Below are 43,118 nucleotides of genomic sequence, written 5' to 3'. Positions count from 1 at the left end.
GAGACCCTGAGTCAGCTGGATGTGGAGGTCACCCTGGCGGAGAGCGGCGAAGCGGCCATTGAGCTCATGCGGGCCGAAGCCTTCGATCTGGTGTTCATGGACGGGTCCATGCCGGGTCTGGACGGCTTCGAGACCACGGCCCGCATCAGGGCGGAGGAAAGCGAGGCCGGCCGGCCCCGCGCGGCGATCCTGGCCCTGACCGCCCATGTGATCGGAGCCGGGGCCGACGCCTGGCGCGAGGCGGGGATGGACGGTGTCGTCTACAAGCCCTTCACTGTGCGGGATCTGGCAGGCGCCCTGCAGCGGACCTGCGCCGACAAGGCCGTGACGGCGCCGGAACCCGCGGAACCCCGCACCCCGCAGGCGGATGCCGACGCCGCATTGTTTGACCCCCAAGTGCGGGCGGAACTGGACGCCATCGCCCTGCGCAAGCCCGAGTTCCTGGATCGGGTGCAAGGCCTCTATCGCGCCAATGCGCCGCTGCGTGCAGGCGAAATCGACGCCGCGCTGCTGACGGGCGACAGGGACGCCCTGGCCCGCGCCGCCCATGCCCTGAAGTCCATGAGCCTCAGCATCGGCGCCCGCGCCGTGGCGGCGGCCGCCTCCACCGTCGAGGCCGGGGCGCGCGAGAACAGATCCGGTCTTTACGTCGAGGTGGACGGCCTGCATCAGGCCCTCGAGCTCACCTCCGCCGCCCTGTTCGGGGACGCCCCCGTCCGCGAACCGTTCGAGGCCGAGTTCGAGGAAGCCCTGACCAACGGCGGCCTGAGGCTGGTGTACCAGCCCATCGTCGATCGCAACGCCGGTCCCTGCGGCAAGGTCGAGGCGCTGGTGCGGTGGGACCATCCCGAACGAGGCCCCTTGTGCCCCGACGCCTTCCTGCCGTGCGTGGCCCGGGCGGCCCTGGGTCCGCGACTGACCGATTTCGTTATGCGCCGCGCCATGCGGGATCTGGCGGGCCTTGAACATCTTAGCGTCGCCGTGAACGTCTTCCCCGAGGAGTTCCAGGAGCCGGGCTTCGCGGACCGGGTGCGTGACGCCCTGACGGCCGAGGGCTTCGATCCGCAACGACTGGAGATCGAGGTCACCGAAACCGCCATGCTGGATATGAAGCGGTCGGCGATCGGCATCGCTGAACTGAAGGCGCTGGGCGTACGCGCCGCGCTGGATGATTTCGGGACTGGCTTCACCAGCTTCCAGGCCCTGAAGGACCTGCCGTTCGACACGCTCAAGATCGACCGCAGCTTTGTTCAGGACTGCCTGTCCAGCACGGCTTCAGCCGCGATCATCCATGCCGTCATCGGGGTGGGCCGCGCCCTGGGGGTGAAGGTGGTCTGCGAAGGGGTGGAGACGGCCGAACAGGCGGCTTTCCTGCGCACTGCGGGGGTCCACTACCTCCAAGGGTACCATTTCTACAGACCTATGGAATTGAGCGAGATTTCCCGCCTGGGCGATCGCGCGGCCTGAGCGTTAAGCCTCTCCGTTAGCGGATTGGCGCCCTTTCCGTGAGAGTGTGCATACGGAGCAAACTCATGGCCGCCATCATCATCGTAGACGACGACCCGACCGTACGCGCCATCGCGGTGGAGTTCCTGCGCGACGGGGACCACGCCATCGTCGAAGCCGCCGACGGAAGCGAGGCGCTCCGCATCCTCAAGGCCGTCCCCATCGACCTGATGGTGCTCGATATGCTGATGCCCGAGAAGGACGGACTGGAGACGCTCATGGAAGCGCGCCAGCTCTATCCGAACGTGCGGATTCTGGCGATCTCCAGCGGCGGCAGCATGGACGCCAACTATCTGCTCGCCGTGGCCACAACGCTCGGCGCTGACGCCGTCCTGTCCAAGCCGCTCAGCGCCGCGCGGTTCCGACAGGTGGTCAAGGATCTCCTGATCCCTGCCTCGAAGCTCCCGGCCAAGGCGGGTTTGGCCAATCGCTGACCGCCCCGGTCGGCCCGCGGCGCCCTTCTGATGACGCACCCCGGACGCGACGCCCGACACGCTTGTCTTCCGCCTCCCCCGACTCAGTCGACCCGGCTAGTGTAGCTGGATGTTGCGCCGCATCGTGCGGGCCCTGGGGGCTCGCCACAGACGAACCTGGCCCCCGGCGGGGCGCCCCTCGACCGTTCAGAGCGGCGCCATTCCCTATGCCTGGGCCGGAGACGAGCCGACCTATCTGCTGATCACCTCGCGGCGCACCGGCCGGTGGATCTTTCCGAAGGGCGCGGTGGAGGATGACATGACCCCTGCCCGCTCGGCCGCCAAGGAGGCCTGGGAGGAAGCCGGCGTTCGAGGAGAGATCGGCAAGGTCGCCATCGGCACCTACCGGACCGAAAAGATCGAGCGTCACAGTCGTCGCATGATCGCGGTGGATCTGTATCCGCTGAAGGTCGATGACCAGGCCAAGGACTGGCCGGAGCGCGGCAGCCGGCGACGCCACTGGGCCACCCACCGTCAGGCCCGGCGGCTGATCGACAATGCCGAATTGCTCGTGGTGCTGGATCGCCTGCACGCCGACCTCACGGCGCCGCCGGATGCCGACGGCCCGCCAGCCAAACCGCTCAAGCGGCGGCGTCAGCCAAGGAAACGGGTCAGGATCAGGTAGATCACCGCCGAGAGGATCGCCACCGCAGGCACCGTGACGACCCAGGCCGCGGCGATGCCCCAAAGGTGCTGGCGACGGACGAGAAGGCGCTTCTGACGCTTGGTCTCCGCCTTGACGGCCTGTTCCGGGGTGACCGCTATGGTGTCCGGCGACGGGGTTCCGTTGCGCCGACGCACGCCGCGATTGGTCATGACCTCGCGCAGAAGCCCCACGCCGAAGATGCCGCCGATGGCGATGTGGGTCGAGGACACCGGCAGGCCAAGGGTGGAGGCCACCAGCACGGTCGAGCCCGCCGCCAGCGCCACGCAGAAGGCGCGCATGGGGTCCATCCGGGTGATCTTCTCGCCCACGGTGCGGATCAGCCGCGGCCCGAACAGGGCCAGGCCCAGCGAGATGCCGATGCCGCCGACGATCAGCACCCAGACCGGCAGGGCGACAGCCCCGGTCTCGGCCGAGCCGGACTGGGCCGCGGCGACGATGGCGGCCAGCGGCCCCACGGCGTTGGCCACGTCGTTGGCGCCGTGGGCGAAGGACAGCAGGGCGGCTGCCAGGATCAGGGGCGGCACGAACAGGGTGGCCACCTGCTTCTTGGCGTTCTCCATGCCCCGGGCCTTGCGCAGCACCCAGGGCCGTGAGCCCGCCCAGCCGATCACGGACATGGCGGCGCCGCCGATCAGCACCACGGCCGTGGGGGGCGTCCAGATCCGGTTGAGCCCCTTGGAGAACATATAGAGGGTGAACACCCCCGCCATCAGCCCCACCAGCACCGGCACCCAGCGGCGCGCGGCGGCGACCCGGTCTTGCTGGAACAGGATGCGCCATTTGATGAAGGCCAGCAGGGCCGCCGCGATGATGCCGCCCATGACCGGCGAGATGACCCAGCTGGCCGCGATGCCCCCCATGACCGGCCAGGCCACGGCGCCGACGCCGAAGGCCGCGAGGCCCGCGCCCAGAACCGCGCCGACGATGGAATGTGTGGTGGAGACCGGCGCGCCGAGGATGGTGGCCAGGTTCAGCCACAGCGCCCCGGCCAGCAAGGCCGAGGTCATCAGCAGGATCAGGCTCTGGGCGTCCAGCTCCGGCGACGGGGTGATGATGCCCCTGGAGATGGTGTCGACCACCGCCCCCCCGGCCAGGAGGGCGCCGGAGACTTCACAGATGGCGGCGATGATCAGGGCGGCGGTCAGGCTGAGCGCCTTGGACCCCACCGCCGGGGCCATGTTGTTGGCCACGTCGTTGGCGCCGATGTTCAGGGCCATGTAGCCTGCGACCACCGTGCCGAAGACCACATAGATGGCCAGGTCGCCGACACCGGCGATGCGCAGGGCGAACAGGGCCACGGCCAGCAGGAACAGCAGGGCGACGCCGGGGAACGCGAGCGAGCGCCCGAGATCCGCGGTCGCGGCCTCCAGGCGGCCGATCTTCTTGAGATCCTTGTCGAGGGTCTTGGCCAACAGCGTCGCTTGTCTGAGAATTTCGTCCGTAAACGGCGCAACTAGCAGAGGCCGGAATGCTTGCCCACCCCGTCGGGAGCCGGCGGCGTCCACGCGCCTTATTGCAACGGTTCGGCGGTCATGCTCGTTGTGAGGACGAACCGCCGGACCGCCCCCGGCGCCGAGGTGAAGGAAGACCCGTCATGCTTCGCATCCCCCTGCTGGCCGCCCTGACCCTGGCGGTCGCCATGCCCGCAGCCGCCCAGGACGCTGTGGACGATCTGTTCGCCAATCCCCGGGAGGCCGAAGAGCGGACCCGGACTCCGCCGCCCCGCCCCGCTGAGCCGACGCCGGTGGACGAAATCGCCCCGGTCGACAAGCCTGCCCACGATCCGGAGACCGACGAGACCCGGCGTCTGAACGCCGCGGTCGAGGCCTATAACCAGTCCGTGCGCCAGACCAACGCTTCGGCCCAGGCCGAATACGAGCAGGGCCTGCGCGATCATGAGGCGTGGGTGGCGCGGCTGGAGGAAGAGCATATGGCCGAACAGGCGGCCTATGAGGCCGAAGTGCTGCGCCGGCAGCAGGAGCATGAGGCCAATCTGGCCGAGTGGCGCCGTCGGGTCGAAGCGTGCCAGCGGGGCGTGATCGCGGTCTGCGATCCCTCGACCATTCGCTGATCCGGTAAGGGACGCCGGACGGCGGGCCCGAAGGCTCCGCACGTCCGGCGCTTGATCCCGAACAGAACCGGCATCAGCGAGAGCCTGACTTGCGGCGTCGGAGGAAGCGCGAAGCGATTCCTCTTCAACCGATCAGGCCCTAGCGGAACAGGCCCAGAAGCATCTGCGGCGCCTGGTTGGCGATGCCCAGCGCCTGAACGCCCAACTGCTGCTTCGTCTGCAACGCCTGGAGCCTTGCGCTTTCCTTCGCCAGGTCCGCATCCACCAGATTCCCCACGCCGGCCTCCAGGGCGTCCTGGAGCTTGCCGACGAAGGTCGAGTGCGTCTCCAGCGCCTTGGATTTCGTGCCCATCCGCGCGAGGGCGGCGGACACGGCGGCGATGGAGTCGTCCACAGCGTCCAGCGCGGTCGAGGCGTCGGACATGCTGGTGATGCTCTGACTTGCGCCGACCGACACAATGGTCCCGCCCAGCGCCATCACTTCGGCCGCGACGGTGAGCCGCAGCGCGCCGCTGGCGTCCGCGAGGGCCTCGAAACCTGTGGCGCCGGTGTTCAGCAGGTTGACCCCGTTGAACTCGGCGTTGGCGACCACACTGGAGATCTGGTCGCGCAGGGCTTCGAAGTCCTCCGCGAGCGCTTCGCGGGAGGACGTGGTCAGGGTCTCGTCAGTCGCCGCGAGGGCCTTCTCCTTCATCTGCACCAGAAGGTCCGACACCGTCTCGCCCGCAGCCATGGCCACGTCGACCGCGGACGTGCCGCGATCCAGCGATTGAGAAACCGCATTCAGGGCTCCGAGTTCAGCGCGCTGCCCCTGGGCGATGGCCCAGATAGAGCCATTGTCCTTGGCGGACGCGACCTTCATCCCGGTGTTGATGCGGTTCTGGGTGGTGCCCAGATCCTGGTTGGTCTTGTTCAGGTTCTGGAGCGCGATCATCGCGCCCACGTTTACGTTCACCGAGTTCATGTCGGCGGTCCTTCCATTCTGGTCGGGGAGTGAAAAACGGCCTTCTGGCCGCCGAGCTGGTTCTGGCTCGCGCACGCTCCCGCAAGGATCGGGCCGACATCAGGTGTTTGATTATCAAGGGAATGACGGCGCCGCCCCCGCTAACGCGCGATTTCTGCCGGGCCCCGGGGGAAGCTTTTGCCGATTGCAGGCGCGCCAAGGCGCCCGCGACGGCAGGGGGCTGAAGCCGGGCTGTGCGGGTGTGGGTGGGGCTGGATCGCAGACGGACGCGCGGCGGTCGAGCATCCATCCTGCCGGCCGGCCCCCTCCCCCGCTACGCGGTCCCCCTCCCCCGATGGGGGAGGATCAGGCGCCCCCTACGCCGCCTGGGCGCCCGAGGCGGCAGCCAGGCCCTGCATGATCATCTTGTTGATGTCGATCAGGGGTTCGAAATCCTCCTCGCGACGCATGACGGCCGAGGAGTGGCGGCTGACGAACAGGCTGATGGAGATGAGCTGCGCGCGCAGCGGGGCCGGCAGGCTGTTGTCGGGATTGGAGCAATCCGTGGCCAGAGTCGACCACAGGCGCCGGTTCCAGTCCAGGGCGTCGATGCGCGTCTTGAGGTCGGTCGGGTCTGCGCGTGAAGCCTCCATGAGCGCCCGCGTGACCTGGCCGAACAGACGGTATTCCGCCTCTCGCGGGTTCTCCGCCCTAGCGGTCGCTGTCTTGTAGGCCTGAAGCGACATCGCCGATCCTCGACTCTTCGTATTCAACCAGTTTGCGGGCGGCCATCAGGGCCTTGTAATATTCGCGGGCCATCACGTGCCGTGAGGCGGCCACACAGTCGGCCATGGTGTCCGGATTACGGGTGGCGCCCATGAACTCGGACAGGCGCATGGCGAACTCGTCGTAGAATTTGTCCGCCGAAGACTCGTCCAGGTACATCATCATGACCGGGAAATAGATGCGGCGCGCCGGCGTGGTCACCTCGTCGGCCTGCATGATGTCCTTCTCGCGCAGGACCGAGGCCTTGTTCTGGAGCAGAAGAACGCCGCGGCGGTCGCCGTTCTGGACGACAGCGCCGTTGAGGACGAATTTCTCGCCCGGCTTGAGCGACAGTTTCAGCGGCATGACGACCCTCCGGCGCCCCAGACCTACCGGAGCTCGCCTGACGCTGATTAAACAAACGTGGTTAACCATCCCTTGTGTTTCGGGCGGCAGCATAAGGGAAATCCGAGTCCGGGAGATCAGACTTGAGCATCGCATTCGAGGCGCCGACCGCCCTGCCGGGGCTGGCTCGCGCCGCCGACGCCGCCGCCGGTGACGCCGCCTCGCCCGAGGCCGTTGGACGGTTGTCGCGCGTTCTGGCCCGGGACGGCGGGAAAGCGAAAAAGCAGGCCCGCGCGGCCCTGGCCCAGTTGAAGGCCGCCGTCGCCGATCTTCGCATCCATGACTATGAGGCCGCCAGCAAGAAGGCCCTGAAGGCGCTGGAGCTGGACAGCCAGCACGGCGTGGCCTGGCATGTGCTGGCCATCGCGCGCGAAAAGGCCGGCGATCTGGTGCAGGCGCTGAACGCCTATGAGGCGGCCCTGAAGCTGCTGCCCCGGGACACGGCGGTGGCGCAGGACCTGGCGCGCCTGGCCCAGCGTCTGGGCTATCTGGAGATCGCCGAGAAATTGCTGCTGCACTATCTGGCGGCGGACCCGGAGCACATCGAGGCGATCAACAATCTGGCCTGCGTGCTGCGCGACCAGAACCGCTACGATCAGGCCATCGAGGTGCTGCGCGCCCGGCTGCAGACCGCGCCGGAGAGCGCCCTGATGTGGAACACCCTGGGCACCGTGATGGGCGACCAGGGCGACATGGCCACCGCCATGACCTTCTATGACGAGGCCCTTCGGCTGGAGCCGGGCTTCGCCAAGGCGCGCTACAATCGCGGCAACGCGCGCCAGCCTCTGGGTGATTTCGAAGGAGCGCTGGAGGATATCGAGGCGGCCCTGCCCCACGCCGCGCCCGGATACGAAACCGGCATGATGACCATGGCCCGGGCCCTGACCCTGATGGCCTCCGGCCGCCTCAAGGAGGGCTATGAGGCCTATGAGGTGCGGCTGGACCCGGTCATGCCCGACGCCATCGCCATCATGGCCGACGGCCCGCGCTGGACGCCGGACCAGCCGCTGGAGGGCAAGCGCATCCTGGCGGTGGGCGAACAGGGCGTCGCCGACGAATTCATCTTCGCCAACATGATCCCCGACCTGATCCGGGCGGTGGGGCCGGAGGGGAAGGTGTTTCTGGCGGTGGAGCCGAGACTGGTCTCGATCTTCCAGCGCAGCTTCCCCGGCGCCGTGGTCGGCGCGCACCAGGCGGTGCGAAAGGCCGGACGGCTGATCCGCTTCGCGCCGTTCATGCAAGAGCATGGCGCGTTGGACGGCTGGCTGCCCATGGCCAGCCTGATGGCGCCTTTCCGCCCGACGCTGGAGGCCTTCCCGGACCACGCGGGCTATATGACGCCCGAGCCGGAGCGCGTCGCGCGCTGGCGGAGCGAACTGGCGGGGCTGGGCGACGGCTTCAAGGTGGGGCTTCACTGGAAGAGCCTGGTGCTGAAAGGCGTGCGGTCGCGCTATTTCTCGCCCTTCGACCAGTGGCGGCCGATCCTGACCACGCCCGGCTGCGTCATGGTCAACCTTCAGTGCGGCGACACCGCCGCCGAACTGGCCCAGGCCGAGGCGGAGGGTCTGGAGATCTGGACTCCGCCCATCAACCTCAAGGACGATCTTGAGGACGTGGCCGCCCTGTCGGCGGCTCTGGACCTGGTGATCGGCCCGGGAATCGCAGGCACCAACATCGCCGCGGCGGTGGGAGCGAACACCTGGATGATCCAGGCGCCGGACGACTGGCACCTGCTGGGCACGGGCAAGACCTATCCCTTCTATCCGCGCATGCGGGGCTGGGCGGCGGGCTCGTTCGGGCGCTGGGACGCGGTGATGGCCGAGATGGCCGTCGAACTGGCGCGAATATCTTCGGCGGGTCGGAACGCCGCCTGATCGCCGCACGTTTCACTCCCGGACAAAGGGAGCCGAGACAATGGCCGAACGCCCGGAAGAACCCGAAGAACAGGATCAGTCCGAGACTTTCGACGAGACCCATCTGGACGACGAGGGCGACGGCGACGTCGCCCTGGAGGAGATGGATGTTCTGGACGTCACCCAGGAAGCGGGCGACGCAGACGACGAGGATCTGGAGCTGGACGATGTCCAGGCCCTGGACGGCGTCGACCCCCATGCTGACGCCCGGCTCAACGAGGGCGATCAGCCCCTGAATGAACAGGACGCCGAAAGCGACGGCGAGTACGGCGCCGATGAGATCGAACTGGTGCCCTCCGGCCTGATGCGCAACGTCAAGGGCGCGCAGGGTTCGGCCGCGCACTGGGAGTCCCGCCGCCTGGACGACGACGACATCGACGCCTTGGGCTACGGCCCCGACGAACACCCACGGAAGGAAGCCTGATGACCGACCACAAGCGAGACGACGACATCGACGCCCCCTACGCCCGCAAGGTTCCGCCGGAAGAGGGCAAGCCCGATCAGCTCGACGACAAGGACCGCACGGCGAAGGATCGTCAGGAGGACCTGGTGGACGAGGCTGTCGAGGAGACCTTCCCCGCCAGCGACCCTGCGACGCCCAAGCGCATCACCTGAACCCTGTTCAGGTGCGTCCTGATCCGCTACCCACTCGGGTCTCTCATGGACGGAGTGGACGAATGGATCGGTTCCAGGGCACCGGGAACTATATTGCGACCGACGACCTGAAGGTGGCGGTCAACGCGGCCGTGACCCTGGAGCGGCCGCTGCTGATCAAGGGTGAACCCGGCACCGGCAAGACGGTTCTGGCCTATGAGCTGGCCGAGGCGCTGGGCGCGCCCCTGATCACCTGGCACATCAAGTCCACCACCAAGGCCCACCAGGGCCTCTACGAATACGACGCCGTATCCCGCCTGCGTGACAGCCAGCTGGGCGAGGAGCGGGTTCACGACGTGCGCAACTACCTCAAGCACGGCAAGCTGTGGGAGGCGTTCACGGCGCCGAAACGTCCCGTGCTGCTGATCGACGAGATCGACAAGGCCGACATCGAGTTCCCCAACGACCTGTTGCAGGAGCTGGATCGGATGGAGTTCTACGTCCACGAGACGGACGAGACCATCCGCGCAGAGGTGCGCCCGGTGGTGGTCATCACCTCGAACAACGAGAAGGAGCTGCCGGACGCCTTCCTGCGCCGCTGCTTCTTCCACTACATCCGCTTCCCGGACGAGGAGACCATGAGGGCCATCGTCGACGTGCACTATCCCGGCCTGAAGCCCCGCCTGGTGTCCGCAGCGCTGAAGACCTTCTACCAGATCCGCGAGACGCCGGGCCTGAAGAAGAAGCCGTCCACATCCGAGCTGCTGGACTGGCTGAAACTGCTGATGGTGGACGACGTGACGCCCGAGACCCTGGCCGAGCGCGATCCCAAGCGCCTGATCCCGCCCCTGCACGGCGCCCTGCTGAAGAATGAACAGGACGTGCACCTGTTCGAGCGTCTGGCGTTCCTGCAGCGCCGCGAGGCGGGGCGGCCCGGCGGTTGACGGGTTCCGTCAGGACCGATTACCGCGATTTCACTGGCGTCTGAAAAACCCCGGCGCACAATAGGGCAGTAACAGGAGCCGACACCATGCGCGCCCTCATCCTTCCGATCTGCCTGGCGGCCCTGCTGGCGGCCTGCGACACCGAGCCCTCCATCCGCATCTCTCGCGACAGCGATCAGAGCGCCGAGTCCAGCGGCGCCCTGCGCATGGTGGACACCCTCCAGTGCCCCCAGACCCATGAGGTGCTGACCCGCAGAGGCGCGCCGGCCGCCGACGGCCTGTCCTGCGAATACACCGGTCCGCGCGGCTCCCAGGTCACCCTGCGGCTGATCCGCCTGGAGGGCGAGGGGCTGGCCGCCCTGGATGCGCTGGAAGCCGAGGTCCAGGCGCTGCTGCCTTCGGCGATCGAACGGGTGGGCGGCGCCCTTGCGATGGCGACCGCTGACGCAGGATCCCCGGCCTCCGCCTCAGCAGCGAACGGCGACAACGTGGCCGTTCAGGTTCCCGGCGTGACCATAGAAACCGAGGGTGAAAACGCCAGGGTCCGCATCCCCGGCATCAGCATCGACACCGACGGCGGCCAGTCCAGGGTGCGCGTCGGCGGCTTCAGCATCCGCAGCGATGAAGCCGGGGACCAGGTGAACATCAGCACCGACAACGAGGCCGTGCGCATCCGCGCCCGGGAGGAGGCGGTGGAGATTCGCACCCGCGACACCGCGCACGGCGTCCGCGCCACCTACATTCTGGTGGACGAGCGCGGCTCGGACCTGGGCTGGCGTCTCGTGGGATACGAGGCGCGCGGCCCCGAGGGCGGCCCCCTGATCGTGGCCGTGGTGCGCAGCAAGGATCGCCGCGAGGACGAGGTGTTCGACGGGGCCAAGTCCCTGGTTCGTCTGAACGTCGGGGAATAAGCGGGCCGACGGGCTTGATCGCTGTGCGCGAATGCGTCACGTCCGGGGCCTCGAACCGACGGAGTGATCTTGGCCCAGACGCGAAAGAGACCCAGCGAAAAGGCGCCCCGCGCCTGGCAGCGGATGCTGTCCGGCCGGCGGCTGGACCTGCTGGATCCGTCGCCCTTCGACATCGAGATCGAGGACATCGCCCACGGCCTGGCCCGGGTCGCCCGCTGGAACGGCCAGACCCTCGGCGACCACGCCTTTTCGGTCGCCCAGCACAGCGTTGTGGTCGAGGAGATCGTGGCCCACATCCAGCCGGACATCGCGCCAAAATGGCGGCTTGCGGCCCTGCTGCATGACGCCTCCGAATATGTGATCGGCGATATGATCTCGCCGTTCAAATCGGCCCTGGGCTTCAACTACAAGGAATTCGAGGCGCGGCTGGAAAGCGCCATTCACCTGCGTTTCGGCCTGCCGCCGAAGTCGCCCGTGGCCGTCAAGAGCCTGATAAAGAAGGCCGACCGGGCCTGCGCCTTCTTCGAGGCGACGCAGCTGGCGGGGTTCGATCGCAAGGAGTCCCTGCGCCTGTTCGGCGCCCCGCCCCCGGACTATGATCTTGTCATCCAGCCCCTGCCCGCAGGCCAGGCCCAGGCGCGGTATCTGGAGCGCTATCGCCTGCTGGCCGGGGCCATGGGCGCCCTGCCCGCCCCCGACGCCTGGCACACGGAGTGACCATGAACCGCGCCGTTCAGGACCAAGGCGTGCTGATCGGGCTGTCGGTGGTGGTGTTCGCCCTGCGCGACGGCGAGGCGGTGGTGCTGACCACCGGGGGCGGCCCCGACGGCGCCGGCCTGCCCTTCGGCCCGTTCGAGCCGACCCGGCACCGCACCTTCGAACTGGCCCTGCGCGATTTCGTGGCCGAACAGACCACCTTTCCCCTAGGCTATGTGGAGCAACTCTACACCTTCGGCGACGCGGGGCGGGAATCGCCGCGCGCTGAGATGGGCGTGGGCGCCCGGCGCGTGGTCTCGGTGGGCTATCTGGCCCTGACCCATGACCCGAGCGCGGTGGCCGGCCCCGGGTCCGCCTGGACGCCGGTTCTGGAATTCTTCCCGTGGGAGGACTGGCGCCGGGGGCGGCCGGACATGATCGACCGGCTGATCGCGCCCGCCCTGGCGGCATGGGCGGCCGGTCCGGATGCAGCCCCCCGCGCGGCCCGGGCCGAGCGTCTGTTCGCCCTGAAGGGCGGGCGCTGGAACGAGCAGCAGGTGCTGGAGCGTTACGAACTGCTCTATGAGGCCGGCCTGACGCCCGAAGCGGTGCGCGACCACGGGCAGTCCGCCCCCGGCGCCATCCCGGGCCGCGCCATGGTGTCGGACCACCGCCGCATTCTGGCCACCGCGATCGGCCGTCTGCGCAGCAAGTTGAAATACCGCCCGGTGCTGTTCGACCTGACGCCGGACACCTTCACCCTGTCCCAGTTGCAGGCCGCAGCGGAGGCGGTCTCGGGCCTGTCGCTGCACAAGCAGAATTTCCGCCGCGGCGTGGAGCGCACCGGCCTGGTCGAACCCACCGGACGGCTGAGCGCCGCCACCGGCGGGCGGCCCGCCGAACTCTATCGCTACCGGGGCGCCGAGGCCTCCGGCGGCGGCGTCACCGGCTTGTCCCTGCCCGGCCAGCGATAATCGCAACGGAACGCTTGCGGGAAACGCCCGGGCCGATTAGACATCCCGCCTCGCTCGACCACCCCCAGGGGAAACAGCGACCGCGGAGAGGTGGCAGAGTGGTCGAATGTACCGCACTCGAAATGCGGCGTACGTGGAAGCGTACCGTGGGTTCGAATCCCACCCTCTCCGCCACCGCCCAATTAAACGGCGGAATAATTAGATTTTTTTATGTGGAATGCCGTCCGGTACCTATGTCGGTCCCTACTGCTAGGGGCTTCCTGGTAGCGCACATGTTGTGGTGAAAACAGCGACTAGAACTCTAGCCGGGCAGTCTCCGGTCCGCCTTGCGCCAGGAGCGGACTGGCACTCCCCGCCAGAAAGGCGACTTTCGTTCAACGAAATCCGCCGCGGAGGACGTTGTCTGAAGGGTGCGGCGCGCGTTTATGCGCGGACCTAAAGGGACGACGGCGCAGGTCCATTTTCCAAAGGGGCAGCCTTCGGTGCGCGGGCTCGGCGAATGCTGGTCAGCCGCCTCTCGTCCTTAACGATATGTGCCGCATAACCACTGGCGTGCTGGCCGAGGAGGGCTTCGGCTTCCAGTTTTGCTTCGTCCAGGTCGTCCGCGACCAAGGGTTCCATATGGGGAACGGACAAGATGGAGGACTCGATAAAGCAAAAATAGGTCATTTCCGTCTCCCGCATTGCAGGGTCCAGGAAGGGCGGCCGGCGACGATGGCGGCCAGCGGTTCCACATCACAATAGCCGCGTCACAGCAGACGGTCTGTCGCTGAGCCGACATTAGCGACGCTTCATCGCCTCTTGATATGCCGCAACGACGGCTAGCTCTCGCCAATGCGCCGCCATTGAAAGAAAACCAGCCCGAATGGGGTCTGCTGTCGCCTCCCTGGCCAAGCCGTCCATCTCGCGGGCTTTGGCCTTGCACTCTTGGGATGATCGCATTCAAGCGGCCTCCAGCCGCCACGAGGGAACGCGACGCAATCAAGCTGGTTGCGCACAAAATCGGGAGCCTCGGCTCGGGCGAGGCCACGCTGGTCCAGCGGGCGCCCATGCTCGCTGGGAGAACACATCCTGAGGGGATCAAGTGGCCATATGGTAAGCTGCGGGAGTCAGCCTCCCCACAGGCAGCCTACTCCCCCGGAGCCAAGCCCCCCGCGCGAATACGGCTGGCCTCGGCGCTCGGACACGGATCGGAATGCGGCGTGGCCGCTGGATCGGAGTTGAGCCGCTGCTCCGGTTGAACAGCGGGCTGGCTGACGTCATACGCTCCGGGGTCGTCGAAGGCGACGCTGCCCACGCCTTGGGCTGACCCTGCAAACGCATGGTGGTGCGAGCGCATGGCCAATGTGGCGGCTTCCCGGTTCATGACCTCGCGTTCGACGGGCTTGATGGGTCGATCCATCTGTTCCCCGGGGGTGTAGGGCTCAGGGGGCGTCGAAGGGCGCGGCTTCTTCATGACTTTTCCCGCTGTTCCAACTTCTTGGCTTTCCGTTCCGCCATGGCCGAGGCCCCGGCGTCATCAGCGGCGATTTCGGGCGTCGTGTCCTCGCGGTCGTTGTCGCCTTCCGCCGGTGCGGTCCGGGGTTTCTCCTCGGGATTTCCTGTGGTCATGCGCATTCTCCTTCAGTAAGCGAACATACAGTGCTGGCCATCTGTTCCCTTCTCAGCCAAGAGCACCGCCACCGCGGATGGGCCCGGAACTGACACGGGGCGCGCACATCCGAGCCGAGACAGTGCAAAAGGCATTGCCCCGATCGATGTCCCGTCGGCTTCGGACTCATCATCAGAGCGGGATATGCTGAAGGGGCGCCTCGGTGAGCAGACCCCGGCCTAACGCCGGAAAACCGCCTGCACGAGGAGTCCTCCACGCGGGAACATCGGCGATGTTCAGGGAGGCTTTCCTGGCGTCCGTTTTCGATCAACGAGTCGCAGACGGTTCTGAGGAACTACCCTCTACGTCACCGGGTTCCTGACCAAGGCGTTCGTCCTTCCAGATGCGTCGCGCGCCGCTTCGATAAAGGCGCATCGTCCTGTCTTACGCTGGAGGTCACATGACCCGCACTGAGCCCGTTCTCATGGCCGTTTCGCCACACGCGGTCTCACACGCGGGCGTCCTCGATACCTTCGCTGTCCTAAAGGCTGTGATCCTTCCCACTCTGGGGAAGGGCCCGCTCATCCGCCGCCGGAAGGTGGTGGGATACGCTGAGCGGAAAGGCCTCGACGACCGGGCGGTGAAACGGTTGCAGGCGCTGCGGCGCAAGCATGGGGCCGGGCCCCTGGTTCTGGCGGTCCCGTTCCGACGCCAGGCCCTGCTGTTGTCGCCAGCTGATGTGCGCATGGTGCTGGAAGGCTCACCCGATCCCTTCGATGCGGCTACCCGCGAAAAGCGCTCGGCCCTGAATCACTTCGAGCCCCATGTCGTTCTCGCGTCAAAGGGCGCCGATCGCGAAAAGCGGCGGCGGCTCAACGAAGAGACGCTGGAGACCGGTTGTCCGATCCACTCCATGAGCGAACGGTTCGCCAAGGTCGTGGCCGAAGAAATGGATGCGGTCTGCGACCAGGCTCTCGAGCAGGGCGTTCTCGACTGGGACAGCTTTTTCACCGGTTGGATGCGCACGGTCAGGCGCATCGTGCTGGGCGACGACGCGAGGGACGACACGGAACTGACCGACCTGCTTGAGGATCTGCGCTACCGAGCGAATTACGCCTTCCTGCGTCCCAGGCACCGGAAAGGCCGCGAGGCGTTTCTGCGGAGTCTGCGCCGCTATGTCGATAAGGCGGATCCCCAAAGCCTGGCGGGTCGGATGGCCCAGCTTTGTCCGGAAGCAGGCCTTCAGCCCCACCATCAATTGCCGCAGTACCTGTTCGCCTTCGACCCAGGCGGCATGGCGTTGTTTCGAACCCTGGCCCTGCTTTCGGCCCATTCCGCTGCGGAGGAAAAGGCGCGCGCCGAGATTGCTGCTGCAGAGGGGAAAGCCGTTCCGTCTCTCGACTATCTGCGCGCCTGTTTTCTGGAAGCACTGCGGCTGTGGCCCACAACGCCCGCCATCCTCCGTGAAACTACACGGCCGGTCCGATGGGCGCGCGGCGGTCTGGATGAGGACGTGCACATCTTCATCTTCGCCCCCTTCTTCCATCGGGACGACGAAACTCTGGACCAGGCCCACGTGTTCGACCCGGCCTTGTGGACCGACGGGATCGTCCGGCCGGACCTGGCCCTGGTTCCGTTCAGCCACGGCCCGGTAGTCTGCCCGGCGGCGCACTTTGTACCCATGACCGCCTCGTTGGCCCTGCGCCGCCTGCTCACACGAATGACGATGAATCTGGAAGAGCCCGAGAGGCTCTCGCCCCGGCGGCTGCCGGGAACACTGGACAACTACACCTTGAGGTTCTTGGTGACGGCGAAGTGAACGGAGACACCTTTACGGCCGCAGCGGGAATCCGTCTGCCCTTAAGACGGAGGCTCCAAGTCATCTTTCTGATTTCGGACTCGGATCGAAAATGCACCGTGGCGGGGCGATCAGCATCGATGAAGCTCCTGCTGTAACGCCGGGCTAGCCGCAGCCAAACACGCCAGGAGGATGGAACGTAACGCTGCCCACGCCTTGTGCCGACGCGAGGAACAGGGGTCTGGGTGTTGGCGAGCCGGGCGGCATCCGCCTGCACCCATTACAACCAAGAACCCCCGCCATGCTCATGACGGGGGCTCCAGGAACTGACACGGCGCGCACATCTCGAGCCGCGACAAGGGAGGTAAGGCGCCTCCAAGGCCGACGTTCCGTCGGGTTTTGCACACATAGGCTTTTTTCCTGACATCGAAGCTCCCGTTCCGGGTGGTCCGGGTTTCGCTCGGCGAAACAGCCCGGCTCATTTCGCTGCCCATCACACGGCCTGGTAGGATGATGCCCGGGGCCCCGGCCGGTCCGCGCTCAAGGTTTGTGTCGCGCGAGAAACTTTGCGCCCTGTGCCCTCCGCCACGGTCCGACAGTCGACATAGGCGGAAGGATCTCACTCGGCGACGTGAGCCGTTCTGCCGACGCCGGCTAAAGCGGTGACGCTTTGCGGCACATTTCCGAGCCCGCCAGTCTGCACCGGCAGCACTGACCCGATTTCGGGGAACCAGCCAGCCTGCGCCGGCTTGTTTAATGAGGGGCGGCTCATGGCCGCTCCTCTTTTTTGAGTATGCGACGAAAGGATTCGCCATGAAGTTCCGGCCCAAGTCCCTTGATCAACAGACCATCGTGATCACCGGCGCCTCGTCCGGAATCGGTCTTGCCACGGCCCGGCAAGCGGTCGCGGAGGGCGCGGCGGTCGTTCTGGTGGCGCGCAACGAGGACGCCCTGAAGACGATCTGTGACGAGTTGCGCGAACAGGGCGGGCGCGTCGCCTACGCCGTCGCGGACGTGGGCGTAGAGGCGGATGTCGACGGCGTGGTGCAAACGGCTCTGCGCGAGTTCGGCGGTTTCGACACCTGGGTGAACGACGCAGGCGTCGGGATTTATGGGGATCTCATGGACATCCCGATCGAGGAGCATGAGCGCCTTTTTCAGACCAACTACTGGGGTGTCGTGTTCGGCTCCAAAGCCGCGGTGCAGCACTTCCGCACCACCGGCGGCGGCGTCGTGATCAACATCGGCTCCATCAACTCGGACTTCGCCATTCCCCTGCTGAGCGCCTACGCCGCCAGCAAGCACGCGGTGAAGGGCTTCACCGACGGGCTGCGTATGGAACTGAGGCACGAAGGCGCCCCGGTGTCCGTAACCCTGATCAAGCCGTCGGGCATCGGCACGCCGTTCCCTGTCCACGCGCGCAATCACATGGATAGCGATCCACAGGTCGCCCCGCCGGTCTATGCGCCGGAGGTTGTGGCCGGTGCGATCCTGCATGCGGCGACGCATCGGGTGCGAGACATCACCGTGGGCGCTTCGGGTCGGATGATGGTGGGCGCGGCCGTCCTCGCGCCGGGGCTGGCGGACCGCTTCTTCGCCTGGTCCATGCCCAAGGTGCAGCAGACCGAAAAACCGCGCACCGAGGCTGACAGCCTGTTCGCTCACTCCGACGACGGCGACATGTACCGTGCCGACAAGGGCCCTGGACGCAAATTCAGCGTCTACACCGCGGCCCAGAAGCACCCCGGGGCCGTCGCCGGGGCCGGGCTGGGCCTGGCCGCGCTTGGCGCGGGCGCGGCGGTGCTGCTCGCCCGTCGTCTCTCCAACGGGGGCGCCCCCGGACGGTGGGCGGCCTAATCTGAACCCGGAAGGGCGTCCTCGGTCGGCGCCCCTCTCACCAAGTGCGGAAGCGTCACGATGCCTCACCCCCAGTCGCGAGACATAGAAAGCCGCAAGAAAGGCCAGAACGGCGCCACGCCGGTGTTCGATCCCGCCCTCTCCCCCGGAGCTACTGACGCCGAAGCCGGAGGGAACTCGACCGCGCCTCCGCCCCAGGTCCAGGAGCCACCCATCCGGCACGCGCCGGAGGGCGGAAGTCTGGGCGGGAGGCTGACGCCCAGGTTTTGGTACGCGGCAGCGGCGGTCTGCCTCGGGATTTTGATCGTCGCCGCACTGTTGTCCTGAGCAGTGATCTGCACTGAACGAAGCGGCCGTCCTTAATGTGGTCGCGCCCAACCGGGGGGGGTTGTTTGCGGACATCGTCGAGGCCCGTGTCCGGGGGAGTCCGCAGGACCTCCGAACGGCTCGTGCCGATTTACGACGGCTTGCGACAAGCCTATCTGCGAAGCCGCGAGCCCGTGATCCGCCTTAATATGGAGCGCGCCCGGGCGCTTCCCCGTGACATGGGCCAACGCTTCATCCTCGTGGATGTCGCGAGCGCCCGACTGTGGACCTATGAAAACGGCGATCCCACCGACGAAATGAAGGTCGTCGTCGGCAGTGCGCGCCAGCAGACTCCGGCCATGGCGGCCCTTGTCCGTTTCTCGGTTCTGCAGCCCTACTGGAATGTGCCGGAGGATCTGGCCCAGAGCCGTTTCGCTCCACTCGTCCTCAGGCAAGGCCCGGACGCGCTGGTTCGTCAGGGCATCGAGACTTTATCCGACTGGACCGCGGGGGCGCATGTCGTCGACGCCGGCGGCGTGGATTGGGAAGCGGTTGCTGACGGCCGCCGCAGCCAGCGCCTGCGGCAGCGGCCAGGATCCGCCAATATGATGGGGGCCGTGAAGTTCATGTTCCCCAACAACCTCGGAATATATCTGCATGACACCCCCGATCGGTCAGCCTTCAGCCGGGAGGTCCGCACCCTGAGCGCCGGGTGCGTCCGGCTGGAGGATGCGGGTCGGCTGTGGGAGTGGCTATATGGATCCTCGTGGTGGACAGTCGGTACGGGCGAGCCGGAACAGGCCGCCCCCCTGGCCGATCCCGTGCCGGTTTATATTCTCTATCTGACCGCCCGCCCGGACGGGTCGGGCTCGGTCGTGTTCGGCGCAGATCCCTACGGGCTGGATTCTGCGTTGAAGACGGAGCTCCGCCTTGCCCGCGGCTCAACCGGGGTCGCTTGATGGGCGTCACCGTCTCATCGGCCTAAATTCGGGCCGCCAGCCAGCACCACCGCTAACAAGCCTTGTCCCGGAGGCTCGCCTTTGAGAGTCCGAATCCACGAACGTGACACGTCCCCGACGCCATCCTCCCGTCAACAGAATCGTCCCTCTCTACGAGCGGCCCGGCAGTTCCTGCGCGACGGTGAAGGCGCCCCAGCTGGCGGCTTTAAATAAAGGATCGCGTGCACGAAGGTTGCCACCGCCTCGTCAAGGAAGTCCCACACATCGCTCTTATGCGGACCATGAGCGTAAACAGCTACTCGCCCCGAGCATTGGCGCCGCAGGGTTTTCGCGATCAGATGTCATCCTCGGTCAGCTGGGAACCCGGCCGGTCGCCCTGGCGCTCGCTTGCGGGGTTGACGGTCTGTTCGGTCTCACCCTCCTGCGTCTGACAGCCAGCCAGAAGCGCCCAGGCCAGGCAGACCACTGCGACTGCGCGGGTCACTTCCCGCCTTCCGTCGTCACATCGACCCACGCCTCGACCATTCGGCGGTCGAAGACCCTCGATAATGATTCTCGGCTCGCCCGCCCGAGCGTGCGGCCGGGATGCCGCTGACCCAGCCCTTGGCCGCGTGATTGTTCGATCGGCTCCCACCAGACTGGCGCTGATGGTCCCGTCGCGAGCTCTCGTAGCGGCATTCGGCCGTGAGCCAGGTATCGCTCCACATCGTCGGGGTTCTCCCCGACCGCTTCCAGAAGTTGCCCGGGCGAGGCCCCGATCTTTTGAAACCAGGGCTCCGCCTTCTGGTCCTCATCAGAGACGATGGGCCGGCGGTCCACATGACAGGACCGGACTTCACCTTCGTACATGACAGTCTCCTTCTTAACGACTGGGAGCTGAGGGGCTTTTCGAACCTCGCCGGATGCAAGGGCTTCCCTCATTCACCCGCCGCCAACGCGCCGGACTACCGGATGACTCTTGGGGAACCTGATGGCCGCGGCCTCGCCAGCCTGATCAGTTGCGGTTGTCGATCTCCCGCCTCTTTTCAGTGGAGCTGGCCTGTTGGTCCCGCTTCATGCCGGCCGCGTGTCCGCTGTGAATGTCCTGCTCTCCCCCGCCCCCCGGATATCTGGGTGTGCTTGCTCTGGTGGTCCGGGTCATCCGCATCCTTGACCACCGGGTCGGGCGGCGCCTCGGAGCGGTTCTGGTGGCTTGAGCCGGGACCTCCCCAGCGTTCGGCTTCGGGATTTTTCTCGGGCATCTCAGCCTCCTCAGTGCGGTTTCAGGACCACCTTGGTCCATTCGTTCGGGTTGTCATGGAAGTTCTTGTAACCCTCCGCCGCGCGCTCCAGCGGCAGGCGGTGGCTGATCAGATCCGTGGTGTCGAGCTTGCCCTCCAGGATCATCTCCAGCAGCTGCGGCAGGTATTTCTGCACATGGGTCTGGCCGGTCTTGATGGTCAGTCCCTTCTGCATGAAGGCCCCGATGGGCAGCTTGTCGCCAGACCCGCCGTAGACGCCAGGCACCGAAACCCGACCGCCCTTGCGACAGGCCATGATGGTCTCGCGCAGTACATGCTGACGGTCTGTGCCTAGCTTCGTTTCCTGCTTGACGGCGTCGATGATGTTGTCGGGCGAAAAGCCGTGCGCCTCCATCCCGACCGCGTCGATGCAGGCGTCCGGGCCGATCCCGGCGGTCATCTCCATCAAGGCTTCGCGAACCTTGACCTCATGATAGTTCAGGACCTCCGCCCCGTTCTTGCGCGCCAGCGCCAGCCGACGGGGCAGGTGGTCGATGGCGATCACGCGGCCGGCGCCCTGGAGAAACGCACTCTTGATGGCGAACAGTCCGACCGGTCCGCAGCCCCAGACGGCGACCGTGTCACCCGGCTCGATCTCCGCGTTCTCGGCGGCCATCCAGCCCGTGGGAAAGATATCGGTCAGGAACAGGACCTGGTCGTCCTCAATCCCGTCGGGCACGACCAGCGGTCCCACATCAGAATAGGGCACGCGCACATATTCAGCCTGGCCGCCCGCGTAGCCGCCGGTCAGGTGGGAGTAACCGAACAGGCCTGCGGCGGCGTAGCCGTAGGCGACCTCCGAGGCGTCGGCCTTGTCGGCCGGATTGGAATTGTCGCAGGCGGAATACTGCTGCTTGCCGCAGAAGAAGCAGGAGCCGCACGAGATGGTGAAGGGCACGACCACCCTTTGACCCCGCTTGAGCGTCGACCGGGGCCCGACCTCCTCCACGATCCCCATGAACTCGTGCCCCAGAATGTCGCCGTTGGACATGGATGGGATCATGCTGTCGTAGAGGTGCAGATCAGACCCGCAGATGGCCGTGGACGTCACCTTGATGACGGCGTCCCGGGGATTGATGATCTGCGGATCGGGGACGGTGTCCACCTGCACATTATGTTTTCCGTGCCAGGTCAGTGCGCGCATGGATGACTCGCTTTTTCAGTGTGGGATCAGAGAGGGCGATCGGCGCGCGGCGCAGCCGCAGGCGCTCTGGAGGTCGAGATCTCGCCCGTCTCCATCAGCTGTTTGAATCGGCGCAACTCGCGGCGGGCTTGAATGCGGGGCTCGCGCTGCATGACTTTGGCCACCAGCTTGCCGACCGCGCCCGCGGGCGGGTCATAGCTGATGAACAGGCGCACCTCCGTGCCCCGGCCGAAGGCGTTGTCGCGAAACTCGATCCAGCCTTCGTTATCGACGTCCGACTCCTCGGTGCAGCGCCAGGCGATGCGCTCGCCCGGGCGGTCCTCGCCGATTTCCGAGACGAGCTCAAACTCGCTTCCGCCTGGGCCGGCGATCATCCAGCTGGAGCGGACGGAGTCCAGCAGCTCCACCGACTTCACGTTTTCCATGAAGGCGGGGAGATTCCGGTAGTCGCGCCAGAAGGCATAGAGCTCGTCACGCGGTCGATTGATCATCGCCGCCCGGACAGAGTCCGAGTCGTAGCGGCCCTGATGCAGGTCGTCGTCCAGGTAGGCGGGCGACGCCATGCGCGCATCGGTGTCTGTGTGCTTGCCGTCGGCCATCAGCGGCTAGCCTTTTCGCCGGCGGCCTTGAGCGTCACATACTTCTCGGTGAGGGCGGCGAGATTCTCGTCCACCCAGGCGGCCATGGCCTCTTCCTCGCCCAGCGTCTCAGCCAGCGGATCCATGACCGAGGAGAAACCGCCGTTCTTCGCAAGAACGATGAGGGACTTGTAGCTGGCGACCTCGAAGTTCTCGAAGGCGAAATTGGCGAAGGAATTCTTGAGAATTTCGTCGTCCGCAAAGGTGTGGCCCAGCGCCGCGAGATTGCCGGACATGGTCATCGCCGCGTCCTTCAGGCCGGAGGCGCTCTCGTCGAATTGACCGAGAATGCTCTCAAGGCGCTCGATCTGGGTTTCAGTTTCGCCCCGGTGCTCACGCAGCCGCGCCGCGACGTCGTCATAGTTCTTCAGGCGGTCCAGCTGCCGGTCTATCAGCGCCAGGGCCTGATGCTCCACGCCGTGCGCGTTCTTCAGGCCGGCGATGAAAACGTCGCGCAGCACGTCGTCAGTCGATCGGGTCATGGGGGCTCTCCTCTTGCTGAAGGTCCCGATCCAACCCGTTACGCGCCGCATGGCTCCTGTGTCCGATACCGGACCTACGGCCGGGATTTTTGCGGTTCCGCTTGCCGCTCGGCGGCGCAGCGGGAACCGGGCGGAGCCTTGGCGATTGTCCGGGTCTCGCAACTGGAGACGAACCATGATCCGCATGCTTGTTCCCGCCGCTTCGGCCCTGGCGCTGCTCGCCGCCTGCGGTCAGAATGACAACCAGATGGCCCAGGACCCTGTGGACGCCGCCCAAGATGCTGCGTCGGTCCCCGTGGGTCAGATGTCGGCCGCCACCCTCGGCGCCAACACGGTGGAGGGGTACGTCACCAACGCCGCCATCGGCGACATGTACGAGATCCAGGCCGCCGAGATCGCCCTGGAGCGCAGTCAGAACGCCGAGGTGCGCGAACTGGCTCAGATGATCCGTGACGATCATACCGCCGCGAGCCAGCGGATGCAGTCCATCGTCCAGGGCGGAAATATCGATGCCGAGCTGCCCACCGAACTGGACGAGCGGCGGCAGGGCCTGATTGACAATCTGCGAGAAGCCTATCGTTTCGATGAGGTCTTCATCGATCAACAGGTGGCCGCGCACCAGGAGGCCCTGACGCTGCATCGCGGCTTCGCCGACAATGGGGATGTGCCCGCGCTGGCCGCCCATGCCCGCGAGGTGACTGGCCCCATCGAGAGGCATCTGCAGCGGGCGAGAGCCTTGGACCAATGAGTGATTTCCGACAGTTCAGGGTGACCCTGGACGATCCCGAGGCGGACGAGGCCCGCACGGTGATTGTCCAGGCGCGCACCGAGGTTCAGTCGCAGGACGCGGCGAGCAAGCTGATGCGGCCTGGTGAACGCATCATCGCCGTAAACGAGATTAAGGGAGCGTCTTCGCCCGCCCCGGACGCCGGGCTCGCATTTCCCGGCACTCAAACTCACCCGGATGACAGGGGAGCGTGACATGCGCATAATTATGACGGCCGCCGCGATCCTGTGCCTGGCCGCCTGCGGCAATGAGCAGGAATCGGCGCGCTTCGAGCGGGTGGAGGAACGCGCCGACATCGAAAACCCAAATCCTGAAGACACCTCCGAGAGGGACGGATCGGCCGATCCGGGCTACCGCCATGAGGCTCCCTTTCATGTGGACCAGGACCAGGACGTCGCGCCTCCCGCACCGGGGCAGGACTAAGCTTGCTCCGACAGCGGGGGTGATGCGACCAATGCGCCTGACCTGATCACACAGGCCTGACGCATCAGTCCTCGAAGCATTCGCCGGACATCCGTGTCCTGGTGCAAGTCCCCACAGTCGAGGCCCTCCAGCGCCAGGCGAGTCTCGATCTCATCAAGAGATGCGCACACGCCGCTTCGGGCCAACTGACAGGCCCGCGTCAAAGCAGGACGAGCGGGAATGATCATGGACTCCTGTGAAAAAGGCGGCCCGGGCGATGAAGTGGGGGGGACGCCCGCCCGAGCCGCTGCGCCCCGAACGAGCGACACCCGGGGCGCGGCATCAACCGTGGACGCCCCGAATGGCTCCCTAAGTCGGGAACCCGTCCTGAGGCGGGGCTGGCTGACACACCCCCGAGGACGAAGGAACTCCGCCACTCGCCCCCGGTTGTCGTGATGGACAGCGCTTGCATGGCCCAGAAAGGAAAACCGATGCCTCACCAGAACACCCAGTCGAGCACCGCCGCGGCGCAGAACGCCGCAACGGGCCCCTACGCGCCCAATGACCAGGCCAGGGAGCAGCACCGCGCCGTTCGGCCGGATCCCGATCGATACGCGGCGCCCGACGTCGCGGACTCGAGCGTGGCGCCGCCCGCCGCAGGAGAAATGGCCGATTATCAGGATGAGGGTGAACCGCTGGACGGGGCCGAGGTCCACATGGGCGGCGACCACACACGTCGGCCCGAGCGCACCGAGGCGCAGTCCGGCCAAGGGCCCAGGACCCGCGCCGCTAACCAGGCGGCGATCGAGGGACGATGAAGCCAGCCCCGACGCACAGCTTTCCGTGGCCGGCTTAGAATCCAGGCAGGTCCGGCTTCCTGGATTTTATTTATGAAATGACAGCGGCGCCGAGCAGCCGCAGGCTTGGGCCCTGAGTGCTGCTTGATCTAGGACCCTGACGCGGCCCCGCACGAAGCGCAATGCGCCACGATCCTGAAGGCGCCGGGCGGCGGCGTTGACGCTGGTCCGCTGGATGCCCAGCATTTTAGCGAGCGAGGCTTGGGTGATGTGGATGTCGCCGCCGCCCGCCGCCTTGTCCAGCATGAGGAGCCACCGCGCCAGCCGTGCGGGTGCGAGATGCAGGGCGTTGCATGCCACTGCGCGATCAAGAGCCGCCCGGTCACCCAGCATCTGGTCAATGAGCAGCCGGTCCGCCCGGTCGGGGCCGAGGATGTTTATCAGTTCCGGCGCGCGCAGGGCCAGCACCGCACCCTTTACCAGCACTCTCATATCGCGGCGGGGGCCGGCGTCGGCCAACTCCTCCGCGTTGATCACAGACCCCGGTCCAGCCAGACCCAGGCAGATTCCGGACCCATCACCCGGGAACAGGCCCACCGCTCCGGTCAGAATGAAGAGTACGCAGTTGCCTCCGCTCAGCGGGTCGCCTGCGGCGATATCGCGAAGGTGTCCACGGCGGTAGACCGCCAGCCGAACCTCGGGCGGCAGCGCCGCGAGGACGGGATGACGATCATTTTCAGGTGCGGACCGGAAGGTCCGGGCCGGATTGCTCTGAAGGGGCGCGGTCTTGCCGAAGCGCTCTCGAGCCCACGCCATGTACACGGGTTCAGTCGCATCACTCATGGGGCCTCCTTGGAGCTTGTCTCAAGCCCGCGCGGCATTCCCCGCGCGTGTCTCTCTGAACGATCCGATCATCGGAAGGATCACCGATCGTTCGGGAATCGGCGAACCGCACGCGCTCGCAGAGCGAACACATCTGGAGGTTCAAGCTCTGACTGCGAATCCGCCGTTGAATATCCCGGCCCCTCCTGAGGCGCGCCGCACGGGCGTCCTCATGTAACAATTGATGTTTCATGAAACGCGATAGCCGTCTGTCCAATGTCCTTCACGCCCTGTTGCACATGGCGGAACACGAAGAGCGGACGGGCTCGCCCATGACGTCCGAACAGCTGGCGGTCTGTCTTTCGACCAATCCCGTGGTCGTGCGGCGCACCATGGCGGGCCTGCGCGAGGAAGGCCTCGTCACCTCAGAGAAGGGCCACGGCGGCGGATGGCGTCTGGCTCGTCCGCTGAACGCCGTCACCTTGGGCGAGGTTCACGACGCCCTGGGCGGAACCGGTCTCTTGCCCGACGCGCCGCCGGTGGAGGCCGACGGCTGCCTGGTCGAGGCCGCCGTCAACGACGCCCTGACCCAGACCTACGCCGCCGCCCGCGCCCTGCTGCTGGCGCGGCTCCATGACATCACCTTGGCCGACCTAGCGAACGACTTCGCGCGGCGGCTGGCCGCTCATCCGAACCGGGATCTGATCCATGCCTATGCAAGAAAGCCCTCTGCCCCATGACGCCGTGATCATCGGCGGCTCCTACGCCGGGCTGTCGGCTGGCCTCCAGCTGGCGCGGGCCCGCCGACGGGTTCTGGTGATCGATGACGGCCGGCCGAGAAACCGGTTCGCCTCCCACGCGCACGGCGTTCTGGCCAACGATGGGCGACCGGGGCGTGACATCACCGACGACGCCCGACGTCAGATCATGGCCTATCCCACCGCAGTCATTCGGCAGGGCGAAGCGGTGTCCGTCGAACGCTCCGGGCGCGGCTTCTCTATCGCCATGGCTGACGGCGCGACTGTGGAAGGGCGGCGGGTGCTGCTAGCCCACGGCGTCGAGGACGCCCCCCCGGCCATACCCGGCGTGAAGGAGCGCTGGGGCCAGACCGCCATTCACTGCCCCTGGTGCCACGGCTATGAAATCGACCGTGGGCCCATCGGCGTTCTCAGCCAGGGCGAGCACACCACCCACTACGCCCTCATGGTGGCGGAATGGGGCGAGCCCACCCTGTTCCTCGACCCAGCCGTCCAGCTGTCCGCCGAAGAGACCCGGATGCTGGGTCTGCGGGGCGTCGCCATCGAACGGACCCCCATCGCCGCGCTGGAGGGTGCGGCCCCGCTGCTAGACGGCGCCCGGCTGGCCGATGGCCGGTTCATCCCGCTGAAGGCGATCTTCGTGGGATCCCATGTGCGGCTGGGCAACAGCTTCGCGGAACACCTCGGCTGCGAGATGACGGACACGCCGGTGGGTCGTCTGGTCAAGGTGGACCCCATGCAGCAGACCAGCCAGCCCGGCGTCTTCGCCGCCGGCGACCTGGCCCGCGCCGCATCCAACATCACCTACGCCGCATCGGACGGCATGACCGCCGCCCATGGCCTGTTCCGCTCCCTGCTCGAGGAGGAGCTGGCCTGACCAGAGGGAGCCTGCGTCAGACGGGAGCCTGCACCGTGGTCAGTGACAGTTGCGGCGACCGACTGAGGTCAAGGATCGAACCGTAGGCCTCATCACCGATGCGGAACATGCCGTCCGCATAGGACACGACCACATCGGCATGATCAGCCGAAGCAGCGACCTCGAAGCCGAGGCGTTCAAGCCCCCGGATCAGCCACGGCCGAACCACACCTTCCGCCTTGACGAGCGCCAGACCGCGCCGCGCCGCATGGGTTTCAAAGCGGCCCCGCTCCAGGGAGAAGGACAGGTTCGGCTGGTCGAATGCTTCGCCCAGAGCGCCTGAAAGCGCCACATCCTCCGGCGCGCCGTCGACGAACCGGCCGCCGCCCGGCAGCAGCCAAAGCCGATCCGCCGAGCCCAGCGACAGTTCTAAGTCGTGGCTGGACAGGATGATCGACACCCCCGCATCCCGCGCGATCCGGCGCAGGGTGGACACGATGGTCACGCGGCTGGGCAGATCGAGGAAGGCGGTGATCTCGTCCAGCAGCATGATGCGCGGCTGCTGGGCCAGGGCGCGGGCGATCATCACCCGCTGGCGCTCACCGTCCGACAGGCTGTCCACATAACGGTCCCGCAGGTGGCCCCCCTCCACACGCTCAAGGGCCTCGTCCGCGATCCGGCGATCCTCGACCGACAGGGCGCCAGACCAGCCTGTGTAGGGCTGTCGCCCCATTTCCACGAGCTCTGTCACGCGCAGGGCCGGGACCTGTGGGCGGTCCGTCAGGACGACCGCGATCTTCCTGGCCCGCTCCGCCGCCGACCAGTCACGAACCGGACGGCCATCGAGAAGCGCCTGCCCCCCAACCGGGGGAATAAATCCGGCCAGGGTGCGCAACAGGGTCGACTTGCCCTGTCCGTTGCGGCCCAGCAGGCAGATGAACTCGCCCGGCGCCACGGAGACCTCCTGGAGCGTGGAGAGCGCGGTCCCGCCGTGGCCGATCTGCAGGGCATTCAGGTCGTACATGGTCAGACCCCCGTACGGAGGCTGCGGGAGCGCAGCAGCAGCAGGATCACCACCGGCGCGCCCAGGATCGCCAGGATCGCGTTCAGGTGCAGGAAGTGCTGGTCCCAAGGCAGGTGGACGACAAGATCGGCGGCCAGGGCGAGCAGTCCCCCAAGCAGGGCCGTGGCGGGGATCAGGGCGCCAATGCGGGTCGATCCGACCAGCCCGCGCGCCAAGTGGGGGACGATCAGCCCGACGAAGGCCACCGGACCACAGAAGGCGGTGACAGGAGCGGCCAGAAGGATCGTCGCTCCCAGCACCAGACGACGCAGCCTGGCTACGTTGACCCCCAGGCTCTCGGCATAGGCGTCTCCGAGCAGAAGGGCTGTAAGGGGCTTGGCCAGGGCGATCGCGCCGATGAGGCCCAGGGCCAGCAGCGGCGCGAGGGTCAGGAAGTCGGTCCAGACGACGCCGGCGAAGGTGGCGTCATTCCAGGCCGCGAAGATCCGCGCCTGGCTGCGGTTGGTGAAGTGCAGCAGGACGCTGATCAGGCCCTGGGCCATGAAACCCAGCATCAGACCCAGCACCAGAAGGGTCACGGTGCCCACCCGCCGCGCCATGGCCGTCATGGCCAGGGCCACCGCGAGGGTGCCAGCGGCGGATCCCGCAACGACGCCGATGCCGGCAAAGCCTGTCAGAAACATGAGAAAGCCCGGCCCGACCACCGCGCCAGCCACGATCACCAGCGCCGCGCCCAGCTGGCCGCCAGCCATCAGACCCAGCGACCACGCGTCCGCCAGGGGATTGCGGAACAGGGTCTGCATCAACAGTCCGGCGACGCCGAGCGCGCCGCCGCCCAGAACGGCGGCGAGAACCCGTGGAAGACGCAGATCCACCACGATCCGCGACTCCATTGATCCGGACCCGGCGCCCATGAGGCCCGAGATTACATCGCCCGGCGACAGCATCACCTGACCGATCATCAGGCTGCCGATCACGCCTGCGATCAGCGCCGCCGCAACGCAGGCAGAGACCGCCGTCGATCGCGCCACGCCCGTCACAGGTAGGCTCCCTGCGGCACCGGTTTGAGGTAGCGGAATGGCTCGGTCACCAGATCGGGGTGGAGCGCCTTGACGACGTCCGCCAGCACCCAGTCGGGCCGCACAAGACCGGTCTGGTACCAGTCATAGGCGTTGGCCTCGGGCTTGGTGCGGCCCGCATTGGAAAACAGGCGCCCGTTCTGGAAGGCGGGAGAGACCGCTTCCACGGCGGTGCTTCGCGGAGGCGCCGCATGGATGTCGCCGATGATCCAGACCTGGGCCTGTTCGGCCACCAGCAGGACCTGTTCGGTCGAGAGCTCGTCGGAGGAATAGCGGCGCAAATCCTCGGACCGCGCAAGCAGGTTGAGACCCCCGGCGTCCGCCATATAGTCCTGTTCCGCGCCCCGCACGGTGGCGACCCAGCGGCCGCCTCCACTGGGATAGGCCCACAGCATGGGAACCCTCTCCCGGTCGACGACGGCCGATTTCAACGCGGCCACGCGCGCGTCGATCTGCGAGAACAGATCGTCCGCCACGGACTCCAGTCCCGTCAGCAAACCGTAGAACCGGATCCACTCGGCCCGCCCCATGTAGGTCGGCTCGTCTTCGGCGAAGGTGGGCACAACCGTGAGGCCCAGTTGACGCGCGCGATCCAGAACCGGGGTGTGCGCCAGATCGGACAGCCGCATCAGAAAGACGTCGGGCCGCGCCGCCAGAAGCACATCCATGTTCGGCGGTGCATGCCAGTTGTAGCCGATCTGCCCGATGCGCCCGTCGATGACCGCCTGCCGCACCTCATCGTCATAGGAGCCACGGCCGCCCACGGCCACCAGACGGTCGCTGGCGCCCAGTTGCCCCAGGAATGCCTCGTCCGATCCGTTGTTGGCCGCGACGCGCATGACCGGCGTACGAACCACGGTCGCGGTCCTGAGCTCGCCTTCCAGCTGCGGCGCCGGCCCATCGCGCGGCGCCATGACGATGACCGCCGACTGCTCCTCGGCCTGGCCGCCGCTCTGATCAGCCACCGGCGCCCGCAGCCGCGCGACGGTGAACCCCTCGTGCCGCTCAAGCTGAAGATAGCGCGCGTACTTCAGCGGGATGGGTTCACCGGTCGCCGCGGCGCCGGCGCGGGAAGCAGCATCGCCCGCTTCACAGCCGGCCAGAGGCGTTGCCGCCGCCGCCAGCAGAAAATGTCTTCTCAGCATCCTTCACTCCCGCACGCCGGAAGGGGGTGACTAACTGCAATGTTATATCGTAACAAGCACCAGGTTCAGTTCACCGGGGGATTTCCTTGAAAACGCTTTTCGTCACCGTCAGCCTGTCCGCGCTGCTGTCGTCACCGGCCTTGGGCCAGGACGCGCCGATCGTCACCAACGATCCGTCGGCCACGGAGGTCGAAGCGGTGACCGTCTATGGCCGCCCCCTGGGGCGCATTCCCGGCGAGACGGCCACGAAGTCGGGCGCGCCTGTGATCGAGACGCCCTTCACCGTGAACATCGTCTCGCGCGAACTGCTTGATCTGCGCAACGTCTCCAACATCGGCGAGGCGGCGGAGACGATCAGCGGCGTCCAGCGCACGATCGGGTTCTCCGGCAACCAGCGGTTCCGCATCCGGGGCTTCCAGAACATTTCGACCCTGCGCGACGGAATGCGCCAGTCGGTGAGCCAGCCGGAGATCGATCTTCAGGGCGTGGAGAGCATCGAGGTCCTGAAGGGCCCGGCCTCGGCCCTCTATGGCCGGTTCGAGCCGGGGGGCGTGATCAACTTCGTCTCGAAGCGACCGCAATCCGAGTTCGGGGGCGAGGCCTTCATCGTCGGCGGCAGCCACGATTACTGGCGCGGCGGGCTGGATGTCACCGGGGCGCTGACCGCCGACGGCAGCGTGCTGGGACGGCTGAACATCGGCTATGAGAACGCCGACAGCTATCGCGACTTGATCGACAACGAACAGCTGTTCATCTCGCCGGTGGTGGAATGGCGGCCCGATGACCGCACCAGCCTGCTGGCCCGACTGGAGTATCTCAACCGCGACGCCGCCTTCGACCGCGGCCTGGGCAACAGTCCGGTCTTTCTTGACCAGCCCATCAGCCGGAACTACGGCGAAGACTTCATGCGCATCGAGAAGCGCCAGTGGGTCGGCGGGCTGGAGTTCAACCGACGGCTGACCGACGACTGGCGCATGCGGCTGGGGGCCTTCGTCTCCGCCGTCGACGTGCCAGAGGAGCAGTTCTTCAACTACGGCTTCCCGGCCCTTTCCGGCACGACGGTGAACCGCAATTTCGTCAGCTACAACGAAACCCAGGATGACCTCACGCTTCAGGCGGAGTTCTATGGGCGCGTCACCACCGGCTCGCTCACCCATCGCCTCCTGATCGGCGTCGAGCATGCCCGGGACGAGCTCGCCTTCCTCGACGGCCAGATCGCCTACGCTCAGCCGATCGACCTGAACAATCCGGTTCCGACCGGCCGGCCGGACAGCTACATCGCCACCGGCGACAGCCGCTACGAGTACCGCTCCAACGCGATCTATATCCAGGACGAAATCGCCTGGGATCGCTGGCGGCTGCTGCTGGGCGGACGGCTGGAGGAGGTTGAGACCTACGCCTTCTCGGCAGGCTTCGTGGAGCCGGCTGTCACCCGCACCGACAGCCCCTTCTCGCCCCGGGCGGGCCTGACCTATCTCGTGACGCCCGACTGGTCCGTCTATGGCAGCTGGGCGCAATCCTCGCGCAATGAAGCTGACGCGGGCCTGCTGGAAAGCGGCCTGACGCCGAGGCCCACGCGCGGCGAACAGTTCGAGGTCGGGACCAAGGCCCTGTTCCTGGACGGCCGGGCCGAGATGACCCTGTCGGCCTATGAAATCACCAAGACCGACGCGGTGGTCGGCGATCCGGTGGACTTCAACCTCGTCATCCAGGCGGGGGAGATCCGGGTTCGCGGCGTCGAGGCGGAACTGTCCGCCCGCCCGCTGGATCCGTGGACCGTGGTGGCGTCCTACGCCTACAGCGACAGCGAGATCACCGAGGACACCAACAGCTTCGTGCTCGGCAATCGGCTGGCGGGGGTGCCCGATCATCAGGCCGCGCTCTGGACCTCGTGGGCCTTTGACGGTGCGCTGGCGGGCCTGACGGTGGGGGGCGGCCTGTTCCACGCCTCGAGCCAGGCGGCGACCACCTCCAACAATTTCGATCTGCCCGGCTACACCCGCCTGGACCTCAACGCCGCCTATGCCTTCGCGGGCGGCTACGAGGTCCGGCTGAACGTGGACAACGTCAACGACGAGACCATCTTCATCACCGGCGGCTTCTCCCAGATCTACCCCCAGGCGCCGCGAACGGCCCGCCTGACGCTCAGCAGGCGCTGGTGACATGCGCACGGCGCTGACCCTGGCCGGCATTCTGGCGCTCCTTGGAGCCGGCGAGCCCGCCCGCGCCCAAAGCGCGGGGACCACGACCTACCCGGCATCGGACTTCGCCGCCTTCAACCCGCGCACAGCGCTCGACATCGTCGAACGCACCCCGGGGTTCGTTCTCATCGAGGGCGACGGATCGGTGCGCGGACTGGCCGGTTCAGGCTCCAACGTCCTGATCGACGGCGCCCGGCCCTCCTCCAAATCGGGCGGCATCCGCGAGACTTTGCGCCGCATTCCGGCGGATCAGATCGACCGGGTGGAGCTGCTTCGCAACGCCAATCTCGCCGACGCCCAGGGGCAAGCGCTGGTGCTGAATCTCGTCCGGCTCCGGGGCGGGACGTCCGGAATCTGGTCGGCGGGCCTGGAGCGAAACGGCCGGGGGATGGTCTATCCCCGCCTGGCGGCCACGGCGTCGCGGGAAATGGGAGGGTGGGACACATCCGTCCAGTTCAACGGCTTCTGGGAGGAATATCCCTTCGAGACCGAGCGCGTCTTCACGGACCCGGACGGCGAGGTGGTGTCCAGCCAGGAGGTGTTTCTCCCCTCCACCCTCACGGACGTCTTCCTCTCCGGAGAAGCCACGCGCGACGCCCTCGGCGGCAGGTTGAAGGTGACGGGACGGTTCGGCCGGTCCTTCTATTATTTCGATCAGACCAGCGACCGGTTCCTGGCTCGGCTTCCGGATGGCGCACCCGACCAGCTGGAGCTTCTGTCGCTGGACAGCATCCTGTGGATCGGGGAGCTGGGTGTCGATTTCACCCGGCCCATGGGTCAATGGAGCTGGAGCACCGTCGGCCTTCTGAACGTGGAGGACAACGAGGCCGGTCAGGATCAGCGAACGCGGGATGCGGCGGGGCCCCTTCCGGGGCGGGTCGGGGTCGCCTCCACGTCCCGCCCGCTGGAAGCTGTGGCGCGCACCCGGTTCGCCTCCCCCCAGGACAGACGTCTGAAAGGAGAAGTCGGGGGCGAGTTCGCCTACAATCGCCTCGAGAGCACCTTCAGCCTGACGGTGGACGGCGTCGACGCGCCTGTGCCGGCGTCCAATATCACGGTGGAGGAATGGCGCGGAGAAGCCTTCGCCAACGCCAGCTACGCCCTCACCCCTGCGGTGACCCTCGAAGGCGGCCTCGCCGCCGAAGCCTCCAGGATTTCGGTCAGCGGCGACGCGGACAACAGCCGTGACCTGACCTATCTGAAGCCGTCCTTCGCCATCGCCTGGCGGCCGAGCGAACCTCTCCTTCTCCGGGCGGGCGTGCGCACCACCGTCGGCCAACTCGACTTCGCCGACTTCGCGGCGTCCGCCGAGCTGAACGAAGGCCAGACCCAGGCGGGCAATCCGGACATCGAGCCCGCGCGGACCACCCGGTACGCCTTGTCCATGGACTACCGTGGCAGCGGCGACTTCGCGGCCAATCTTGAGCTGTTCCACGAAGACCGCACCGATGTGCTGGAGCAGATCCTGCTGCCGTCCGGCGCTCCTGGCCTGGCCAACGTCGGCGACGCGACCTATCGCGGGATCAAGGCGGCCGCGACCATCCCTCTGGACACCCTGTGGTCGGGCAGCCGCCTGACCCTGGAGGCGCTGTTCCTAGATACGGACTTCACGGATCCGGTGACGGGTGAAGATCGCGGCATCAGCGGCGCCTCCGACCCCCGGATCAAAGCGGCCTTCCGCCGCGACGTCCCCGAAAGTCCCTGGAGCTGGGGTGTGGCCTACACCGCCCGCGCGCGACAGACCGACTACCTGCTCAGCGAGTTCACCCGCTACAGCGACAACGCCGGATGGGGCGGCTTCGTCGAGCGTCGCCTGACCGGCGGCCTGATGCTGCAACTGAAGGTCCAGGACCTCAACGGGCAGGAGACGCGTCGCCGGCGCACCCTGTTCGCGGGCGATCGATCCGGCGCGATCACGGGATTTGAGGATCGCGTCACACGCCGGGGCTCATTCGTCACCGTCACCCTCAGCGGACGTTTCTAGAGAATGGCTGTCGGCTGCGTCGTCGAGGGTCTGACCCCTCTGGTCTTTTCAACCCTGTGGGAGCCACAGGTGCGGATGGCGGTCTGGAACCGGCCCTCGCCGTGTCTGGATCTCCATGAGGATAGAGACATCCTCCTGGCCTTTGACGGGGTCGGGGTCTCCACCTCGGGCCAGGCGCCCGAATGGCTGCACACGGATCTCCAGCAGCTCGGAGAAATCTTCTGCGCGGTCAGCGGAAGCCTCTTCTGGAAAGGCCGTCATGAGACCGTTCGGGAGCGCCAGTGCCCCCGCTTTCATCAGGACGCCGTGTCCGTCAGGCTCATCACCACCTATGCCGGGCCGGGTACGGAATGGCTGTTCGCGCACGAATGCGGCGACGATCTGGATGCCCGGCTCAGCCAGACGAAGGGCCAGGTCCGCACGCTGTTTCCAGGCGACGTAGCGATCATGAAGGGCTCGGCGCCGGGCTGGGAGGCCTGGCCCGACTTTCCGGTACTGCTTCACCGCTCGCCCGCCGCATCCCCCGCCGCGCCCCGGCAGGTGCTGACCCTGGACGTCTGGTCGCTGGAACCCGAAGCAGCGCCCCAGGCCGTCAGCCCACCACCCGTTCGATCACCCGCGCCGAGCCCTCGGGAATGACGAAGAACAGGCCCTTCTCTCCGTCATTGGACAGCCGCAGCACGCCCGTCACCTCCACCAGATGATAGCCCGCCTCGATGGGGCGGCTGAGGCGAACCTCGATCACCTCGTTGGGCTCCGCGGGCGGGTGGAAATAGCAGACGGGCGTATAAGGCGAGATCAGGAAGTGGGCCGTCCTGTTCGTGGCTTCCAGCGGCAGCATGTAGCCCCGCACGGTGACGCGGCGTCCGGCGCGGGCGCGGACCGGGGCGGGGTGGGACGCCTCGAACAGCTGGGTGCGCTCGTCGATTGTCACCCGCGTCTGGCGCAACAGGTCCCAGAGCGGATCATCCGCCGTTGGAAGGTTCAGCTGGGCCTGACGCTCGGCGGCCAGTTCGTCATCCCAAGGGCCGCCGGCGCCGGACGACATGGGCCCGGTCTGGATCGGCGGCAGGTCGGCCATCGCCTGATCCAGAGGGTCCAGCGGCGCGTCCTGATCGACCGAAGCCCGCGCGTCCTCGTCGGCGGAGGGGCTCGCCGGCGGCGTGATCGGCTCGGCGCCCTGCCCCACGGCTCCCCACGCTTCGGCCGCGGCGCCGCCGGCGAGCGCGGGCTCTGTCGTGGCTGAGGGCTCGCCGCAAGCGGCCAGCGCCAGCGCCGCGAGGATCACCGGTGCATAGCGAACCATCAGCGCTCTCCCAGCACGCGGACCGGGTCGGTGCGCGCGGCGATGACGGCGGCAGGAAGGCCTGCGAGCAGAGCGACCAGCACGGGCCCGGCGATCAGGAGGACATCAAGGCCCGCGAGCGGCGGCGTGGGCAGGTCCAGAGGCGAAGCGCCCCATCGCGCCACGGCCTCGGTCAGCCCTCGCGCGCCAAGCCAGCCCGCCAGACCGGCGGCCAGACCCAGTATGGCGGCCTCCAGCAGGATGAGGCTCGCCAGCCTGATCGGCCCGCAGCCCAAGGCCGTCAGCAGGGCCAGCTCCCGTCGCCGGGCCAGAACGGCGGCGCTGGTCGCCACCACGAAGCCCAGCGCCGCGACAAGCATGAGCCCCTGCCCCAGCCGGGCCATGGCGCCCGCTCCGGCCCCCAGCAGGGCGTTGAGGCGCTGCGCCTCCCGCGCCGGCGACGCGGCCTGAAGTCCGGGGATGCGGTCGATCCGCGGCGGCAGCGTCACCGCGCCCAGGGCGGACCGGTACTGGATCAGAACGGCCGTCACCTCGCGGGCCGCCGCCTCCGTTCGGGGGGATGCCTCATGGCCATGATCGTGGCCCACATGGGCGTGATGCTCGGGCGCCGCCTCGGCTGCGTGAGCCTCATGCAGCACCCAGACACTGGCCAGATCCGTCAGGATCAACCGATCGATCACGGCGCCGGTGGGCGCCAGGACGCCCACCACCCGGTAGGGATGGTCCTCATGGGCGTCGCCGCCGGTTCCCAGACCATGGGCGCCGACGAATTCATCGCCGGGCGCGAGGCCTTGGGTGCGCGCCACCTCCGCCCCGATCACGGCTTCCAGAGGGGCGGTCCACCAGCGCCCGTCCCGCAGGCGGGCGCCATAGAGATCGGCATAGGCCGGCTCGGTTCCGACGATGCGCGCCGTCCCAAGGCTGTCGCCGAGGGACAGGGGGATCGCCCGGGCGACCAGCGGATCCGCGGCCAGACGCCGGGCTTCCCCCAGCGGAATATTCCCCGTGGGCGCGTCGGTCTGGAACAGGGCGGACATGACCAGTTGCAGGGGGCTGCCCTCGGCGCCGACCACCAGATCGACCTCGGCCAGATCGCGCTGGAGACCCTCTTCCGCCGCCTGCTGGACCAGCAGCACCGCCCCGGTGACGGCCGCCGCCATGGCCAGAACCAGAACGTGAAAGGCCCAGCTTGCGGGTCGTCGGGCGATCAGGGCTGCGGTCAGCTTGAACGGGTTCACGCCGCGACCTCCGCCCCGGGCGCCCGCAGCGGTATCCGGCCCGGCACGAGCGTCATCAGCCGGCGGTCGTGGGTGGCGATCACCAGCACCGCCCCGACGTCCGCCGCCGCGTCCACAAGCAGGCGCCCCACCCGCTCGGCATTGTCGTCATCAAGGCTGGCCGTGGGTTCGTCGGCCAGGATGAGGCGCGGCTGCATCAGCACGGCGCGGGCCACCGCCACGCGCTGGGCCTCGCCCCGGCTGAGGGCGTCGGCCTTGCGATCCGCCAGCCCCGCCAGACCCAGCCGCTCGAGGCTGCCCATCGCCGCGCCCCGGTCCTGCCGCGCCCCGGCCGCGAACGGCGCCAGCAGCAGATTGTCCATCACGCTCAGGCCGCCCAGCAGGTGCATGTCCTGAAACACCACCGCGATCCGGCTCGACCGCAGGGCGCGCCGGCGGGCGGCAGGCAGGCTCCAGAGGGCATCGCCCGCCAGCCGCACCTCCCCCGCCACCGGCGGGAGAAGACCGGCGAGGGTGAATAGCGCCGTGGTCTTGCCGCTGCCCGACGGCCCGAGCATCAGACTCGCGTCGCGGGCTTCAAGGGCGAGATCGTCCAGATCGGCCACGGCGGCGCCGTCCCACCCGACCCTCAGGGCGTGCGTCTGCAGCAGGGGAGATTTCTCGACATCAGGCATCTTGTGTTGAGTGTTATATAGTAACACATAGAAGGGCAACCTTCCGGAGAGAGACCATGCCCGCTGCCCGCACTGCCGCCCTCGGAGATAGTCTGGCCATCGGCGTGTCGGGATTGTGCCTGACCCACTGCCTGGCCCTGCCGTTGGTGGCGAGCCTGCTACCTCTGGCCGGGGTCTGGGCTGAGACGGAATGGGTGCACTGGCTGTTCGTGGCGATCGCCGCGCCAGTTTCGCTCTGGGCCTTCAGCCGTCCCGTGACCCGTTCGTGGTCTCTCGCGATACTGGCCGGCTCGGGTCTGGCGCTTCTGGTGGCCGGCGTGGCGGCGTTTCCCTCGCATGACTGGGAAACCGGCCTGACGGTCGCCGGCGCCCTGTTGCTGGCCGGGGCGCACACGCTCAACTGGCGGCACCGCAAACTGGACCGCCACGTGGCTCATTGACAAGGATGCTACAAAGCTCGGCTCCTCATAGCGATCCGTTTTGCGGACCTGCCAGAGGTCCGCTTTGAGCCCAAATCAGCCGTCGGCGAACATTGCGACCCGCGCCGAGAATGACCCGATCACGACGCTCCAGACTTGCGCGCCAATCCAGGTCGCGCTTACCGTTTCAAGACAACGAGGCGCCCCCTCCGACAGCGGCCGCTGCAGATCGGCCGCGATCTCCCGCTGCGCCGTCATCCATATCTCGAAGTCCTTCGGCTTGGTCAGGATCACGGGCATGGTCTTGGAATGAACGGTCCGCACCTGGGCGTTCGGATCGCTGGTCAGGAAGCCGAACAGGTCGCGGTGACCTCGCGCTGCTTCAGCTAGCGCACCCTGGACTGGCCGGGGAGACTCGAACCTTACGCGCCCAACATGTCCGCTTGAGCAGCACCGTCTATCCCCAGCAGTCGACGCTGGGCCTCCCAGCTCAGAGGAATCGCCTTCTGAGTGTTGAGCTTGGCTATTGCCCCGGTGGAGATGCCACCGGTCAGGATCGCGGACTGGATGTCGGGAGCGAGGAAGACCCACGCGTACTTCCTGAAATCAGCCGTAGGCGTCCTCGCTGTCCGCACAACGTGTCGCAACGGCGATAGACCGGGACGGGCGAGGGCAAATGCTTCATGGGCGCTCCTCAACCGTTTCAGGGCTGCGGACCTCGCCGCGTCTGCATCGGCGCCGACCTCCCGCCCCTGATGGCTGAACCAGGTCCGCCCTCCACGAACCTTCATCCGGATGGGTAGGGCGATCCGAATGTGCCCGGGTCGGTTCACCTCGGCGAGGACACGATCGCCGGAGATCAGCCTGGCCTCCACCGCCGCAGCAGGGTTCAAATCCTCCCTGAAATATTTCAGAGCCCTGAGAGCGACCACCAGATGCACGCAATCACTCCGGATCTCGACGCGCGCCACCGCCCTGCGGAGATCATCGATGCTGATCGTTCGCTCATCTCGGTCAATCAGGTGGCCGAGACGTCGGAGAAGTATTCCCTCCAGCGCGGCGCAGGGGACGCGACGTAAGGCGTCCGCCTGCTGCGGTCCGATTATGCCGAGTAAGGGAGCTGGCCCGACGTAATAGCTGTATACGCGCCCCTTCCGCCGGACGAACAATGGCCGCATGAGTTGCCCGAGCTCATCGAAAACCCGCCCCCGAAGCGGCGCTCTGTCAAGACTCGGCGCCTCGCGCCTTCCAGACTGCGCTCCTCTTTTCTAGCAGGCCCTGCACGGCATCAAACGTATGCTGGTCGACAATAGGCTCATGCCGGCCCTCGTAGGTCCCGCCCTTGTGGCAGATAAGGCCGAGGTAGGTCTTGTTCTGCAGCAGATGGCGAAGGGCCCCCCGGCTGAAAGGCATCCCCGGATAGGCGACGCCGCGCCGGGAGCGACCGGCCTTTGACCGTATCCCCTCCTCTTCCAGCCGTTGCTGGAGATCATAAAAGGACCGACATGCGATGAGCTCATCGAAAATCATCCGCACTGTCGCCGCCTCGGTCTCGTTGACGCGCAAACGCCTGTCGCCCGAGTTGTCGGGCGCGTCGTATCCCAAGGGCACGACGCCACCCATCCACATGCCCTTGGCCTTTGAAGCGGCGATCTTGTCGCGTATGCGCTCCCCCGTCACGTCCCGCTCGAACTGGGCAAAGGACAGCAGCACGTTCACCGTGACCCTGTCATCCCAGTCCGAAAGCGCCGCCCATCGGCGACTGAAGGACTGAGAAGCGCCAGCAGCCGACATTCGGATCTGGTCTGAGAGCGGACATCGGACGGGCCGTGCCTGACGGTCCACCATCACGCTCCCGTCGCTTGTAGGCATAAGCCCCAGTGCTGGGACTACCTTCGGCCCGCTCCTTCGCCAGATCTCACCCTGGCGCGAACCCGGTTCGTCGGGGAGCCGGGAACAAGCGCCTTCGCCCCTGGTTGATCGGAGCAACCACTGGAGAGCATCATGACCGACCAACCGATCGAACAAGACAACGATCCGCGCCAGCCCGGCCAGGGCAACACCCCCGGTCAGACGCCCGCTGACGATCAGCCCGGTCAGAAGCCCGGATCGCCTGCTACAGGCGGCGACGGCTCGCAGGGCGCCGGCGGCCCCGCCGGGTTCGGCACGGGGGACTAGCCTTTCAAGGCAGTGACATGATGAGGCTCCGCCGGCTCGCGCCGACGGGGCCTTTTTCGTTCAGGCGCCGGAACGGTCGGCTTGATCCTTATGATCCGCCAGTTTCGACGCCACAGGATCGGCGAGGGAGGCGATGACCTCCAGATCAAAGGCGTCAAGCGCGGCCGTCTCGTCGGCGATGACGCGAGGAGCTTGGGGTCGCAGGGTCCGAAGCGTGAAGTGCTGCTGCTGAACCCTGCCTTGGGCGCTCAGTTGCTCGATCCGCTCCAGCCTCACCCCGGCGGTTGATCTGATCAGGGATTTGCGTGTCGGCACGTCATGTCCCTCCTGAGGCCAGATAGATTCCGCTCATGCCGCATTCCGTCAAGAGACTCTCGGGTCTTGTCCTGGCACAGGCCGTTTTCTGCCCAACGCTCCGCTTGACTCTCATGGCGGAAGGAGAGGCATATGAGAGAACATATCAGGAACTTTTATGCCTCCGCCGCCTTCCCTTCACCATCTGCGCCGACAGCTGTCGGCCCTAAAGCCCAGGCCGTGCATGCCTGGGCAGCCCTTTCGGTTGGGGATTGAGGCGCTGGACGGGCGTCTGGGGGCGGTCAGGGCGGATGCGGTGCACGAGGTGCTGCCCGAAGTGCCCCGCCAGGCGGTGGCGGCCCACGGGTTCGCCCTGGGTCTGGCATCCAGCGTTTCGGGGACAACCGTGTGGATCCTCCAGACAACGGGACGATCCGAGATGGGGGAGCCCTTTGGCCCCGGGCTGTCGGCCTGGGGCCTGGATCCCGGCGATCTGATCATGGTGCGGGTCTCCGACGCCGCCTCCCTGCTTGCGGCGGGCGAGGAGGCCTTGCGCAGCGGGGCGGCCGGGGCGGTGATCATGAGCGGCTGGGGCGAGGCGAAAGTCCACGGCCTGACCGCCAGCCGGCGACTGATGATGGCGGCGCGCAGCGGGTCGACCCTGGGTCTGCTGGTGCGCGCCAACGCCGAGCCGGCGCCAAGCGCGGCGGAGACCCGTTGGTCGATCGCCTCGGCCCCGTCCGCGCCGCTGGCCGCCAATGCGCCGGGACGACCGGCCTTTCGAGCTCGGCTGTTGCGCAGCCGGTCCGGCGCGCCGCCCGGCGAATGGACCATGGAGTGGGATCGTGAGACGCGCAGTTTCGTCACGCCGTCGGCATCTGGCGGTCTGGTTTCCCGTCCTGCCGACCGACCGGCTGCGGCGGGCGCAGGCCGATCCCGCGCCGCCTGAGCATCCCGTGGTTCTGGTGGACAAGGACCGGGGCGCCCTGCGTCTGACGGCGGCGAACCCGGCCGCCCTGTCGCTGGGACTGTCGCCCGGCATGACCCTGGCCGACGCCCAGGCGCGGGTACCCGGGATCGAGGCGGTTCCCCACGACGGCGAGGCCGACGCCCGACTGCTGCGCGCGGTGCTGGAGGATTTCGACCGTTTCACCCCCATGGCGGCGCTGGACGCGCCCAACGGCCTGATGCTGGACGTGACCGGCTGCGCCCATCTGTTCGGCGGCGAGGCGCGGATGGTCGGCGTGGTCAGGGCCCGGGCTAAACGCCTCGGGCTGCAGGTCCGGCTGGCGCTCGCCCGCACGCCCCAGACCGCCCGAGCCCTGGCCCGGTTCGGTCCCGGCGGCGTCGCGCCGGAGGGGCAGGACGCGGCCCTTGCGCAGCGCCTGCCCGTGGCGGCCATGGAACTGGACCCGCGCGATCATCAGGCCATCCGCCGGGCGGGGCTGAAGACCCTCGGCGATCTGGACGCCCGGCCCCGGGCGCCGCTGGCCGCCCGCTTCGGCGCCGATTTCCCCGATCGGCTGGACCGGGTGATGGGGCGGGTGGATGTGCGCATCACGCCCCACCGTCCGCCGTCGCCGGTCACCGCCGACCGGGTGCTGGCCGAACCCATCACCGATCTGGACGCGGTGCACGCCGTCATCGCCGACCTGCTGGCAGACGCCGAACAGCAGCTCGAGAGCCGGGGTCAGGGCGCGCGGCGGTTCGTGCTGGGTCTGTACCGCCTGGACGGCCACGTCCGCCGCATCGCCCTGCAGACCGCCCGCCCCGTGCGGGAGGCGGGGGTGGTCATGCGCCTGTTCCGCGAGCGGCTGGCGGCGCTGGGCCGGCCGGTGGATCCCGGCTTCGGCTTTGACCACCTGCGTCTGGGCGCCGAGCAGCTGCGCGCCGTCGCGGCCCGGCAGGTCGCCTTCGACCAGCGCCCCCACGGCGGCGAGGCCCTGGACGCCCTGATCGACCAGTTGAGCGCCAGGCTGGGGCCTGAGGCAGTGCTGCGGGTCACGCCCGTGGCCTCTCACCTGCCGGAGCGATCCAGCCGGCTGGCGCCCGCCCAGGCGACGCCGCGCGGCGAGGACTGGCCTGCGCCCGACCCGGATTCGCCCCAGCTGCGGCCGTTGCACCTGTTCGATCCGCCCCAGCCGGTCGAGGCCGTGGCTCTGGCGCCCGACAGCCCCCCTGCCCGGTTCCAGTGGCGGCGCGCCACCCACCGGGTCATCCGCGCCGAAGGCCCCGAA

At 67.4% G+C, this 43,118-nt stretch carries 51 protein-coding genes and 1 tRNA gene; 29 read left to right on the top strand and 23 right to left on the bottom strand.

Annotated elements, in window-relative coordinates:
• From C0461_RS02760 to C0461_RS02750, 3 genes are all read left to right on the top strand, one after another.
• Positions 1 to 1,467: EAL domain-containing protein (locus C0461_RS02760; RefSeq protein WP_292103735.1), on the top strand; the 1,467-nt coding region annotated here is incomplete at its 5' end.
• A gap of 65 nt (positions 1,468 to 1,532) precedes the next feature.
• Complete coding sequence (locus tag C0461_RS02755) at positions 1,533 to 1,940, top strand: response regulator (RefSeq protein WP_292103733.1); 408 nt, start codon at positions 1,533 to 1,535, stop codon at positions 1,938 to 1,940.
• Between the two features lie 109 nt (positions 1,941 to 2,049).
• Positions 2,050 to 2,604 carry an NUDIX hydrolase gene (locus C0461_RS02750; RefSeq protein WP_292103731.1) on the top strand — a complete coding sequence of 185 codons (555 nt, stop codon included), beginning with the start codon at positions 2,050 to 2,052 and terminating at the stop codon, positions 2,602 to 2,604.
• On the opposite strand, the gene C0461_RS02745 is transcribed toward C0461_RS02750, so the two are convergent.
• Entirely contained in the window at positions 2,574 to 4,058 is a 1,485-nt protein-coding gene (locus tag C0461_RS02745) for an inorganic phosphate transporter (protein ID WP_292103728.1), read from the bottom strand. The two genes, C0461_RS02750 and C0461_RS02745, sit on opposite strands and share 31 nt — an antisense overlap.
• A gap of 182 nt (positions 4,059 to 4,240) precedes the next feature.
• Here C0461_RS02745 and C0461_RS02740 point away from each other — a divergent pair, with 182 nt between their 5' ends.
• On the top strand, positions 4,241 to 4,717 hold the full coding sequence (locus tag C0461_RS02740) for a hypothetical protein (RefSeq protein ID WP_292103726.1): 477 nt from the start codon (positions 4,241 to 4,243) through the stop codon (positions 4,715 to 4,717).
• A 139-nt stretch (positions 4,718 to 4,856) separates the two neighbouring features.
• Here the strand turns inward: C0461_RS02740 and C0461_RS02735 are convergent, their stop codons facing one another.
• From C0461_RS02735 to flbT, 3 genes are all read right to left on the bottom strand, one after another.
• Complete coding sequence (locus C0461_RS02735; RefSeq protein WP_292103724.1) at positions 4,857 to 5,681, bottom strand: flagellin; 825 nt, start codon at positions 5,679 to 5,681, stop codon at positions 4,857 to 4,859.
• A gap of 356 nt (positions 5,682 to 6,037) precedes the next feature.
• Entirely contained in the window at positions 6,038 to 6,406 is a 369-nt protein-coding gene (gene flaF, locus C0461_RS02730) for a flagellar biosynthesis regulator FlaF (RefSeq protein ID WP_292103722.1), read from the bottom strand.
• Positions 6,372 to 6,791 (bottom strand): flagellar biosynthesis repressor FlbT, encoded by a 420-nt coding sequence (flbT, locus tag C0461_RS02725; RefSeq protein WP_292103721.1) that lies wholly within the window; start codon positions 6,789 to 6,791, stop codon positions 6,372 to 6,374. Before flbT ends, flaF begins: the two co-directional genes overlap by 35 nt.
• A gap of 122 nt (positions 6,792 to 6,913) precedes the next feature.
• On the opposite strand from flbT, the gene C0461_RS02720 reads away from it, so the two are divergent.
• The 8 genes from C0461_RS02720 (at position 6,914) to C0461_RS02685 (ending at position 13,036) form a co-directional block, all read left to right on the top strand.
• Positions 6,914 to 8,704, top strand: a complete 1,791-nt coding sequence (locus C0461_RS02720; RefSeq protein WP_292103719.1) for a tetratricopeptide repeat protein — start codon at positions 6,914 to 6,916, stop codon at positions 8,702 to 8,704.
• Between the two features lie 40 nt (positions 8,705 to 8,744).
• The gene (locus tag C0461_RS02715; protein WP_292103716.1) at positions 8,745 to 9,167 is read left to right on the top strand and encodes a hypothetical protein; all 423 of its coding nucleotides are present in this window, start codon (positions 8,745 to 8,747) and stop codon (positions 9,165 to 9,167) included.
• On the top strand, positions 9,167 to 9,358 hold the full coding sequence (locus C0461_RS02710) for a hypothetical protein (protein WP_292103714.1): 192 nt from the start codon (positions 9,167 to 9,169) through the stop codon (positions 9,356 to 9,358). Before C0461_RS02715 ends, C0461_RS02710 begins: the two co-directional genes overlap by 1 nt.
• Positions 9,359 to 9,420: 62 nt before the next feature.
• The gene (locus C0461_RS02705; protein WP_292103711.1) at positions 9,421 to 10,281 is read left to right on the top strand and encodes a MoxR family ATPase; all 861 of its coding nucleotides are present in this window, start codon (positions 9,421 to 9,423) and stop codon (positions 10,279 to 10,281) included.
• A gap of 86 nt (positions 10,282 to 10,367) precedes the next feature.
• Positions 10,368 to 11,192, top strand: a complete 825-nt coding sequence (locus C0461_RS02700) for a methyltransferase type 11 (RefSeq protein WP_292103709.1) — start codon at positions 10,368 to 10,370, stop codon at positions 11,190 to 11,192.
• A 123-nt stretch (positions 11,193 to 11,315) separates the two neighbouring features.
• Positions 11,316 to 11,909, top strand: coding sequence for an HD family hydrolase (locus tag C0461_RS02695; RefSeq protein ID WP_292103736.1), 594 nt, complete (start codon positions 11,316 to 11,318; stop codon positions 11,907 to 11,909).
• Positions 11,910 to 11,911: 2 nt separating this feature from the next.
• Positions 11,912 to 12,862, top strand: a complete 951-nt coding sequence (locus tag C0461_RS02690) for an NAD regulator (RefSeq protein ID WP_292103707.1) — start codon at positions 11,912 to 11,914, stop codon at positions 12,860 to 12,862.
• An 84-nt stretch (positions 12,863 to 12,946) separates the two neighbouring features.
• A tRNA-Ser gene (locus C0461_RS02685) sits at positions 12,947 to 13,036 on the top strand.
• A gap of 261 nt (positions 13,037 to 13,297) precedes the next feature.
• Here the strand turns inward: C0461_RS02685 and C0461_RS02680 are convergent.
• The 3 genes from C0461_RS02680 to C0461_RS02670 all read right to left on the bottom strand — a co-directional run bounded on the left by C0461_RS02680 (position 13,298) and on the right by C0461_RS02670 (position 14,473).
• Entirely contained in the window at positions 13,298 to 13,531 is a 234-nt protein-coding gene (locus C0461_RS02680) for a hypothetical protein (RefSeq protein ID WP_292103706.1), read from the bottom strand.
• A gap of 460 nt (positions 13,532 to 13,991) precedes the next feature.
• On the bottom strand, positions 13,992 to 14,318 hold the full coding sequence (locus tag C0461_RS02675; RefSeq protein WP_292103704.1) for a hypothetical protein: 327 nt from the start codon (positions 14,316 to 14,318) through the stop codon (positions 13,992 to 13,994).
• The gene (locus tag C0461_RS02670; RefSeq protein WP_292103702.1) at positions 14,315 to 14,473 is read right to left on the bottom strand and encodes a hypothetical protein; all 159 of its coding nucleotides are present in this window, start codon (positions 14,471 to 14,473) and stop codon (positions 14,315 to 14,317) included. The genes C0461_RS02675 and C0461_RS02670 overlap by 4 nt, the downstream gene beginning before the upstream one ends.
• 440 nt (positions 14,474 to 14,913) lie before the next feature.
• On the opposite strand from C0461_RS02670, the gene C0461_RS02665 reads away from it, so the two are divergent.
• The 3 genes from C0461_RS02665 (at position 14,914) to C0461_RS02655 (ending at position 19,373) form a co-directional block, all read left to right on the top strand.
• Positions 14,914 to 16,272, top strand: a complete 1,359-nt coding sequence (locus C0461_RS02665; RefSeq protein WP_292103700.1) for a cytochrome P450 — start codon at positions 14,914 to 14,916, stop codon at positions 16,270 to 16,272.
• A gap of 792 nt (positions 16,273 to 17,064) precedes the next feature.
• A complete protein-coding gene (locus tag C0461_RS02660) occupies positions 17,065 to 18,108 on the top strand; it encodes an SDR family oxidoreductase (protein WP_292103698.1) in 1,044 nt (347 codons plus the stop codon).
• A gap of 515 nt (positions 18,109 to 18,623) precedes the next feature.
• Positions 18,624 to 19,373 carry a L,D-transpeptidase family protein gene (locus C0461_RS02655; protein WP_292103697.1) on the top strand — a complete coding sequence of 250 codons (750 nt, stop codon included), beginning with the start codon at positions 18,624 to 18,626 and terminating at the stop codon, positions 19,371 to 19,373.
• A gap of 334 nt (positions 19,374 to 19,707) precedes the next feature.
• Here the strand turns inward: C0461_RS02655 and C0461_RS02650 are convergent, their stop codons facing one another.
• The 5 genes from C0461_RS02650 to C0461_RS02630 all read right to left on the bottom strand — a co-directional run bounded on the left by C0461_RS02650 (position 19,708) and on the right by C0461_RS02630 (position 22,917).
• The gene (locus tag C0461_RS02650) at positions 19,708 to 19,857 is read right to left on the bottom strand and encodes a hypothetical protein (RefSeq protein ID WP_292103695.1); all 150 of its coding nucleotides are present in this window, start codon (positions 19,855 to 19,857) and stop codon (positions 19,708 to 19,710) included.
• The gene (locus C0461_RS02645; RefSeq protein WP_292103694.1) at positions 19,854 to 20,222 is read right to left on the bottom strand and encodes a hypothetical protein; all 369 of its coding nucleotides are present in this window, start codon (positions 20,220 to 20,222) and stop codon (positions 19,854 to 19,856) included. Before C0461_RS02645 ends, C0461_RS02650 begins: the two co-directional genes overlap by 4 nt.
• A gap of 402 nt (positions 20,223 to 20,624) precedes the next feature.
• Positions 20,625 to 21,797, bottom strand: coding sequence for a zinc-dependent alcohol dehydrogenase (locus C0461_RS02640; RefSeq protein WP_292103693.1), 1,173 nt, complete (start codon positions 21,795 to 21,797; stop codon positions 20,625 to 20,627).
• 26 nt (positions 21,798 to 21,823) lie between these two features.
• Entirely contained in the window at positions 21,824 to 22,396 is a 573-nt protein-coding gene (locus C0461_RS02635) for an SRPBCC family protein (RefSeq protein WP_292103691.1), read from the bottom strand.
• A complete protein-coding gene (locus C0461_RS02630) occupies positions 22,396 to 22,917 on the bottom strand; it encodes a ferritin-like domain-containing protein (protein WP_292103689.1) in 522 nt (173 codons plus the stop codon). The genes C0461_RS02635 and C0461_RS02630 overlap by 1 nt, the downstream gene beginning before the upstream one ends.
• Positions 22,918 to 23,092: 175 nt before the next feature.
• Between C0461_RS02630 and C0461_RS02625 the strand changes: the two genes are divergently transcribed.
• The 4 genes from C0461_RS02625 to C0461_RS02610 all read left to right on the top strand — a co-directional run bounded on the left by C0461_RS02625 (position 23,093) and on the right by C0461_RS02610 (position 24,924).
• Entirely contained in the window at positions 23,093 to 23,665 is a 573-nt protein-coding gene (locus tag C0461_RS02625) for a DUF4142 domain-containing protein (protein WP_292103687.1), read from the top strand.
• A complete protein-coding gene (locus tag C0461_RS02620; RefSeq protein WP_292103686.1) occupies positions 23,662 to 23,898 on the top strand; it encodes a hypothetical protein in 237 nt (78 codons plus the stop codon). Before C0461_RS02625 ends, C0461_RS02620 begins: the two co-directional genes overlap by 4 nt.
• Before the next feature lies 1 nt (position 23,899).
• The gene (locus C0461_RS02615; protein ID WP_292103684.1) at positions 23,900 to 24,127 is read left to right on the top strand and encodes a hypothetical protein; all 228 of its coding nucleotides are present in this window, start codon (positions 23,900 to 23,902) and stop codon (positions 24,125 to 24,127) included.
• Between the two features lie 470 nt (positions 24,128 to 24,597).
• Entirely contained in the window at positions 24,598 to 24,924 is a 327-nt protein-coding gene (locus C0461_RS02610) for a hypothetical protein (RefSeq protein WP_292103682.1), read from the top strand.
• Between the two features lie 66 nt (positions 24,925 to 24,990).
• Here the strand turns inward: C0461_RS02610 and C0461_RS02605 are convergent, their stop codons facing one another.
• Positions 24,991 to 25,746, bottom strand: a complete 756-nt coding sequence (locus C0461_RS02605) for a Crp/Fnr family transcriptional regulator (protein ID WP_292103680.1) — start codon at positions 25,744 to 25,746, stop codon at positions 24,991 to 24,993.
• Between the two features lie 230 nt (positions 25,747 to 25,976).
• Here C0461_RS02605 and C0461_RS02600 point away from each other — a divergent pair, with 230 nt between their 5' ends.
• Together C0461_RS02600 and C0461_RS02595 are read left to right on the top strand one after the other, a co-directional pair.
• Positions 25,977 to 26,465, top strand: a complete 489-nt coding sequence (locus C0461_RS02600) for an Rrf2 family transcriptional regulator (RefSeq protein WP_292103679.1) — start codon at positions 25,977 to 25,979, stop codon at positions 26,463 to 26,465.
• A complete protein-coding gene (locus C0461_RS02595; RefSeq protein WP_292103677.1) occupies positions 26,434 to 27,360 on the top strand; it encodes an NAD(P)/FAD-dependent oxidoreductase in 927 nt (308 codons plus the stop codon). Before C0461_RS02600 ends, C0461_RS02595 begins: the two co-directional genes overlap by 32 nt.
• A gap of 16 nt (positions 27,361 to 27,376) precedes the next feature.
• Here the strand turns inward: C0461_RS02595 and C0461_RS02590 are convergent, their stop codons facing one another.
• The 3 genes from C0461_RS02590 to C0461_RS02580 are packed head-to-tail and all read right to left on the bottom strand — an operon-like array spanning position 27,377 to position 30,587.
• Positions 27,377 to 28,363, bottom strand: a complete 987-nt coding sequence (locus C0461_RS02590) for an ABC transporter ATP-binding protein (RefSeq protein WP_292103676.1) — start codon at positions 28,361 to 28,363, stop codon at positions 27,377 to 27,379.
• A gap of 2 nt (positions 28,364 to 28,365) precedes the next feature.
• Positions 28,366 to 29,403 (bottom strand): iron ABC transporter permease, encoded by a 1,038-nt coding sequence (locus C0461_RS02585; RefSeq protein ID WP_292103674.1) that lies wholly within the window; start codon positions 29,401 to 29,403, stop codon positions 28,366 to 28,368.
• Positions 29,400 to 30,587 carry an ABC transporter substrate-binding protein gene (locus C0461_RS02580; RefSeq protein WP_292103672.1) on the bottom strand — a complete coding sequence of 396 codons (1,188 nt, stop codon included), beginning with the start codon at positions 30,585 to 30,587 and terminating at the stop codon, positions 29,400 to 29,402. Before C0461_RS02580 ends, C0461_RS02585 begins: the two co-directional genes overlap by 4 nt.
• Positions 30,588 to 30,673: 86 nt before the next feature.
• Between C0461_RS02580 and C0461_RS02575 the strand changes: the two genes are divergently transcribed.
• From C0461_RS02575 to C0461_RS02565, 3 genes are read left to right on the top strand one after another with little or no spacing between them, the layout of a single operon-like run.
• The gene (locus tag C0461_RS02575) at positions 30,674 to 32,749 is read left to right on the top strand and encodes a TonB-dependent siderophore receptor (protein ID WP_292103671.1); all 2,076 of its coding nucleotides are present in this window, start codon (positions 30,674 to 30,676) and stop codon (positions 32,747 to 32,749) included.
• A 1-nt stretch (position 32,750) separates the two neighbouring features.
• Positions 32,751 to 34,772 carry a TonB-dependent receptor gene (locus C0461_RS02570; protein WP_292103670.1) on the top strand — a complete coding sequence of 674 codons (2,022 nt, stop codon included), beginning with the start codon at positions 32,751 to 32,753 and terminating at the stop codon, positions 34,770 to 34,772.
• A 3-nt stretch (positions 34,773 to 34,775) separates the two neighbouring features.
• Complete coding sequence (locus C0461_RS02565) at positions 34,776 to 35,411, top strand: DUF1826 domain-containing protein (protein ID WP_292103669.1); 636 nt, start codon at positions 34,776 to 34,778, stop codon at positions 35,409 to 35,411.
• Here the strand turns inward: C0461_RS02565 and C0461_RS02560 are convergent.
• From C0461_RS02560 to C0461_RS02550, 3 genes are read right to left on the bottom strand one after another with little or no spacing between them, the layout of a single operon-like run.
• Complete coding sequence (locus tag C0461_RS02560) at positions 35,365 to 36,078, bottom strand: DUF3299 domain-containing protein (protein ID WP_292103667.1); 714 nt, start codon at positions 36,076 to 36,078, stop codon at positions 35,365 to 35,367. The genes C0461_RS02565 and C0461_RS02560 overlap by 47 nt on opposite strands.
• Entirely contained in the window at positions 36,078 to 37,316 is a 1,239-nt protein-coding gene (locus tag C0461_RS02555; RefSeq protein WP_292103666.1) for an ABC transporter permease, read from the bottom strand. Before C0461_RS02555 ends, C0461_RS02560 begins: the two co-directional genes overlap by 1 nt.
• Positions 37,313 to 37,990, bottom strand: coding sequence for an ATP-binding cassette domain-containing protein (locus C0461_RS02550; RefSeq protein ID WP_292103664.1), 678 nt, complete (start codon positions 37,988 to 37,990; stop codon positions 37,313 to 37,315). The genes C0461_RS02555 and C0461_RS02550 overlap by 4 nt, the downstream gene beginning before the upstream one ends.
• A gap of 56 nt (positions 37,991 to 38,046) precedes the next feature.
• On the opposite strand from C0461_RS02550, the gene C0461_RS02545 reads away from it, so the two are divergent.
• Entirely contained in the window at positions 38,047 to 38,430 is a 384-nt protein-coding gene (locus tag C0461_RS02545; protein WP_292103663.1) for a MerC domain-containing protein, read from the top strand.
• Between the two features lie 75 nt (positions 38,431 to 38,505).
• Here C0461_RS02545 and C0461_RS02540 read toward each other — a convergent pair whose 3' ends face one another.
• Both C0461_RS02540 and C0461_RS02535 read right to left on the bottom strand, forming a co-directional pair.
• Complete coding sequence (locus C0461_RS02540) at positions 38,506 to 38,703, bottom strand: hypothetical protein (RefSeq protein WP_292103661.1); 198 nt, start codon at positions 38,701 to 38,703, stop codon at positions 38,506 to 38,508.
• A 128-nt stretch (positions 38,704 to 38,831) separates the two neighbouring features.
• Positions 38,832 to 39,350, bottom strand: coding sequence for a hypothetical protein (locus C0461_RS02535; RefSeq protein ID WP_292103659.1), 519 nt, complete (start codon positions 39,348 to 39,350; stop codon positions 38,832 to 38,834).
• On the opposite strand from C0461_RS02535, the gene C0461_RS02530 reads away from it, so the two are divergent.
• Positions 39,345 to 39,488, top strand: coding sequence for a hypothetical protein (locus C0461_RS02530; protein ID WP_292103657.1), 144 nt, complete (start codon positions 39,345 to 39,347; stop codon positions 39,486 to 39,488). The genes C0461_RS02535 and C0461_RS02530 overlap by 6 nt on opposite strands.
• A 145-nt stretch (positions 39,489 to 39,633) precedes the next feature.
• Here C0461_RS02530 and C0461_RS02525 read toward each other — a convergent pair whose 3' ends face one another.
• Complete coding sequence (locus tag C0461_RS02525; protein ID WP_292103655.1) at positions 39,634 to 40,128, bottom strand: recombinase family protein; 495 nt, start codon at positions 40,126 to 40,128, stop codon at positions 39,634 to 39,636.
• Positions 40,129 to 40,413: 285 nt separating this feature from the next.
• Here C0461_RS02525 and C0461_RS02520 point away from each other — a divergent pair, with 285 nt between their 5' ends.
• Complete coding sequence (locus C0461_RS02520) at positions 40,414 to 40,587, top strand: hypothetical protein (RefSeq protein WP_292103654.1); 174 nt, start codon at positions 40,414 to 40,416, stop codon at positions 40,585 to 40,587.
• A gap of 60 nt (positions 40,588 to 40,647) precedes the next feature.
• On the opposite strand, the gene C0461_RS02515 is transcribed toward C0461_RS02520, so the two are convergent.
• A complete protein-coding gene (locus tag C0461_RS02515; RefSeq protein WP_292103653.1) occupies positions 40,648 to 40,902 on the bottom strand; it encodes a hypothetical protein in 255 nt (84 codons plus the stop codon).
• A gap of 223 nt (positions 40,903 to 41,125) precedes the next feature.
• Here C0461_RS02515 and C0461_RS02510 point away from each other — a divergent pair, with 223 nt between their 5' ends.
• Complete coding sequence (locus C0461_RS02510) at positions 41,126 to 41,830, top strand: hypothetical protein (RefSeq protein ID WP_292103652.1); 705 nt, start codon at positions 41,126 to 41,128, stop codon at positions 41,828 to 41,830.
• Positions 41,727 to 43,118, top strand: a 1,392-nt coding sequence (locus tag C0461_RS02505) for a DNA polymerase Y family protein (protein WP_292103650.1), incomplete at its 3' end; no start/stop codon positions are given. The genes C0461_RS02510 and C0461_RS02505, both read left to right, overlap by 104 nt.

This window comes from Brevundimonas sp., assembly GCF_013823285.1.
Classification (GTDB): domain Bacteria; phylum Pseudomonadota; class Alphaproteobacteria; order Caulobacterales; family Caulobacteraceae; genus Brevundimonas.
The sequence above is the reverse complement of the archived record's forward strand: the minus strand, read 5'-3'. Positions and strand labels throughout refer to the sequence as shown.

Bases quoted from the DNA above. Each gene is read 5' to 3' on its own strand.
- C0461_RS02755 (WP_292103733.1), top strand. From the start codon at position 1,533: ATGGCCGCCATCATCATCGTAGACGACGACCCGACCGTACGCGCCATC.
- C0461_RS02750 (WP_292103731.1), top strand. From the start codon at position 2,050: ATGTTGCGCCGCATCGTGCGGGCCCTGGGGGCTCGCCACAGACGAACC.
- C0461_RS02740 (WP_292103726.1), top strand. From the start codon at position 4,241: ATGCTTCGCATCCCCCTGCTGGCCGCCCTGACCCTGGCGGTCGCCATG.
- C0461_RS02735 (WP_292103724.1), bottom strand. From the start codon at position 5,681: ATGAACTCGGTGAACGTAAACGTGGGCGCGATGATCGCGCTCCAGAAC.
- flaF (WP_292103722.1), bottom strand. From the start codon at position 6,406: ATGTCGCTTCAGGCCTACAAGACAGCGACCGCTAGGGCGGAGAACCCG.
- flbT (WP_292103721.1), bottom strand. From the start codon at position 6,791: ATGCCGCTGAAACTGTCGCTCAAGCCGGGCGAGAAATTCGTCCTCAAC.
- C0461_RS02715 (WP_292103716.1), top strand. From the start codon at position 8,745: ATGGCCGAACGCCCGGAAGAACCCGAAGAACAGGATCAGTCCGAGACT.
- C0461_RS02710 (WP_292103714.1), top strand. From the start codon at position 9,167: ATGACCGACCACAAGCGAGACGACGACATCGACGCCCCCTACGCCCGC.
- C0461_RS02705 (WP_292103711.1), top strand. From the start codon at position 9,421: ATGGATCGGTTCCAGGGCACCGGGAACTATATTGCGACCGACGACCTG.
- C0461_RS02700 (WP_292103709.1), top strand. From the start codon at position 10,368: ATGCGCGCCCTCATCCTTCCGATCTGCCTGGCGGCCCTGCTGGCGGCC.
- C0461_RS02695 (WP_292103736.1), top strand. From the start codon at position 11,316: ATGCTGTCCGGCCGGCGGCTGGACCTGCTGGATCCGTCGCCCTTCGAC.
- C0461_RS02690 (WP_292103707.1), top strand. From the start codon at position 11,912: ATGAACCGCGCCGTTCAGGACCAAGGCGTGCTGATCGGGCTGTCGGTG.
- C0461_RS02680 (WP_292103706.1), bottom strand. From the start codon at position 13,531: ATGACCTATTTTTGCTTTATCGAGTCCTCCATCTTGTCCGTTCCCCAT.
- C0461_RS02675 (WP_292103704.1), bottom strand. From the start codon at position 14,318: ATGAAGAAGCCGCGCCCTTCGACGCCCCCTGAGCCCTACACCCCCGGG.
- C0461_RS02670 (WP_292103702.1), bottom strand. From the start codon at position 14,473: ATGACCACAGGAAATCCCGAGGAGAAACCCCGGACCGCACCGGCGGAA.
- C0461_RS02665 (WP_292103700.1), top strand. From the start codon at position 14,914: ATGACCCGCACTGAGCCCGTTCTCATGGCCGTTTCGCCACACGCGGTC.
- C0461_RS02660 (WP_292103698.1), top strand. From the start codon at position 17,065: ATGAAGTTCCGGCCCAAGTCCCTTGATCAACAGACCATCGTGATCACC.
- C0461_RS02655 (WP_292103697.1), top strand. From the start codon at position 18,624: ATGGAGCGCGCCCGGGCGCTTCCCCGTGACATGGGCCAACGCTTCATC.
- C0461_RS02645 (WP_292103694.1), bottom strand. From the start codon at position 20,222: ATGTACGAAGGTGAAGTCCGGTCCTGTCATGTGGACCGCCGGCCCATC.
- C0461_RS02640 (WP_292103693.1), bottom strand. From the start codon at position 21,797: ATGCGCGCACTGACCTGGCACGGAAAACATAATGTGCAGGTGGACACC.
- C0461_RS02635 (WP_292103691.1), bottom strand. From the start codon at position 22,396: ATGGCCGACGGCAAGCACACAGACACCGATGCGCGCATGGCGTCGCCC.
- C0461_RS02630 (WP_292103689.1), bottom strand. From the start codon at position 22,917: ATGACCCGATCGACTGACGACGTGCTGCGCGACGTTTTCATCGCCGGC.
- C0461_RS02625 (WP_292103687.1), top strand. From the start codon at position 23,093: ATGATCCGCATGCTTGTTCCCGCCGCTTCGGCCCTGGCGCTGCTCGCC.
- C0461_RS02620 (WP_292103686.1), top strand. From the start codon at position 23,662: ATGAGTGATTTCCGACAGTTCAGGGTGACCCTGGACGATCCCGAGGCG.
- C0461_RS02615 (WP_292103684.1), top strand. From the start codon at position 23,900: ATGCGCATAATTATGACGGCCGCCGCGATCCTGTGCCTGGCCGCCTGC.
- C0461_RS02610 (WP_292103682.1), top strand. From the start codon at position 24,598: ATGCCTCACCAGAACACCCAGTCGAGCACCGCCGCGGCGCAGAACGCC.
- C0461_RS02605 (WP_292103680.1), bottom strand. From the start codon at position 25,746: ATGAGTGATGCGACTGAACCCGTGTACATGGCGTGGGCTCGAGAGCGC.
- C0461_RS02600 (WP_292103679.1), top strand. From the start codon at position 25,977: ATGAAACGCGATAGCCGTCTGTCCAATGTCCTTCACGCCCTGTTGCAC.
- C0461_RS02595 (WP_292103677.1), top strand. From the start codon at position 26,434: ATGCCTATGCAAGAAAGCCCTCTGCCCCATGACGCCGTGATCATCGGC.
- C0461_RS02590 (WP_292103676.1), bottom strand. From the start codon at position 28,363: ATGTACGACCTGAATGCCCTGCAGATCGGCCACGGCGGGACCGCGCTC.
- C0461_RS02580 (WP_292103672.1), bottom strand. From the start codon at position 30,587: ATGCTGAGAAGACATTTTCTGCTGGCGGCGGCGGCAACGCCTCTGGCC.
- C0461_RS02570 (WP_292103670.1), top strand. From the start codon at position 32,751: ATGCGCACGGCGCTGACCCTGGCCGGCATTCTGGCGCTCCTTGGAGCC.
- C0461_RS02565 (WP_292103669.1), top strand. From the start codon at position 34,776: ATGGCTGTCGGCTGCGTCGTCGAGGGTCTGACCCCTCTGGTCTTTTCA.
- C0461_RS02560 (WP_292103667.1), bottom strand. From the start codon at position 36,078: ATGGTTCGCTATGCACCGGTGATCCTCGCGGCGCTGGCGCTGGCCGCT.
- C0461_RS02550 (WP_292103664.1), bottom strand. From the start codon at position 37,990: ATGCCTGATGTCGAGAAATCTCCCCTGCTGCAGACGCACGCCCTGAGG.
- C0461_RS02545 (WP_292103663.1), top strand. From the start codon at position 38,047: ATGCCCGCTGCCCGCACTGCCGCCCTCGGAGATAGTCTGGCCATCGGC.
- C0461_RS02530 (WP_292103657.1), top strand. From the start codon at position 39,345: ATGCACGCAATCACTCCGGATCTCGACGCGCGCCACCGCCCTGCGGAG.
- C0461_RS02520 (WP_292103654.1), top strand. From the start codon at position 40,414: ATGACCGACCAACCGATCGAACAAGACAACGATCCGCGCCAGCCCGGC.
- C0461_RS02510 (WP_292103652.1), top strand. From the start codon at position 41,126: ATGCCTGGGCAGCCCTTTCGGTTGGGGATTGAGGCGCTGGACGGGCGT.